This is a genomic window from Sphingomonas sp. BK580 (assembly GCF_014194975.1).
Lineage (GTDB): Bacteria > Pseudomonadota > Alphaproteobacteria > Sphingomonadales > Sphingomonadaceae > Sphingomonas.
Window position 1 is genome coordinate 54,177 of record NZ_JACIAY010000014.1, and the last position, 56,208, is coordinate 110,384.

Here is a 56,208-nt window from a genome sequence, read left to right on the forward strand (position 1 = left end):
CTGGCCGCCGCTATGCTCATAGGCGTGGCTGAGCGGCAGGAAGGAGAGGAACACCTCGTCCCCCCAGCCGAAGTCCTCGGCGATGATGACGATGCAGCCGTTGACGTTGTGCAGGATCGCGCCGTGGTGCTGCATCACCCCGCGCGGCGCGCCGCCCGTCCCCGAGGTGTAGATGATGCAGGCGAGATCGTCGCGGCCCAGCTCGGCGGCGGCGCGGTCGGCGGCGGCGGTCACGTCGGCGGGATGGCGCTCGATCAGCGCGCGCCAGTCGTGCACCTCGAACGGCGTCTGGCCGAGCCGCATCGGGTCGATGCCGATCAGCATCTGCGGGCGGATCGAGCGCAGGATCGCGGGCATCAGCGTCCGGGCGAGCTTGTCGGTCGAGACGATCACCGCCTTGGCGCCGGAGTTCTCGATGACGTGGGCGTGATCGCGCTCGGTGTTGGTCGTGTAGGTCGGCACCGTCACGCAGCCCGCCGCCATGATCGCGAGGTCGGACAGGCACCATTCGGGGCGGTTCTCGCTCACCAGCATGACGCGGTCGCCGCGCTCCAGCCCGATCGCGCGCAGCCCGGCGGCGAGCCGCGCCACCGTCTCGGCGGCCTCGCGCCAGCTGGTCGCGCGCCACGCGCCGTCGCGCTTGGTCCACAGGAAGGGCGCGTCGCCTTTCTCGGCGGCACGGGTGAAGAACATCGTCACCAGGTTGGGGAAATGTTCGAGGCGTCGAGTGATGGCGCCGCTCCTCTCGCTGATCGATCCTGTTCTGTCGCCGTCATGCCTGAGATGCGGCGGCCTCGTCCAGCGAGTGATTGCGCCGATCCTCGCAGCCCGCCACAAGCGACGGATGACGCTACGCTTTTCCGCCGCCGCGCTGCTCGCGCTGACGCTCGCCACCCCTGCCACCGCGCGCGAGGCGGTGTCGCCGGAGCGTCAGCGCGCCACGGTCGAGAAGCTCGTCTCGTTCGGCACGCGCCACTCGCTGTCCTCGGCGACCGACCCGAGGCGCGGCATCGGCGCGGCGCGGACCTGGGTCGCGGGCGAGTTCGCCAAGCTGTCGCGCGACTGCGGCGGCTGCATCGCCACCGAGCGCCTGTCCCGCCGCTTCACCGGCCCGCGCGCGCCCGACGGCGTGGTGATCGAGGACGTGCTCGGTGTCCAGCGCGGCACCGATCCGAACCGCTACGTCATCGTCGGCGCGCACATCGACAGCCGCGTCACCGACGTGATGAACGTCACCAGCGACGCGCCCGGCGCCAACGACGACGCCAGCGGCGTCGCGCTGGTGCTCGAGGCCGCGCGGCTGCTCCACCGCGAGCGCTTCCGTGCCAACATCGTCTACGTCGCTTTCTCGGGCGAGGAGCAGGGGCTGTGGGGCGCGACGCTGCTCGCCGAGACCGCGCGCGCGCGCGGCTGGCAGGTCGACGCGATGCTCAACAACGACATCGTCGGCAACTCGCTGGGGCAGGGCGGCGTGGTCAACGATCGCTACGTCCGTGTCTTCTCCGAGGGTATCCGGGCGAGCGAGTCGCTCGCCGACGCCATCGAGCGGCGCGGCATCGGCGGCGAGGACGACGGTCCCAGCCGCGCGCTGGCCAAGATGATCGGCGGCGTCGCGACGACGCTGCCCGGCGGCTTCGGCGTCTTCGTCGACCGCCGCCCCGACCGGTTCGGCCGCGGCGGCGACCACGAGCCCTTCCTCAAGCAGGGCTATCCCGCGGTGCGCTTCTCGGTCGCCGCGGAGAACTGGGACCGCCAGCACCAGGACGTGCGCACCGAGAACGGACGCGTCTACGCCGACACGATCGAGGGGATGGACTTCGGCTATCTCGCCAAGGTGACCGCGATCAACGTCGCGACGATCGCGCGGCTGGCCGCCGCGCCCGCCGCGCCGGCGAGCGCGGCGATATCGGGCGCGCTGTCGTACGACACCAAGGTGAGCTGGGCGCCGGTCGCGGGCGCGGCGCGCTACAAGGTCTATTGGCGCCGCGCCGACGCAGCGGCGTGGAGCAACTCGCGCGAGGCGACCGGGACCACGCTCGACGTCGCCGGCGTGCCGGTGGACGACCACTTCTTCGGCGTGGCGGCGATCGGCGCCGAAGGCGCGGAGAGCCTCGTCACCTTCGCCGGTCGCGAGAAGAAGTAGCGGCTCCGCCCGCGAGACGGGGGGCGAGCAGCGCCGTCAGCCGCTCGCAGCCGCGCGCGTCCTCCGCGTCGAAGCGTGCGGGCGTCGGACTGTCGAGATCGAGCACGCCGAGCAATCGGCCCTCGTGGACGATCGGCACCACCAGCTCCGACCGGCTCGCGGCGTCGCAGGCGATATGGCCGGGGAAGGCGTGGACGTCCTCGACCAGCTGGGTGCGCCGCTCGGCCGCAGCGGTGCCGCACACGCCGCGCCCCAGCGCGATGCGGATGCACGCCGCTTTGCCCTGAAACGGGCCGAGCACCAGCTCGTCGCCGATCAGACGGTAGAAGCCGGCCCAGTTGAGCTCGGGCAGATACTGCCACAGCAGCGCGGCGGCGTTGGCCATGTTCGCGATCGGGTCGGGCTCGCCGCCGGTCAGCGCGTCCAGTGCGGCGTACAGATCGTCGAAGAGGTGGGGCTTCGACTCGGCGGCGACGGCGAACTCGTACATGGCGTCGACGTAGGGGCTCACCCAGGATCGCGCCAGAGGCGGGTACGCCGGGCGGCGCGGGGCCGCCACGACGCCGCGATGGCCGATCAGCCCCGCATCGTCCAGTGCACCACTACTCGGCCATAGCCCGCCTCGCACAGCGGCCAGGCCACCCTCTCGCTCGGACGGAGCGTGATCGCGGGTCGGGACGCGACCAAGCGCCAGCAACGCAGCGCCGTCACTGGTGGCCCCCCGCGCGCGCCGGGGCGAGCCCCTGCTGGTCGAGGAACTGGTTCAGCCCGGCCGCCAGCGCCTGCGCGCCCGCGACCGTCAGCGCGATCCGGCCCGCGACCACTCGCTCCACCACCGGGGTCTCGCCCGAGTGATCGCAGCGCGCCGCCTCAAGCGTGAGCACCACCGTGCCGCCCAGGCTGGTGAAGCCGGCGCAGCCGGTGGCGAACAGCTCGGCGGCGAAAGGATTGTCGACCAGCGGCGGCGGGGCCTGGCGCGGCTGCGGCGCGCGGCTGCGGGACGAGATGTACATGCCAACTTCCTCGTTGCGCCGGCAGGGGGGGAGGCCGGCGCGGGGCGAGGTGCGCCGCTCGCGTCTCGCTCGCGTGTCGCTGTGTTGCGTCCGTTCGGCCCCCATGTTGCGGCAGTGGCGGCTCGGCGCGCGGGTGCAGCATCGGCCGTTCCGGGCCCATCGCGCTCGCGCCAGTCGGCGTTATATACCGCCATGGCCCGCATTCCCGTGACCCGCTCGCTCTCGATCGAGGACGACCTGATCGACTATACGGCGACCCGCTCGGGGGGCGCCGGCGGGCAGCACGTCAACACCACCGACTCCGCGGTGATCCTGCGCTTCGACGCCGCGGCGAGCGACCTGCCCGAGCGGGTGAAGGAGCGTCTCGCCGTGCTGGCAGGATCGCGGATGACCGCGGCCGGCGTGCTGGTGCTGCGGAGCGAGGGGTCGCGCTCGCAGCACGTCAACCGCCAGGAGGCGCTGGAGCGCCTCGTCGCGCTGATCCAGGAGGCGACGGTGGTCCAGGCCAAGCGCCGCCCGACGCGACCGACCCGCGCGTCGCAGACCCGCCGGGTGGACGCCAAGAAGGGCCGGGCAGGCGTGAAGGCGGGGCGGAAGAAACCGTCGTTCGACTGATCGGCGCCGGGGCGGCGGCCCGCTCAGCCGGCGGCGAAGCCGAGCGCCGCGAAGCGCCCGGGCCAGGGCGCCTCCGCCGCGGCGTCCTCCTTGCCGGGGCGCGGCAGCGCGATCGCGGCGGCGTGGAGCATCATCCCCGCCGGATCGGCGCGGCCGTAGACCGGATCGCCGACGATCGGCACGCCCAGCCCCTCGCGCGCGTGGACGCGCAGCTGGTGCGTCCGCCCGGTGTGCGGGGTGAAAGCGACCAGGGCGCGGCCCTCGCGCGAGTCGAGCAGTTCCCAGTCGGTCCGCGCCGCCTTGCCGCGCGGGTCGACCGCGATGCGCCAGCCGCGCTCGGCGCTGGAGACCTTGCGCAGCGCCAGCTCGACCGTGCCGCGCTCCGCGTCGGGCACGCCGTCGAGGATAGCGAGATAGCGCTTGCGCACCTGCCCCGCCTCGAACGCCTGCTGGTAGCGCGCCTGCGCCTTGGGGTTGCGCGCGAGCAGCAGGCAGCCGCTGGTGTCGCGGTCGAGCCGGTGCACCGCGACCGGCCAGCGGCGGAAGCCGAAGGTGAGCGAGCCGAGATGGTTCTCCAGGCTGAGCCCGCCGTCGCGCGGGGGATCGACCGGCAACCCGGCGGGCTTGTCGATGATCAACGCCTCGCCGTCGAGGAACAGGACCCGGTCGCCTAACATGCACCACGCCCTTGCCATCGCCGCGCCGCCGTGGCCAGAGGGCGCGATGCGCCGCGCCTCCCTGATCCTCGCCGCCCCGCTGCTCGCGCTGGCCGCGCCGGCGCAGGCGCAGTTGTGCGACAACAGCAACGTGCGCATGGGCGCGGACGGGCGGGCGCTGGGGCACCTGCCCTATGGCGACGCGCCGCCGGGCGAGCTGGTCGCGGTGCCCGAGGGGTTGGCGGTCAGCTCCTGCGTGCTGCGCCGCGACGTGGTGCCCGATCTCACGCGGCTGATCGCCGCCTCGGGCGGGCAGGTGCGTGCGCTGTCGTGTCACCGCTCGATAAGCTACCAGCAGGCGGTGTTCTGTCGCGAGGCGCAGACCGCGGCGGGCGAGCGCGCGCTCTCGGTGGCGCCGCCGGGGCACAGCGAACATGCCACCGGCTACGCGCTCGATTTCGCCTTCCGCCCGCGCGTCAACGACTGCCCCGACGCCGAGGCGTGCGGCGCGGCGACCCCGGCGTTCCGCTGGCTCGTCGCCAATGCCGCGCGCTACGGCTTCGAGATGTCCTTCCCCGCGGGCAATCGCCAACGCGTCAAGTGGGAGCCGTGGCACTGGCGCTGGGTCGGCGCCAGCGCGACCGCGCCCGGGGCGGCGCGTGCGCGCGCGCTGTTCGCCCGTGCCCGCGCGGCCTTCCCGGCCGAGCCCGCGGTGGCGCGCGACCCGGTGGTGATCGCGGCCGTTGCCCCACCGCCGGTCTACCTCGGCGCCTATGCGCCGCCCGAGTGCCGCAAGGGCAAGTGCCGCCTGCCCAAGGCGCGTCGGCGGTAGCGCCCCATCGTGTTCTGTTCATCCTCCCCTGCAAGGGGAGGTGGCAGCCCGCAGGGCTGACGGAGGGGTGACCCGGGCGGCGAGAGCCGCGCCACTCGCAGCTCGCGACACTCCTCCGGCGCGCTACGCGCGCCACCTCCCCTTTCAGGAGAGGATCAGCGATGGAGGCGCCCTCATCCGCTCAGCCGCGGTTCAGCCGCGCGGGCGCTAGGATCGGCCGTGCAATTCCGCTACATCGCGGGATCGCTCTCACCGGGGTCTCGACCGTTCGCATGAAGTCCAAGCTGCTCCAGGCCGCCGCGCTGGTCACCACGATCGCGATGGTGCCGGTCGCCACCGGCGCGATGGCCGCCGCCGATACCAGCACCTATCGCGAGATGGACAAATTCCTCGACGTCTACAATCGCGTGAAGGCCGATTACGTCGACAAGGTCACCGACGAGCAGCTGATCAAGGGCGCGATCGACGGCATGCTCGCCGCGCTCGACCCGCATTCCAGCTACGTCGACGCCTCGGACTTCGACAATCTGCGCATTCAGACCGAGGGCAATTACGGCGGCCTCGGCCTGACCGTCTCGATGGAGGACGGCGCGGTGAAGGTCGTCTCGCCGCAGGAGGACACGCCCGCGGGGCGCGCCGGGATCAAGTCGGGCGACTTCATCACGCACATCGACGGCAAGCTGATCTACGGCGGCACGCTCGACGAGGCGACCGCGCAGATGCGCGGCAAGCCCGGCACCAAGATATCGCTCACGCTCGTGCGCCCCGGCCGCGACAAGCCGATCGACGTCACGCTCGTGCGCGAGGTGATCGTGCAGCGCCCGGTCAAATGGGAGGTGAAGGGCGACGTCGGCTACATCAACATCAACACCTTCTCGGAGGCGACCGGCGCCGACACGCGCGCCGCGGTGATGGCGATCGACAAGTCGCTCGGGCACAAGCCGCTCGGCTATGTCGTCGACCTGCGCGAGAACGGCGGCGGGCTGCTGACCCAGGCGATCGAGGTGTCCGATGCCTTCCTCGAGCGCGGCGAGATCGTCAGCCAGCGTGGCCGCGAGAAGGACGACATCGAGCGCTACTTCGCCAAGCCCGGCGACGTCGCGCACGGCCTGCCGATCATCGTGCTGACCGACTCGGGGACCGCCTCCGCCAGCGAGATCGTCGCCGGCGCGCTGCAGGACCACCACCGCGCGCTGGTGATGGGAGAGCGCAGCTTCGGCAAGGGCTCGGTGCAGACGCTGCTTCAGCTCGGCCCGCGCACCGCGCTGCGGCTCACCACCGCGCGCTACTTTACGCCCTCCGGGCGCAGCGTGCAGGAGGGCGGGATCGAGCCCGACATCCGCGTGCCCCAGCTCTCCGACGCCGATTACAAGTCGCGGCCCGTGTTCCGCGAGGCCGACCTGCGCCGCCACCTGATCAACGAGATCAAGTCGCCCGACAACGCCGTGCTGGAGGAGGACACCAAGGACGACCCGCGCTTCACCGCGACGCCGGAGTCGCTCAAGAAGCAGGGAGTCGAGGACTTCCAGCTCTGGTATGCGCTCAAGACGATCGCGCGGCTCGGCGGGCCGCAGCAGGTCGCCGCCGTGACGCAGTCGATGGCGAGCAACCCGCCGGCGGTGGGCAAGAAGTGACCGGCGCCACGCTCGACCGGCCGTTCGGCGCGCGCACGGGGCAGGGGCTGCGCAACGCCCGGCTGCTCGCGCTGCTGGTGCCCTCGGCGCTGCTCGCGGGCGCCTGGGCGTTCCAGCTGATCGGCGGGCTCTATCCGTGCGAGATGTGCCACTGGCAGCGCTGGCCGCATTACGGCGCGCTGGCGATGGCCGCGCTGGCCTTTGTGATCCGCGCCCCGCGCGTGCAGGCGACGCTGGTGGCGGGCGCCGCGGCGCTGGTGGTGGTCTCGGGCGCGATCGGCGTCTTCCATGCCGGGGTGGAATATCACTGGTGGCAGGGCGTGACCGCCTGCACCCAGACGACCAGCACCGTCGGCCTCTCCACCGACCAGGCGCTCAAGGACCTGCTCGCCGCGCCGATCGTTCGCTGTGACGCGGCGCAATGGTCGCTGCTCGGCGTGTCGCTGGCGGGATGGAACGCTCTGCTCTCCTTCGCCGGTGCCGCGCTGATCGTAACGCAGCTGTGGAGGCGCGCATGACCTGGAAACCCGGCGACAAGCCCGCCGCGAGCGACTCGATGATCCGCGTCGATCAGGCGGGCGAGTTCGGCGCGATCCGCATCTACGCGGGGCAGCTGGCGATCATGGGGCAGCGCTCGCCGATGGCGCGCAAGATCTCGGCGATGGTCTTGCAGGAGGAAAAGCACCGCGCCTTCTTCGATCGCATGATCGTCGAGCGCGGGGTACGACCGACCCTGTTCCAGCCGTTCTGGGACGTCGCCGGCTTCGCGCTGGGCGCGGTGACGGCGGCGATCGGTCCGGAGGCGGCGATGGCGTGCACCGCCGCGGTCGAGACCGAGATCGACAAACATTACGAGGAGCAGCTCGTCGCGCTCGGCGACAGCGACCCCGAGTTGTCCGAGGCGATCCGCGAGTTCCAGGCCGAGGAGCTGGAGCATCGCGACACCGCGCTGGCGCACGGCGCCGAGAACGCGCCGGCCTATCCGCTGATGTCGGCGATCATCCGGCTGGGCTGCCGGGTGGCGATCGCGACCGCCAAGAGGATCTGAGAGGAAGGTGATGGTAGGACGGGTCTTCGCCGCGGCGCTGCTGCTGACCGCACCGGCGGCCGCACTGGCACAGAGCGGGCCGCCCTCGCCCAACGCGGTTCGCGCGCCGCGCACCACCGCGGCGGAGGGCGTGTCGCGCAACGCGCCGGTCAACGGCGTGCTGGTGCTCTACGGCAACGAGCGCTGCCCGACCAACGCCGACGGCGCGGAGGTGGTGGTCTGCACCCGCCGGCCTGCCGAGGAGCAGTTCCGCATCCCCAAGGAACTGCGCAACTTCGAGGTCACGCCCGAGAATCAGGCCTGGGCCGCGAAGGAGGCGGCCAACTCGGGCGTCGGCGCGGTCGGCGTCGGCAGCTGCTCCACCGTCGGCGCGGCGAGCGCCACGGGATGCGTGGTGCAGAATGCGACGCGGTGGAAGCGCGAGCGCAAGGCCGCCGCCAAGGTCGCCGAGGACCAGCCCTGAGGGCGTCGAGGAGCGCGGTCGCGCCCCTCGATCCCGATCAGACCAGCTGCGTGACGCGCACGCGGGCGGTGCGACGGCGCAGCGAGTAGCCGACCGCGCCGAACCCCAGGATCATCATCGCCCAGGTGGCGGGCTCGGGCACGGGCGCGACCGCGATGCCGAACAGCTGGCGCGACGTGGTGCCGAGCGTCGACAGCGCGCCGGTGTTCAGGTCGACGCTGTAGAGCGAGCGGCCGTTGTACGCGAACGCTTCACTCCCGGCGATGTCGAAGCTGGTGCGCGACCCCAGGTCCGCGCCGAGCCCGCCGACCGTGGTCAGCACGCCGCCGTTGTTGTTCTGCTTGGCGAGCACGTCGAGATCGGTGTCGATCACGTACAGCTGGGTCGAGGCGGCGGGCTGGCCGAAGCTCGACGTCGTGTAGGCCGCCGCGCTCACACCCGGATCACGCCCGGCGTTCGGGTCGCCCGCGGCGTAGCCGAGCGGGCTGGTGGTCGGCGCGCCGGTGAGCGAGCCGTCGTTCGGGTTGTAGACGTAGTTGTTGTTGGTGTTGCTGACGATGCGGACGCGATCGATCGTCGGGTTGAAGTCGAAGCCGAAGACGCTGCCGTCGATCCCCAGCGCGGCGCTGGCCGCCGTGGCCACACCCGTCATCGTGTTGATCGTGTAGACGACGCGATCGGTGCCGAGGCCGTAGAGCATGCCGGTGAGCGGGCGGAAGTCGAGTGCCTCGATGCTGCTGTTGGTGCCGGTGATCTTCAGCGCCGAGGTGAAGGTGCCCGGCAGCGCGCTGCTGAAGGTCACCAGCGTATTGGTCTCGTCCACGCCGAAGATCGTCGCCGCCGACGCGCTCGCCGGCGCGAGCAGGGCGGCGGTGGCCAGTAGAACTGCCTGTCTCATGATCGCAACTCCCTCTGTTGTCGTCGGGCCAAGCAGAGATCGCGACGTCTCCCGGATCGCGCTCGCCCGCGACCAGACAGCTTTTGGTTAACGGCGAGTCAACGACTTCGCTGTGTCGGGCGTCCTTAACCAGGATTACTTTTTGTGTCTGCGCGGCGGGTGCATCTATTTGCGGGAAGTCCCGTATCTTGCCTCTCTCGCGCCGCTGCCGCGGGTCATCGCGCAGCCATCCACAGCGCCATCGCGACCATCATGACGTTCTCGGTGAGCGAGACGAAGCCGAGCGGCACGCGGGTCGCACCGCCGACGCAGGCGCACTTGAGCTCGCGCCGTTCGATATACACCGCCTTGATCACCGACACCGCGCCGATGCCGCCGATCGCCAGCGCGATCGGCACCGACAGCCAGTCGGCCGCGTGCGCCGCCATCAGCACGCCCGCCAGCCCCTCCGCATAGGGATAGACATAGCCGTAGCGTACCCAGCGCCGCGCCAGCAGGTCGTAGTTGAGGAACATGGTCGAGAAGGTCTCGACGTCCTGCAGCTTGAGCAGCGCGAGCACGCACATGCTGAAGGCGATGAACCACTCCCCCGCGCGAACCGTGAGCGGTGTGCCGAAGGCGGCGTGGCTGACGGCGAGCGCCATCAGCGCGGTCATCAAGAACACCGCGATCACGGGGCGGTAGCTGGTCTCGCCCGCCGCCGCGACGCGCTGGCCGAAGTGGCGGCGCAGGTCGTCGTAGCCACCGACGCGCTCGCCCGCGATGAACGTCTGCGGCGTGGTCTTCACGCCGTGCGCGGCCTTGAAGGCGTCGGTTTCCTCGCGCGTGCGCAGCGGGTGGTCCTCGACGAGGTAGCCGCGGCGCTCGAGCAGGTCCTTGGCCTTGAGCCCGTAGGGGCAGGTGTGGCCGGGCATGACCATGCGGTAGAGCGTGGCGCGGCGGTCGGGTGAGGCGGTCATGCGTGATAGATAAGGGGGGCATACGTCACTCGCCAGCGCGCGGCGGGTGTGAGCGGTGGGCGGTGAAGCCCGTTACACGAGCCCAGCCTCGTCATCCCGGGCTCGATCCCGGCTCCAGCCGCCCGCGTGCTCACCGGCCGCTGAGAACGCGAGACCGCGGAGTTCCGACGCAGGCCGTGATGATGGCGTGCGCTGGAGCGGGCCGGGGGACCCACCCGTGCCCGCCGCCTAACCGATGATCCGCCGATACAAAGCCGCATAGTCGTCGGCCATGCGCTCGACGCTGAACCGCTCCGCGACGCGGCGGCGGCACGCGGCGCGATCGAGCTCGCCGACACGCTCGATCGCCTCGACGGCCTGGTCGACGTTCTCGACCAGGAAGCCGGTCACCCCATGCTCGATCAGCTCGGGCATGGCGCCGCGGCGGTTGGCAATCACCGGCGTGCCGCAGGCCATCGCCTCCACCACCGAGAGGCCGAACGGCTCGTCGAAGTTGATCAGGTGCAGCAGCGCACGCGCGCGCCCCAGCGCGGCGACCCGCTCGGCGCCGCCCACCGCGCCGTGCCACGTCACCCCCGCGCCGCCGAGCGCGGGCGCCACCGCGCGCTCGTGATAGCCTTGATCCTGGACGATACCGTAGAGGTGGAGCTGGCGCCCGCTCGCGCGCGCCGCGGCGATCGCTTCCTCGGCGCCCTTGTCCGCATGGATGCGGCCGAAGAAGAGCAGGTCGTCGCTGCCGCGCGGGTCGAAGGCGAAGTCGTCGAGCGGGATGCCGTGGTGGATCGTCGCGGCGTAGCGCAGCGCGGGATGACGGTCCGCGTCGCTGATCGCGACATATTGGACGCGGTCCTGGAACGGCTGGTACATCGGCAGGATACGATCCGATGAGAAGCCGTGGATCGTCGTCACCAGCGGCGTGTCGACCAGCCGGGCGAAGGCGTGGGCGGGGAAGTCGGCCTGGTTGTGGATCAGGTCGAACTGGTCGGCCTGCTCGAACACGTGCGCGAGATGGCGATATTCCCACACCTTGGCGTCGATGCTCGGATCCTCCGAATAGGGCGCGGGCACGACGCCGTCGAGCGTGCCCGCGGTGACGCTGTCGAGCGTGGCGAACAGCGTGACATCGATGCCGCGCGCGACCAGCGCCTCGGTGAGCAGGTGCGTCACGAGCTCCCACGGGCCATAGTGGCGCGGCGGGGTGCGCCAGGCGATCGGGGCGAGCATGGCGATCTTCATACGTGGTCCTTCGTCATGCGGGGGGCAGGGACGCTTCCCCCTCTGCGCCCATCCTGAACTTGTTCCAGGATTCACCGGCGCGCGCGCGTGCGGAAGCCGATGGGTGTGCGGCACCCTGGATCCTGAAACAAGTTCAGGATGGGCGGTGGCGGAGGGGCGGCGATGGGAGCGACCCGGTCCGCGCGCATGTACACACCTATCGCATCACCACGCCCTCGTCTCCGCGCAGCACGCCGTCACCCGCGCCGTCGAGCGTCGACAGCAGCACCTCGCCCGCGAACGGCAGCGGGCGCGGCTCGGCCGAGAGGTTCAGCGCGACGCGCAGCACCGCCTCGCCTCGCCGCCGCTCGTACGCCAGCACGCCAGGTGCGGCATCGGTCAGCGCGAAGTCTCCCAGCGTCAACGCCGGGTGCGCGCGGCGCAGCGCGAGCAGGCGGCGGTAGAGCGTCAGCATCGAGCGCGGGTCGTCCTCCTGTGCGGCGACGTTGCGCGTGCGCCAGTCGGGATTGAGCGGCAGCCACGGCTCGACCGTGGAGAAGCCGGCGTGAGGACTCATGTCCCACGGCATCGGCGTGCGCGAGCGGTCGCGCCCGATGCCGATTCCGGGCTGGCGCAGCTCCTGCGGGTCGCGCACGCGCTCGGGCGGGATGTCGACCTGGCCGATGCCGAGCTCGTCGCCCTGGTACAGCGTCGGGGTGCCGCGCAACGTCAGCAGCAGCATCGCCGCGACGCGCGCCTGCGCCTCGCCGACGCGCGCGGCGATCCGCGGCGCGTCATGGCTGCCGATCACCCAATTGGGCCAGCCGTGCGGCGGCACCGACGCCTCATAGTCGGCGATCACGCGCCGCAGCGACGCGGCATCCCACGCATTCTCGATCAGCTGGAAGTTGAACGGCAGGTGCACCTGCGGCCGTTCGGGCGTGCCGTACCATCGCGCGTGGCGGTCGTTGGGCAGGAAGATCTCGCCGATCAGCACGCGCTCTCCGTAGCTGTCCGCCAGCGCGCGCATCTCGGCGGCGATGGCGTGCGCCTCGGGCTGGTCGGTCGAGTGCTGCTGGATCAGCCGGTCGCGCTCGGTGATGCCCGGGCGCCAATAGGGGTTGAGCGGATTGTCGGGCAGCCCCTCGGCCTTCACGATGTGCCACAGCACGTCGATGCGAAAGCCGTCGACGCCGCGGTCGAACCAGAAGCGCATGACGTCGAGCATCGCCGCCTTGAGCGCCGAATTCCGCCAGTTCAGATCGGGCTGCTGCTTGAGGAAGGCGTGGAGGTAATATTGCCCCGTGGCCGCGTCATAGTCCCAGGCCGAGCCGCCGAAGTCGCTGATCCAGTTGTTGGGCGGGCCGCCGTCCGGGGCGGGGTCGCGCCAGATGTACCAGTCGCGCTTCGGGTCGGTGCGGCTCGAGCGGCTCGCCTGGAACCAGGGGTGCTGGTCGGACGAATGGTTGGGGACGAAGTCGAGCAGCAGCTTGAGCCCGCGCGCGTGCGCGGCGGCGAGCAGCCGGTCAAAGGCGCCGAGATCGCCGAACATCGGCTCGACGCCACAGTAATCGGCGACGTCATAGCCGAAGTCGGTCATCGGCGACGGGAAGATCGGCGACAGCCAGATCGCGTCGACGCCGAGCGCGGCGACATGATCGAGCCGGCGCTCGACCCCGGCGAGATCGCCGACGCCGTCGCCGTCGCTGTCCTGGAACGAGCGCGGGTAGATCTGGTAGACCGTGCCGCGCTCCCACCAGGGGCGCGGCGGATCGTCGGTGTCGCTCATCGCCGGATAACCGTCAGGTGGGCGAAGCGTTGCGTAACGGCGGCGGTGTGCTCGGGTCCGGGCGGTATCGCCCACGCCGGGCGTCACCCCGGCGCACGCTCTTCAGCCCGCTACCCTCCCACACCGTGATCCCGGAAGACAGTCATGGACTTGTTTCTCGAGTCCACCGCGCCGCGCAGGAACGGCGCATCGGGAAGCGGACGGGTGACTCATAGAACGAGTGCAGGATGACGTCGCGATAGAGGGACGTGCCGCTGACCACACCCCCGGTCACGCCTCACACCCGGATCGCGGCGCTCTCTTCCTCCGGCATCAGCGTCCAGCCGCGCGGGCCGAGCATCTCGAGCGGGCGATAGCGCGTCTTGTACGCCATCCGCGCCGAGCCCTTCACCCAATAGCCCAGATAGACGTACGGCAGCCCCGCTGCCCGCGCGCGCGCGATATGATCGAGGATGATCAGATTGCCGAGCCCCGGGCGCGCCTCCTGGTCGGTGGCGAAGAAGCTGTAGACCATCGACAGGCCGTCGGTCTGGCGGTCGGTGAGGCAGGCCCCGACCAGCCGGCCGGGGCGGTCGCCGACCGAGGGCTCGCGATATTCCACCACCACCGAGTTGACCGGCGACTGCTCGACCATGTCGGCATAGTCCATCTCGTCCATGCCGATCATCCCGCCGCCGGGGTGGCGCGCGGCGAGATACTGGCGCAGCAGCTGATATTGCTCGTCGGTCGCCCAGGGGCGGCACGCGCTCACCTCGAGATCGGCGTGGCGGCGCATCAGCTTGCGCTGGGTCGCGTTGGGCTCGAACTGGTGGGTGAGCACGCGCACTGAGACACAGGCCGCGCAGCCGGCGCAGCTGGGACGATAGGCGACCGACTGGCTGCGGCGGAAACCGATCCGGCCGAGCGCGTCATTGAGTTCGCCCGCGTTGGGGCCGCTCAGCTCGGTGAAGACTTTCCGTTCCTGCCGGCCGGGCAGATACGGGCACGGCTGCGGGCTGGTGACGAAGAAGCGCGGGAATCGAAATGGCGCGGTCACCGCCTTCAGCCTCCTCTACGACTCCGCCCCAGCGCGTGATCTCCCATATGTAGGGTCGCGCCGATGGTGAAAAGTGGATTCACCAAGATTTGCGCGCCGTACCCGCTCAGATCGGTTCAGGCGAGATCGACCGGACGCACCTCATAGCCGGCCTCGCGCAGCGCCACGATCAGGCGATCGAGGTGCGCTCGGTCGCGCGCCTCGCACTCGATGTCGGTGATCAGGCCCTTGGCGGGCAGGGTGGTGAACACGCGCTGGTGATAGATCTCGATGATATTGACTCGCTCGCGGTCGAACACGCGCATCACACCGTAGAGCGCGCCGGGCTGGTCCTGTAGCTGGAGCCGCAGCCGCGCCAGCCGCCCCGAGCGCGCGAGGTCGCGCAGCAGCACGTTGGCGAGCAGCCGCGTGTCGATGTTGCCGCCGCACAGCACGACCCCGACCGTGCGCCCGCGGAAGCGCTCGGGATGCGCCAGCAGCGCGGCGAGGCCGGCGGCGCCCGCGCCCTCCACCACGGTCTTCTCGATCTGGAGCAGGAGGCTCACCGCCTCCTCCAGGCTGCGCTCGGAGACGAGCACGATGTCGTCGACCAGCCGCGCCACCATCTGCGCGGTGATGCCGCCCGGCTCCTTGACCGCGATGCCCTCCGCCAGCGTGTCGCCGGCGCAGGCCAGCTGGGTGGCGTTGATGCGGTTGTACATCGAGGGGTACAGCTCGGCCTGCACGCCGACCACCTCGATCGGGCGCGCGGCGGCGCGCGCCACTGTCGCCATGCCCGAGATCAGCCCGCCGCCGCCGATCGGCACCACCAGCGTGTCGATGTCGGGATGGTCCTCGAGCATCTCGACCGCCACCGTGCCCTGGCCGGCGATGATGCGCGGGTCGTCGAAGGGGTGGACAAAGGTGAAGCCGCGCTCGGACTCGAGCAGCCGCGCGTGCGCGTAGGCGGCGTCGAACGTATCGCCTTCCAGGATCACGTCGGCGCGGTGCGCCTGCGTCTGGGTGACCTTCACCGTCGGCGTGTTGCGGGGCATCACGATCGTCGCGGGCACGCCCAGCCGGTTGGCGTGATAGGCCAGCCCCTGCGCGTGATTGCCTGCCGAGGCCGCGATCACGCCCTTCGCCCGTGCGGCGTCGGACAGCTGCAGCAGCGTGTTGAGCGCGCCGCGCTCCTTGTACGCCGCGGTGAACTGCAGGTTCTCGAACTTGAGGTAGACGGTCGCGCCGGTCAGCTCGGAGAGCGTGCGGCTGATCAGCGTCGGCGTGCGCACGATCGAGGGCGCGATACGCGCGTGCGCGGTGCGGACGTCGTCGATCGTGACGGGCAGGGCGGGATCGGACACGGGAAGGCTGGCCATCCCCTCGTGCTAGCCCATGATCGAGGATAGAGGAACACCCCCGCGCTGGCGCGCATCCGCCGACGCTGCGGCGCCAGCTCGCCTCGTTCCGGATCGCGCCGGTGGTGATGAGCGCGCCGCTTCGTTCCTGCCGGCAGCCCGGTCGACCGCGGCGCCGAGATCGTCGCGGCGGCCATGGTGCTTGCCAAGGAGTTCGGGCGCCCCCGACGCGCTACTCCTCCGTGCGCAGCAGCACCGCCTCGCCGATCAGCAGGAACAGCAGGAAGGGCGCCCAGGCCGCGAGAAAGGGCGGATAGGCGCCGAGATTGCCCATCGCCAGCGCGAACTTGTCGGCCATGAAATAGGCGAAGCCGAGCGCCATGCCGATCACCGCGCGGACGAACAGCGCGCCCGACCGCGCGATGCCGAACGCCGCCACCGCGCCGAGCAGCGGCATCAGTACCGAGGACAGCGGGCCGGAGAGCTTGTGCCACAGCACGCCCTCGAGCGACTTGGTCGGCCGTCCCGCCTCCTCCAGGTCGGAGATGGCGGCACGCAGCCCGGCGAAGGACAGAGCGTCGCCGTCGACGTTGGCGAGCGTGAACTGGTCTGGGGTAACGCCGCGCGCGACGACGGTGGCGCCGAGCGGGGTGAGTGCCCCCGAGGCGACGTCGAAGCGCTTGGCGGGCCACACCTTCCACCCGTCGCCCTGGCGCAGGCCATTCGGCGCGGTGATCAGCCCGCGCAGCCCGCCGTCGGGGTTGCGCTCGTAGACGGTGATCCCGCCGAGCCGCGCCGCCTCGCCGCGCCCGCTGATCCGGTCCGCCGAGATCAGGTTGTTGTCGGCGCGTACCCAGACGTTGGCGCGATCGCCGCGGTCGGGCGGCATCGCGCCGTAGTTGACTTTCTGCCACGCGCTCAGCTCGGCGGTAGCGCGGCTGACGATGCGGTCGTTGAAGGCGAAGGTGACGAGGGCAATGCCGACGCTCGCGATCACCAGCGGCGCCAGCACCTGATGCGCCGACAGCCCCGACGCCTTGAGTGCCACGACCTCGCTGTTGGCGTTCATCGTGATCAGCGTCAGCACCGTGCCGAGCAGCACGGAGAAGGGCAGGAAGGTCGAGATGATCTGCGGCGCCCGCAGCGAGACGTAGCGCCACACCTCGGCGTCGCCGTTGCCTGCCGTGCCGAGGATACGTCCGCTCTCGCTCAGCAGATCGAGCGTCTGCAGCACCAGCACCAGCCCGAACAGGATGCCGAAGGTACGCGTGAGAAACAGCCGCGCCATGTAGATGGCGACGGTGCGCGACGGGAAGAAGGCGCTCACGCGCGGGCCTCCTTGCGGCGCCGGCCGGGCAGGTAGCGCGCGATCGTCTGCCACGCCTTGCCGAAGAAGCGCTCGAGCGCGCCGATCGGCTGGCCGCCCGGGACATAGGCGAGCGTGTAGTACATCCACAGGATCAGCGCGCCGAACAGCAGGAACGGCACCCACAGCGCGATCAGCGGATCGACCGCGCCGCGCTCGCCCACCGCGGCGGCATATTGGTTGATCTTGTGATAGGTCACCACCATCACGATCGAGAGGAACACGCCCAGCGCCGAGCTGGAGCGTTTGGGGGGCACGCCCAGCGACACCGCGAGCAGCGGCAGCAGGAACATCATCGCCACCTCGACCACGCGGAAGTGGAACTCGGCGCGGCTGCCGTCGCGCTGCGCCTCACTGGCGTTGCGGGCATGGCCGAGCTGGGCGAGCTGGGGCAGCGTATATTCCAGGTTCTTGCCGCCGCGCGTGCGGAAGCTCTCGAAGCGCGGCAGGTTGATCGGCAGGTCGTGCGAGCTGAAGGTCAGCACGCGCGGCGTCGGGAAATCGGGGCGGTTGTGGATCAGCGTGCCGTCGGTGAGCCGGAAGGTGATCACGTTCGGATCGTCGGTGGCGAGGAACTGGCCGGTCTCGGCGGTGACGCCGACCCAGTCGTTGCGCGGCGTCAGCGCGTGGAGGAAGATGCCCGAGAGCCGTCGCCCGCTGTCCTGGCTGCGCTCGATGCGCAGCGTCATGCGGTCACCCAAGTGCGTGAACTCGCCCACCTTGATCGAGGCGCCGAGCGCGCCGGTGCGCAGCTCGAAGCGCAGCTTCTCGTAATTGTAGCGCGCCAGCGGCTGGACATAGCCGACGATCGCGATGTTGAGCGCGGCGAGGATGATCGCGTACATGTAGGGCACGCGCAGCAGCCGCGAGTAGCTCATGCCGACGCCGCGCATCACGTCGAGCTCGCTCGAGGTGGCGATGCGGCGGAAAGCGAGCAGCACGCCCAGCATCAGGCCGATCGGGATGCCGAGGCCGAGATACTCGGGCAGCAGGTTGGCCAGCATCTTCCACACCACGCTGACCGGGCCGCCCTGCGTGATGACGAAGTCGAACAGGCGGCCGATCCGGTCGAGGATCAGCAGCATCGAGGCGATCAGCAGCGTGGCGAACAGCGGCAGCGCGATCAGCCGGGCCATGTAGCGGTCGATCGAGGTGAACAAGGTGCGGCGCTGCCCCGTGGCGTCGGGCGGTGAAGGCCCTGGTGAGGCTGCGGCTATACGAGGCCGCGGCGCGCGCGTCAGCAGCGAAAAGCGTGTGGGTGAGGGGATGTGGGGCGGGTGGGCGACTTCTTAGCTCCTCCCCGTCCCGGAGAGGGGGACCGCCGGCGGAGCCGGTGGTGGAGGGGGCTCCCCGCGAGTACAACGTCGGTTTAGGCTATCCCTCACAGCGCTGCGCTGCGTGGAGAGCCCCCTCCACCAGCCTCCGGCTGATCCCCCCTCCTCGTCCTGGGGAGGATCTTGCCCCCTCACGCCGCCGCGCGCGTCTCCTCAGGCATCGCAGCGGCCTGCGCCACCGCGCGCTCCAGCGCCGCGAGTGTGAAGGGCTTGCGCAGCACCGGGCGCCCGCCGAGATCGATCGCCTCGTCCGCGCCGCCCGCGAAGCCCGTGACGAACAGCACCGGCACGCGCGCGTGGGTCGCGGCCAGCTTGGCCACCATCTCGGGGCCCGTCAGCGTCGGCATCAGCACGTCGGACAGGATCAGATCGACGCGATTCATCCCGGCGAGCAGCGCGGCGGCGCGGGTCGGATCGTCGCACGCGCGCGGGTGATGACCGAGTTCGCGCAGCGCGTCCATGGTCGCGGGCAGCACCCGCGGGTCGTCCTCCACCACCAGGATGTGCAGGCCGCTCACGTCGGGCGCCGACACGACGGCCGGCGCCGCGACGGGGCGTGACGGCGTGGACGTCGCGGCCGGCGCGCGCTCGCGCGGGAGCAGCAGCGTCACCGTGGTGCCGAGCCCCACCACCGAGTCGACCGACACGTCGCCGCCCAGCCCGCGCGCGAAGGAGAAGACCTGGCTCAGCCCCAGGCCCGTGCCCTTGCCGACCGGCTTGGTGGTGAAGAAGGGTTCGAACACGCGCTCGACGATGTCGGGCGTCATCCCGCAGCCGGTATCGCTCACCGCCAGCGCGACATAGTCCTCGCCGGCGACGGTCCGGCGCAGCGCGCGGACCGTGAGCGTGCCGCGCCCTTCCATCGCGTCGCGCGCGTTCACCGCGAGGTTGACCAGCGAGTTCTCGAGCTGGACTCGATCGGCGCGCGTGGACCAGCCCTCGCTCTCGTCGCCGAACTGGACGGTGACACCGTCGCCCAGGGTGCGCCCGATCAGGTCGGCGAGCCCCGCAAACAATGGTGCGGCGGCGATCGGTTCGGGGTTGATCGCGGTCTCGCGGGCGAAGGCGAGCAGCTGTTGGGTCAGCGCGGCGGCGCGCTGCGCGCCCTCGTGCGCGCTCGCGAGGTGGCGCGCCGCCGTCCGCGGGTCGATCGTCACGGCGCGCTGCGCCAGCTCGATCCCGCCCAGCACCACGGCGAGCATATTGTTGAAGTCGTGCGCGATGCCGCCGGTCAGCTGGCCCACCGCCTCCATCTTCTGGATCTGCCGCAGCCGCGCCTCCTGCGCGCGCAGCTCCTCGGTCGCCTGCGCCACCGCGCTGGCGAGTTCCTCCGCACGGTCGCGCTGCGCGTCGGCCTCGGCGCGCGCCACCGCGTGTTCGGACAGCGCGGAGACCACCGCCCAGCCGAGCCAGATCACCCCGACGACCAGCAGCAGCCCGAAGGCGGCGAGCACCTTGGCGATGATGCTCGAGCGCCGCACCGATGCCTGGGCGTGGCTGGTGCGCGCCTCGAGCAGCACGCGCTCCTGCGCCACCAGCGCGTCGAGCCCCGCGTTGATCCGCGCCAGCGAGTCGGCCTTGCTGCTGTGATAGAAGCGCGCGAGCGCCTGGTTGTTCTTGCGATAGTTGGTGTTGAGCGCGGTGAGCGCGAGCTCGTCGCCGCGCTCGCGGAAGGCGTCGCGAACCTCGGCGAGATGGCGCGACTGGACGGCATTGTCGTGCGTCAGCTTCTCGAGCCGGTCGATCGTCTCGTCGGCGCGGCGCCAGTCCTCGAAATACAGGCGGCCGAGCTGCTGGTCGCCCGAGATGACGTAGCGGCCCAGCGACGCCTCGGAGCGCGCGATCGTGCCCTGGAGCGTGCGTACCAGGATCATCACGTCGTAGCTGTGGCGCTGCGCCGCCAGCGCGTCGTCGCGGCGGTGGTTGGCCTCGCGCAGCGTCAGCAGCAGCGCGGCGAGCACCGCGACACCCAGCAGCCCCATCACCCACAGGGCGATCGTGCCCCAGGTGGAGGTCGGGCCCCCGCGCTCGGCGTCGTCGTCGGTCACGCCCGCGGTTTACCGCCGTTTACCTTACCAAAGGGTAAGCGCTCCGCTCAGGCCGCCGCGATCGCGCCCACTTGCTGACCCGCCGCGGCGAACATCCCGATCACGCGATCGATCTGCTCGGCGCTGTGCTCGGCGCAGATCGAGCAGCGCAGCAGGAAGGTGCCCGTCGGCGTCGCGGGCGGGCGGGCGACGTTGACGTACAGCCCGGCCTCGAGCAGCCCCTGCCACATCGCCACCGCCTGTTCCTGGTCCTCCAGGATCACCGCGACGATCGCCGAATCGGGTGCCTCGGTGCCGAGCCGGAAGCCCAGCGCCTTGAGCCCGCCGTGCAGCCGTCGCGCATTGTCCCACAGCCGCGCGCGCTTCTCGTGCGCGTGCATCAGCTTGCGCACCGAGGCAGCGGCGGTCGCGACCACCGACGGCGGCAGCGAGGCGGTGAAGATATAGGGGCGGCAGGACAGGCGCAGCGCCTCGAACTTGGGATGGTTCGAGATGCAGAAGCCGCCGACGGTGCCGACCGACTTGGAGAAGGTGCCGATCACGAAATCGACGTCGTCGCCGAGCGTCAGGCCCAGCTCCTCGTACACGCCGCGGCCGTGTTCGCCGAAGAAGCCCATCGAGTGCGCCTCGTCGACCAGCACCATGCAGCCGTGCTTCCGCGCCACCGCGACCATCTCGCGCAGCGGCGCGATGTCGCCCAGCATCGAGTAGACGCCCTCGAGCACCACCAGCTTGCCCGGCTCCTTGGGCAGGCGGCCGAGGCGCTTGTCGAGGTCCTCGACCGAGTTGTGGCGGAAGCGGACGATCTCGGCATCGCCCATCTTGCAGCCGTCGTAGATCGAGGCGTGGCTGTCGGCGTCGAGGATGACATATTCGCCGCGCCCCGCGATCGTCGAGATCACGCCGAGGTTCGCCTGGTAGCCGGTCGAGAAGACCATCGCGTGCGCGGCGCCGTAGAACGCGCGCAGCGCGTCCTCGGCGTCGACATGGTCGCGGAAGGTGCCGTTGAGCATGCGGCTGCCGTTGGTGCCGCTGCCGAACTGCTCCAGCGCGCGCTTGCCCGCCGCGATCACGTCGGGGTCGAAGGTCATCCCCATGTAATTGTAGGTGCCGAGCAGGATCGTCTCCCGCCCGCGGATCACCGCGGTGGTGGGCGAGCGCACCTCCTCCATGACGATGCCGAACGGATCGCGCACGCCCGAGGCCATCAGCTTGTCCCGCTCGGCGATCAGCGGGTCGAACTTGGCGAACAGGTCGCGCGCGGTCGGCGCGGGCGCGACGGTCTCGGGCAGCGCCTCGGGCTGGAGGCCGGTCTCGGTCATCGCGGTCAGCCCCGCAGCTTCTCGACCGCGTCGGCGAGCTGCCCCACGGTCTCGATCTCGGCCTGCATGTTCATCGTGATGATGATGTCGAACTCGTCCTCGATCGCGGCGACGAAGTCCATCACGGTGAGCGAGTCCCACTCCAGGTCGCCCTGGAAGGTGGTCGCCTCGGTGATCTCGATGCCCTTCTTGTTGAAGGGTTCGATCTGCGCGCGGAGCGTGTCGAGGATCGCGGTACGGTCGGTCATAAGCTCGGCTGTGGCCTTGAAATGCGGCGGATGTCGGGCCGCGCTATAGCAGCCCCTGGGCGCGATACCATCGCGCCGTGGCGGCCAGCCCCTCCGACGCGCCGATCCGCGCGCGCCACAGCGCGGGCGGAGGCGCCTTGGCGGGATCGGCGGTCCAGTCGGGGTGGACCATATAGGCGACGCGGTCGGCGGTGAGCTTGGCGTTCGCGCCGCGGAACAGCGCGTCACCGCGCGCGGCGAGGCGGAGCAGCGCGGCGGGCAGCGGCAGCGGCAGCGCGCGGCGGCCGACCGCGGCGGCGATCGCGCGCGCGAAGTCGGTGTAGCGCAGCGCGCCGTCGGGGCTGGCGGGCTCGTAGGTGGCGTACGTGCCCGTCCTCGGCCGCTCGGCGAGGGTGAGCAGCAGCCGCGCGAGGTCGTCGACGTGGATGATCGAGAGCCGGCCCGAGGGGGGCAACGGCACCACGCCGCGCTGCGCCGCGCGGAACAGGTCGCGCTGCTCCATGTCGCCGGGGCCGTAGACGCCGGGCGGGCGGACGATCGTCCAGTCGAGCCCGCTGGCGGCCACCTCCGCCTCGGCGCCCGCCTTGGACCAGCCATAGTTGGACAGGTCCGGCTCGCGCGCGGCGAGCGAGGAGACGTGGACGAAGCGGCCGACTCCCCACACCTTGGCCGCCTCGACCACGGCGCGCGTACCCTCGATGTTGGCGGCAGCGAAACCGGCGCGGTCGGGCGCGTTCACCGCGCCGGCGACATGGACCACCGCGTCGGCGGCCGAGACCAGCGTCGAGAGCGCCGCCGCGTCGTCGAGCGCGCCGCTCACCCAGGTCACGCCGTGGCGCTCCGGCTGCGTCCGCCGCGCCAGCGCGCGCACTTCGTGCCCCGCGGCGAGCGCCTGCTCCAGCAGCGCGCCGCCGACGAAGCCGGTCGCCCCGGTCAGCGCCAGGATCACAGCAGCGCCATGTGGTTGCGATGGACCAACGCGGCGCGCGGGGCATAGCCGAGGATCGCCGCCTGCTCGTCGCTGCGCCGTCCGAGCAGCCGCGTCGCCTCGCCCGCGTCATATTCGGCGAGGCCGCGCGCGATCGTCCCCGCCGGCCCCTCGATGGTGACGAGATCACCGCGCGCGAACTCCCCCTCCACCCGCGTGACGCCCGCGGCGAGCAGGCTGCGGCCCTCGGTCAGCGCGCGCGCGGCGCCGGCGTCGACGTGGATCGCCCCGCGCGCGGTCAGCCCGCCGGCGAGCCACGCCTTGCGCGCGGGCGCGGCGCGCTCGGCGACGAAGAGCGTGTGGCGCGCCGCCGCCGACAGCGGCGCCTCGGCACGCCCCGACGCGATCGCCAGCGCGGCGCCCGCGGCATTGGCGATCCGCGCCGCCGCGATCTTGGAGACCATCCCGCCCGAGCCCATGCCCGAGGCCGAGCCGCGGTCCGCCATCGCCTCGATCGCGGCGTCGATGCGCTCGACGCGTCCGATGTGCCGCGCGCCGGGCAGCGCGGGATTGCGGTCGTACAGGCCGTCGACGTCGGAGAGCAGCACCACGCCCTGTGCCGCCGCGGCCTGCGCCACGCGCGCGGCGAGCCGGTCGTTGTCGCCGAAGCGGATCTCCTCGGTGGCGACCGAGTCGTTCTCGTTGATCACGGGCACGACGCCGAGCTGGAGCAGCCGATTGAGCGTGGCGGCGGCGTTGAGATAGCGGCGCCGCTCTTCCAGGTCGCCCAGCGTGACGAGCATCTGCGCCGCGGTCAGTCCGCGCGCGCCGAGCACCTCGGCCCACACGCCGGCGAGCGCGATCTGCCCGGTCGCGGCGGCGGCCTGCGCGTCCTCCAGGCTGGCGCGCCCGCCCTTGGCCAGCCCGAGCCGGCGGGCGCCGAGCGCGATCGCGCCGGAGGAGACCACCGCCACCTGCTGCCCGGCGGCGACTCGCTCGGCGATGGCGCCGGCGATCGTCTCGAGCCAGCCGCGGCGCACCCCGCCGGCGTCGTCGACGAGCAGCGCCGAGCCGATCTTGACGATCAGGCGCGGGCAGGCGGCGGGCGGGAAGAGCGACATGGCGCGGCGAGCGGTAGCGCGCGCACGCGCCGCGCTCAATCGCGCGCGAAGATCTCGGCGTGGGGAAGGGTGAGGCGCAGGGCGGGCAGGGCGACGTCGACCGGCACATCATGCGCGACGTCGCTCCACGCGCGCGGCCCGTTGCGCTGCAGGACGCGCAGGCGCTCGGCGGCGATGTCGACGAACACGATCGTGTCGACGCTGGGCAGGGCTCTGTACTCCTCCAGCTTGACGGTGAGGTCGGTGCGCGCGGTGCTGCCGGAGAGCACTTCGAATAAGACGCGCGGATCGGTGAAGGCGCGCTCGTTGTCGTAGGACGGGTCGCTCTTGCCGTGGAAGACGGCCACGTCGGATTGTCGTACCGAAAGGTCGCCGGTGCGTGTCGCCAGCTGCGAGGAATAGGCGGCGAACCCCGAACCACGTAGGCTGGTCGCGAGATAGGTCAGGACGTTGCCGGCCACTTCGACATGGCGCTTGGTCGCGCCAGTGATGATCCTAACCACCCCGCGGTCGAGTTCGGCCTTCTCCTCGCCGAAGTCGATCGCGAGGAAGCGCTCGGCGGTGAGTGAAGGGTAAAGGGGCGTGATCGGCGCGGTCATCACCTCATGATAGAGGCGTGGCGCGGCGCGTAGTCATCGCGGGCCGTTGACGGTAGGGAGGGGGATAATGTCCGATAGCGTTCTTAGGTCTGTCGGCCTCGAGTGGATCGTGCTCCGGCGAACGCCGGAGCCCAGGGCCGCCGGCGTGACCCTCGTGGCTCTGGGCTCCTGCGTCCGCAGGAGCACCGCGCTGGTTCGAGCCAGGTGGATCACACGCTAGTCTCACCCCCGCAGCGGCGACCACTCCAGCGCTTCCTCCTCGCCGTCGTCGTCGACCGGCGACTCGCTCGTCGGGATCGCCTCGAGCAATTTGTCGAGCGCCCAGTCGACGCCGACGCCGCTCGCGCCCGAGAGCGGGATCACCTCGGCGCCGCTCGCTTCCTCCAGCTCCGCCGCCAGCGCCGCGATCAGCTCGTCGTCGAGCGTGTCGATCTTGTTGAGCGCGACCACCACGGGCTTGTCCTCGAGCCCGCCGCCATAGGCCGCCAGCTCGTCGCGCACGATGCGATAGCTCTCCGCCACGTCCTCGTCGTTGGCGTCGATGAGGTGGAGCAGCACCCGGCAGCGCTCGATATGGCCGAGGAAGCGGTCGCCGATGCCCGCGCCCTCGGCCGCGCCCTCGATCAGGCCGGGGATGTCGGCGACGACGAACTCGCGCTGCTTGTGGCGCACCACGCCGAGCTGCGGGCGAGTCGTGGTGAAGGCATAGGCGCCCACCTTGGCCTGGGCGTTGGTGACCTGGTTGATGAAGGTCGACTTGCCCGCGTTGGGCAGCCCGACCAGCCCCGCGTCGGCGAGCAGCTTGAGCCGCAGCCAGACCCAGGCTTCCTCGCTGGGCCAACCGGTGCCGTGCTGGTGCGGCGCGCGGTTGGTCGAGGTCTTGTAGCTGGCGTTGCCGCGCCCGCCGTCGCCGCCGCGCAGGAACACGATCCGCTCGCCTACCCTGGTGAGATCGGCCAGCATCGTGCGCTCCTCGTCGTCGGCGAGGATCTGCGTGCCGACCGGCACCTTGATGACGAGGTCCTTGCCGCCGCCGCCGGTGCGGTTGCTGCCCGAGCCGCCGGTGCCGCGCGGGGCGCGGAAATGCTGGGTATAGCGGAAGTCGATCAGCGTGTTCAGCCCGGCCACCGCCTCGAAGACGATGTCGCCGCCCTTGCCGCCGTCACCGCCGTCGGGGCCGCCATATTCGATGTACTTCTCGCGCCGGAAGCTGACCGCGCCGGGACCGCCCGCGCCCGAGCGCACGAAGATCTTTGCCTGATCGAGGAAATGCATGGCGGCTCCGTACCGCGTCGCGGCGGTGAAAGCGACCGTCGCGTGGCCGCTTGGGCGACGCGCCGTCGCGCTCCGGCGGACGCGGGAGCCCAGGGCCGCGGGGATCGCGTTCGCCGCGCCGGGCTCCTCCGTGCGCAGGCGCGCGGGAGGGTTCAAACGAGATTGGTCCTGTCCTAGGAGAAGCCCGTGGCGCACGGAGCGCCGATGGAGCGGGCCTTGGTCGACAGTAGCTGGAACCGCGGCGGAACAGCGATCGCGGGCGAACGCCGCGACGCCGGGACGCGCGCCGACGCGCGCGCCCGGTCGAGCGAGGCGCGCGCCGCCGCCCGCGCAGAGGCGGTGACGACGCGGCTCGAATCGCGCGCCGTCGCACGTGAGGCGCAGGCGCAGGAGCGCGAGGCGGCGCGCCGGTCGCGCCGCGAGGCCGCGGCGGCGCTGGCCGAGCGCGACCCGCATCGCGCCGCGGCCGAGCGCAAGCGCGGCTCGGGGCGGCGCGACGTGGTGCGGCAGGACCGCGACGTCAGCGGCTATGCCACGCTCGTCGACGGCGAGCGGATCCGGACGCTGGCGGCGCGCGGCGCGAGCGTCGCCGGGCTGGCGGCGGTGTTCGGCCTGGCCGAGGACGAGATCGCGCGCGTGCTCGCCGCGGACACGGAGGCGGCGTGATGGTGGCGGCAGCGTGGGACGGCGCGGCGGTGCGCACCTGGCTGGAGCGCCGAGTCGCGGCGGCGCGCGCCGACCAGGTCACCGCCGAGCGCCGCGGTCGCGACCGTCAGGACGATTGCGACCAGGCCGCGGCCGAGGAGATGGTGTGCGCGGCGCTGCTGCGAAGCGGGGCGAGCGACAGCCAGGACTCGCTGACCGCCGCGCTCAAGGCGCTGCAGGCCGAGGACGAGTTCATCTGGCGCGGCATCTACGACGATCGCAAGTTCGATCGCCACGCGCGCGGGCAGATCCGCAAGCTGATGAAGATGGCGAAGACCAACACCGGATTCGAGCGGCTCGGCCACTACCAGTGAGGCCGCCGCCCGCATGACTACGGGTCCGGCACCCGAAGGTACCGGACCCGCGCCCTCCTACTCTACGCGAGGGAACTCGTGGCGGTCGGGACGGCGGGGCCGCTCGGCCGCGCCCGCCCCAGTAACCGCAAGAAGTTAACGGCAGTACCGCGGGTTGTTCGACTTCTCGATCGCGTTGCCCGCGACCGCGCCGCCGACGCCGCCGAGCACCGTGCCGAGCGTGCGGTCACCGCGCGAGTCGATCACCCGGCCGAGCAGGCCGCCCGCGATCGCGCCGACCACCGTCCCGGTGGTGCCGCCCGAGCAGCGCTGGTTGTAACTGTACCGGCGCGAGTCGCCGCGGCGGTCATAGTCGCGGTAGCTGCTGCGGTCGTGGCGATAGTCGCGATAGTCGCGGTCATAGCGGCCGTAACGCTGCGCGTCGGCGGCGGTCGGCACGATCGCGGCGGTGCCCATCGCGAGCGCGGCGCCAGCCAGAGCGAGATTCTTGAACATCTGTCATCTCCCGTTTGCTTGTTCCGGTCGGCGGGGCTGCCCGTCGATGATGCGGTTATGCTCGAGTCGCGTTGAGCCGACCCTGAATGCACCCGTTATCGAAGGTTCATCCTCCTTTCCCCCGCGGCACCGCCCCCGTAGAGCGCCGCGATGCGCTGGTTCCTCTCCCTGCTCGCGGTGCTGCTGCTGGTGCCGGGCTGGACCGGCGACGCGCGACTGCCGCTGCTCGCGCCCGACGCCGGGCTGCGCGCGCGTGCGATCGTGCCGCCGGGCGGCTGGCCGCGTCGGATCGGTCCGCTCGCGCCGGTGGGCGCGCTGTCGCTCGAGTCGGACGATCGCGACTTCGGCGGCTTCTCGGCGCTGGCGCTGCGCGGTGATGAGGCGGTGCTGCTCAGCGATGGCGGCCAATTCCTGCGGCTCAGCATCGCGCGCCGCCGGATCGAGCGGCGCGCGATCGTCTCGCTGCGCGACGGGCCCGGCACCGGCTGGATGAAACTGGACCGCGACACCGAGTCGCTGGTGCTCGATCGCGCCAGCGGCGTCGCCTGGATCGGCTATGAGCGGGTCAACGCGATCTGGCGCTACGCCCCCGACCTCGCGCACGCCACCGCGACTGTGGCGCCGACAGCGATGCGTCGGTGGGGTGACAATACCGGCCCCGAGTCGCTCGTCCGCCTGAACGACGGCCGCTTCCTCGTGATCCAGGAGGGTTGGCGCAACATGCGCGAGCCGCGCGGCGCGCTGCTGTTCGACGGTGACCCGACCGCGCCGGGTGCGGTCGGTGCAGCGCTGCGGTATCAACCGCCCGAGGGCTTCGCGCCGAGTGACGCGACGGTGCTGCCGGACGGCGACGTGCTCGTGCTCAATCGCCGCTGGCACTTCCCGCCGCTGCGGTTCGATTCGGTCGTCGTGCGAATCGCGCGCGATTCGATCCGGCCGGGCGCGCTGCTCCGCGGACGCGTGGTGGCGGACATCAGCGCGGCGATGGCGCACGAGAACGCCGAGGGGATCGCCGCGACGGTCGAGCGCGGGACGACGATGATCTGGGTGGTCACCGACAACGACACCAATCGCTGGCGTCCGACGGTGCTCGCCAAATTTCGCTGGCTCGGCTGAGCCGCACACGCGAAGCGGCCCGCCGTCACCGGGACGGCGGGCCGCGATCGATCGGATCGGGGAAGCGGATCAGGCCGCGACGGCGGCGGCGCGCTTCTTCACGATGTCGCGCTTGAGGCGGCGCGCCTTGAGCGACAGCTTGTCGTCCGAGGTCTTGACCAGCCAGTTGTCCAGCCCGCCGTTATGCTCGACCGAGCGCAGACCGTGGGTCGAGACGCGCAGCGACACCGAACGCTCCAGCGCGTCCGACAGCAGCGTGACGTTCTGCAGGTTCGGCAGAAACGTGCGCTTGGTCTTGTTGTTGGCGTGGGAGACGTTGTGCCCCACCTGCCGGCCCTTGCCGGTCAGCTCGCAGATGCGCGACATGTGATCGATCCTGAATATCGGTTGCCCGGAAAGTGGGGCGCGATAGCCCGCGGCGGCCGATCGGTCAAGCGATCACGCGACCGGCCAAGTCGGGCCAGCGGCAACCTCGCTCCCGGCGGCGCGTTGTAGCGGCTCAAGCGTTGTTGCGCTAACGTACCGATCGGGAGGATATCACATGCGCATGTTGCTCGCTCTGGTGGGGATCGCGGCCCTGGTGCTGCTCGCCGCGATGATGCTGGGATTCGTCAAGTTCGATCAGACGCAGACCGCGCAGCTGCCGCGGCTCGAGGGCGGGCAGGCGCCCAAGTTCGAGGCGGACGTCGCCAAGGTCAGCGTCGGCACCGAGAACAAGACGGTCGAGGTGCCCAAGGTCGACATCCAGAAGCCCGGCGAGCAGCGCTGAGGCAGAGCGGCGCCACGCCGCTCGGGCTGGCGGAGGCGCGCGCGCCACGCTAGGCGCGCCGGCATGTTCCCGCTGCCTCCCGCGATGCGTCAGGCGCTCGACGCGGCGCGCGACGCCGCGGCGCGCGGCGAGGTGCCGGTGGGTGCGGTGGTGGTGCGCGGCGGCCAGCTCGTCGCCGTGGCGGCCAACGCGCCGCGTGCGCTGCGTGACCCCACGGCGCACGCCGAGATGCTGGCGATCCGCGCGGCGGCGCGCGCGCTCGGCCGCGACCGGCTGGAGGACTGCGACCTCTGGGTGACGCTCGAGCCCTGCGCCATGTGCGCCGGCGCGATCGCGCACGCGCGGATCGCGCGGCTGTATTACGGCGCGGACGACGCCAAGGGGGGGGCGGTGGAGCACGGACCGCGCTTCTTCGCGCAGCCGACCTGTCACCATCGCCCGGAGATCTACGCGGGCATCGGCGCGGGTGAGTCGGCGGCACTGCTCCGCGACTTCTTCTCGGCCCGGCGCGCTGGCTGAGCGGTCGCGCGCGGTCTGCCCGGACGCGCCCGCCACCTAGACGCCCGATGAATGCCACATTCCGGCACGGTTCACCGCGACTCGGCTAACCATCGCAACAGGCTCGCATCACTCTGCGTTGGACCCATCATGCGAACCGAGTTGAGGAGGTCTTGAGATGTCGGGACTGTGGAAGAAGGCCGGGCTCGCCACCGTGCTGGCGGCGACCGCGCTGACCAGCGCCGCGCCCGCCGAGGCGCAACGCTACTGGCGCCATCGCGACCGCGGCGGCGACGCGGCGACAGGGGCGCTGATCGGTGGTGTGATCGGCCTGGGGCTGGGCGCGGCGATCGCGTCGAACAACCGCGACCGCTACTACGATCGCTACGACCGCGGCTATTACGCCGATCGTGGCTATTACGACCGCGGCTACTACCCGGCGCCACCGCCGCGGGTCTACTACCGTGAATATGCCCCGCCGCCGCGGGCCTATTACTACGAGCCGCGCGGCTATTACCGCGACTATTACCGGCCGCGTGGCTATTACGGCTACGGCTACTGACCTTATCGGCGGCGCGGGAGCGATCCCGCGCCGTTTTTTGATGGCCTGAGCGCGCGGATTGCGGCATGGCGCCGCGCCATGACCGACACGCCCCCCGACCACCTCTCGATCGACCCGTCGAGCCCGCATTTCGACCAGGCCGCGCTCCAGCGCGGCGTCGGCATCCGCTTCAAGGGCGTGGAGCGCCGCGACGTCGAGGAATATAGCCTCTCCGAGGGATGGATCCGCGTCGCGCTCGGCAAGAAGGTCGATCGCCACGGCCGCCCGCTGACGATCAAGCTGACCGGCCCGGTCGAGGCCTGGTTCGAGCGCGGCGGCGAAGATGCGGGCGCTGGGGAAGCGGGCCGGGGCGAGTCGGAGTAAACGTCGGCCGCACGGCCTCTTAGATCCCCCCTGCAAGGGAAGGGGAATCGCGCCCGATGGGCGTGGTGGAGGGGTGTCGCCGGTGGTGAGCCGGTGACCTCGCCCGGCAACGACACCCCTCGACCAAGCCTACGGCGTGCCAGCGCGGGGCTTTGGCCTGCCCCCCGTGTGCCAAGATCGTGTCCGGGGGACACGACCTCGCCCGCGCTCCCCTGCAAGGGGAGGGTCTACCGCTTCTCAGTTCGCGCTCTCCAGTGTCTCGCTCGCCTCCATCCAGCGCAGCTCGACCGTGTCGAGCACCGCCTGGACGTCGCCGCGCATCCGGCTCAGCTCGCCCATCGGCCTGCCGCGCCAGCGCGGGTCGGCGCCGCCCGGGTCCGCCATCGCGCGCTCGATCCCTGAGCGCTCCGCGGTCAATCGCGCGATCTCCGCCTCCAGCTCGCGCACCGTCTTGCGCAGCGCGGCGTCGCGGTCGCGCCGCTCCGCCGCGGCCTTCTTGTCGGCCTTCCGCTCGGCCTTGCTCATCCCCGGCTTGGCGGGATCGCCCTTGAGCACGAAGGCGATGTAATCGTCGAGGCTGCCGTCGAACTCGCGCGCGGTGCCCTCGTCGACCAGCACCAGCCGGTCGGCGGTGAGCTCGAGCATGTGGCGGTCGTGGCTGACCAGCACTACCGCACCCGAGTAAGCGTTGAGCGCCTGAACCAGCGCCTCGCGCGCGTCGACGTCGAGGTGGTTGGTCGGCTCGTCGAGGATCAGCAGGTGCGGGGCCTCGCGCGTGATCAGCGCCAGCGCCAGCCGCGCGCGCTCGCCGCCCGAGAGCTTGCCCACCTTGGTGGTCGCCTTGTCGCCCGAGAAGCCGAAGCGGCCGAGCTGCGCGCGCACCGCGGCGGGCGTGGCGCCCTTCATGATTCGCGTCATATGCTCGAGCGGCGTGTCGTCGGTGTCGAGCTCTTCCACCTGATATTGGGTGAAATAACCGACTTTCATCTTCGGGGTCGCGTTCATCGCGCCCTCCAGCGGGGTCAGCTGCGCCGCGAGCAGCCGCGCCAGCGTGGTCTTGCCGTTGCCGTTGCGCCCGAGCAGCGCGACTCGGTCGTCGGGATCGAGCCGCAGGTTGAGCCGCTTGAGGATCGGCGTGGCGTTATAGCCGACGCTGGCGAGATCGAGCGTGATCAGCGGGGGGCGCAGCTCGCTCGGGTCCGGGAAGCCGAACGACAGCGTCGGGTCGTTCGCCATCTCGGCGATCGGCTGCATCTTGGCGAGCATCTTCTGCCGGCTCTGCGCCTGTTTGGCGGTCGACGCGCGCGCCGAGTTCTTGGCGATGTACGACTGCAGTTTCTCGCGCTGCGCCGCCTGGTTGGCGCGCGCCGCCTCGAGCTGTGCCATGCGCTCGGCGCGCTGGCGCTCGAACGCGTCATAGCCGCCCGGGTAGAGCGTGATCTTGCCGCCCTGGAGGTGAAGGATATGGTCGACGACGTTGTTGAGGAAGTCGCGCTCGTGGCTGACCACGACGATCGTCGCGGGATAACCCTTGAGGAAGTCCTCCAGCCACATCACCGCCTCGAGGTCGAGGTGGTTCGAGGGCTCGTCGAGCAGGAGCAGGTCGGGCTGCGAGAAGAGCAGCGCCGCCAGCGCGACGCGCATCTTCCACCCGCCCGAGAAGCTATCGAGCGGGCGCTGCTGCATCTCCTCGTCGAAGCCGAGTCCGATCAGGATCTGCGCCGCGCGCGCGGGCGCGGTATAGGCGTCGATCGCGATCAGCCGCTCATAGACGTCGCCGAGCCGGTCGGGATCCTCGCACGTCTCGCTCTCGATCATCAGCGCGGCGCGCTCGAGGTCGGCGGCGATCACCGTGTCGAAGGGTGTGGCGTCGCCCGCGGGCGCCTCCTGCGCGATATAGCCGAGGCGCGCGCCCTTGGGCATGTCCGCCGAGCCGTCGTCGGGCTCGAGCTGGCCGGCGATGACGCGCACCAGCGTCGATTTGCCCGCGCCGTTGCGTCCGATCAGGCCGACGCGGCTGCCGGGCGGGAGCGCCGCGGTCGCGCCGTCGAGGATCGTGCGCCCGCCGAGGCGCACGGTGATGCCGTTGAGGTTGAGCATGCGCGCGCGTCTACCGCATCATGGGCGGAGCGGGAAGGTGGGTCGGTGGAGCGGTGCGGCGAGGTTCCCGGCGTAGCCCTCCTTCCGCCATCCCGGCGCGGGCGGGGATCCACGGTCCCGCCGTCGCCTCCCCGCCTCGGGTATGCGGCCCAGTGGATCCCGGCCCGCGCCGGGATGACGGAAGGAGAGTATGGGCGGGCGGTACCGTGCTCCCGCGCCGGCAGGAACACGACTAGCGCTAGAATTGGCGGCCGACATGCGCCTCGCCGCGCGACTCGGCGAGCCGCTGCTGGCGGTGGCGCTCGGCGTAGCCGGCACGCTGCGCGTCGTCGCGCGACGCATGGCAGGCGGGGCAGCTCACCCCCTCGACGTACAGCGGCGAGGCGCGATCCGCCGCGCTCACCGGCATGCGGCAGGCGTGACACAGCAGGTGCGTCCCCGGCGCCAAGCCATGGCCGACCGCGACCCGCTGGTCGAACACGAAGCATTCGCCCGACCAGCGGCTCTCCGCGGCGGGCACTTCCTCGAGGTAGCGCAGGATGCCGCCGTCGAGGTGGTGGACCTGCTCGACCCCCTCGCGCCTGAGCAGCGCGGTCGACTTCTCGCAGCGGATCCCGCCGGTGCAGAACATCGCCACGCGCGTCTTGCCCGCCAGCAACGTGTCGCGGTGGGCGCGGAACCAGGCCGGGAAGTCGGCGAAGCTCGCGGTGCCCGGGTCGACCGCGCCGGCGAAGCTGCCGACGCGCACCTCATAGGCGTTGCGCGTGTCGATCACGAGCGTGGCGGGATCGTCGATCAGCGCGTTCCACTCGGCCGGCGCGACATAGTGGCCGGCCTCGGTGAGCGGGTCGACCGGCTCGCCCATCGTCACGATCTCGCGCTTCACCTTCACCTTGAGCCGGTGGAACGGCGAGGCGTCGGCCCAGCTGTGCTTGAGCGACAGGACGCCGCCGGACAGCGCGCGGATCGGCGCGAGCAGCCGGTCGAGCGCCTCCGGCGCTCCCGCCACGGTACCGTTCACCCCCTCGCTCGCGAGGAGCAGCGTGCCGCGCACGCCGCCGGCGCGCGCGATCTCCAGCAGCGGGCCGCGCAGCGCGCGCGGGTCGTCGAGCCGCGCGAAGCGGTAGAGCGCGTCGACGCGGACGGGCGCGTCGCTCAATGGACGAAGCGCGCCACCACGTCGCGGTAGCTGCGGCTCACCTTCACGCTCGCGCCCGAGTCGAGCACCAGGAAACACTCGCCGTTGGTGTGCGGCTTGACCTGCTTGACGAGGTCGAGGTTGACGATCGTCGAGCGGTGGATGCGCTGGAACCGGCGCGGGTCGAGCCGCTTCTCGAGGTCCTTCATCGTCTCGCGCAGGATCAGCGTGTTGTCGCCGGTGTAGATGCACATGTAATCGCCGGCGGCGTCGATCCGCTCGATCGTGTCGACGTCGACGCGGAAGATCTGTCCGCGGTCCTTGATGTTGATCATCTTCTCGAAGCGGCTGGCATTAACCGAGTCGCCGCCGTCGCCCATTTCCGCGGCCGCCTGCGGCGCATGCTCGGCGAGCACCTCCTTGAGCTTCTCCGCCTCGCCGACGCTCTGCCGCTCGGACAGCCGCTGGCGAACGCGGTCGAGCGTGTCGGCCAGCCGCGCTTCCTCGACCGGCTTCATCAGATAGTCGGTCGCCTGCGCCTCGAACGCGCGGATGGCGTGATCGGAGTAGGCCGTGACGAACACGAAGAGCGGCGGCTCGACGTCCATCAGCCCCTGCACCACCGAGAACCCGTCGAAGCCCGGCATCTGGATGTCGAGGAAGACGAGATCGGGCTTGTGGGTCTTGATCGCGCTGATCGCCTCGCGCCCGTTCTGGCACTTGGCGATGATCTCGACGTCGTCGTGCGCCGCGAGGCGGAGCTCGAGCCCCTGGATCGCGAGCGGCTCGTCGTCGACGAGAATGGTACGAATGCTCATCACACCTCTCTATTCGGTACGTCGCGCTGGTACGGGATCTCGATCTCGACCCCGAACCCGCCCGTCGGCATGGCCCGCACATCGAAGCGGTGGTCAGGCCCGTAAGCCTGTGCCAGCCGCTCCCTGATATTGGCGATGCCGACGCCGGTGGAAAGGCTTGGCCGCGATTTGGTCGGCATCAAGCCCGGACCGGTGTCGGATACGCCGAGCAGCACCCTGTCGCCGACGAGCCGCGCGGTGACGCAGATCTCGGCCCCGTCCTCCTGCGGCGTCACGGCATATTTGATCGCATTCTCGACCAGCGGCTGGAGCAGCAGCGAGGGCAGCCGCGCCTTCTCAACGGCAGGGTCGACCTCGAATCTCGGACGCAGCCGCTCCTCGAAGCGCATCTTCTCGATCTCGAGATACAGCTTCAGCGTCTCGACCTCCTGCGCGACGGTGACGTGCGCGGTGGGCTCGTTGGCGAGCGTGTAGCGCAGGAACGAGGCGAGCCGCGAGAGCATCGCGTTGGCGCGCTCGGTCTGCTTGAGCAGCACCAAGGTCGAGATCGAGTTGAGCGTGTTGAACAGGAAATGCGGGTTGAGCTGGTAGCGCAGCATCGCCAGCTGCGCGCTCGAGGCCTGGTTCTCGAGATGCTCCATCTGATCGATCTGGTCCTCGACGATCAGGTAGAAGTTGATGCCGAAGTACAGCGCCGACCAGCCCGCCAGCACGGTGAAGTTGAGGAACAGGGTGGCGAGCAGCACCGACAGGTCGATGCCGGGCGCGGCGAGCTTGATCAGGCTGAACGAGAAAGCGTCGAGCGTGGCGTAGAGGAAGGTCGCGGCCGAGAGCGTGAAGATCGATAGCATGATGCCGGTGACGCGCGGCAGCCGGCGGTAGAAGCCGTACAGCGTCGAGAGCAGCAGCGTGATGCAGTAACCGACGATCGACTCGATGATCACCGGCACGATTGATTTGAGCGTGAAGCTGACCGACAGCGACGAGACCGAGCGCAGCAGCATGTAGCCGGTCCAGCCCGCCGCCTGCAGCTTCCAGAAGGCGGCGGCCTTGTCCTCGAAGAAGGGGCGCACGAACAGCTGGCGCGCCGGCGCGGCGACGCTGGTCGATGTCGGGGCGGGGGCGGTGGGCGCCGGGGGCGCGTGGGTCGCGGAGGTCGCCATCGCGGCCCCCTCTACACCCGCGAACCGCTTGGCGCAAAAGGAAGGCCGCCGCCCCGGGGCGGGGCGGCGGCCTGATCAGGTCGATCGTGCGGTGGCGTCAGAAGCTGAAGCGCGCGCCGATGCGGATCGTGTACAACGACTGCGGCGCGTAGATCGTGTCGGTCGGCGTCGCGTTGGGCAGGCTGTAGCGATATTGCGCGCAGGCCTGCGTCGTGTTGGCCGTGACCGTTCCCGCGGTGCCCGTCGGGGTCGCCGCCACGAGGCAGCTCACCCGCGCCGCCGCGATCGTGTACGGGAACTGATACTCGCGGATCTGACCCCAGTTCTTGTTGAGGAAGTTGGTGAAGTTCTCGACATCCGCGAAGATCTGGATGCGCGAGTTGCCCACGAACGTCGGAATCTCCTGCGCCACGTGCAGGTCGATGCGGGTGAACCACTTCGAGTTGAACGCGTTGCGCGGCGCAATCTTGCCACGATACTTGGCGAGGCCGGACGACTCGAAGAAGTCGTTGAGCGTCTGCGCGGTCTGCGGCGTGTCGTAGGACACGCGCTGATCGTCGATGCCGGTGGGCACGTAGATCAGGTAGCGCGAGCCCGAGCCAGTGGTGCCGAAGATCGAGCTGCGCCCGCTCGACGTGTCCTGCATCGTGTAGCTGTACGGCCGACCGATGCGGGTCTCGCCGAAGAGGGCGAGTGTCGTCTTGTAATCGCCGAAGAACGGGTGATCGAACGTCAGGTCATACTTGATCGCGTGCCGCACCTCGTCGTTCGACGTGCCGTAGGCGGCGATGTTCGGATCGAGGAAGGCCCCGTTGGCGTAGTTCGAGCCCGCGGTCGACGAGGTCGCCGGTGTCTGATCCTTGATGTTCTGGTAGGTGTAGCTCACCCCGCCGGTCAGGCCGAAGTCGAACGACTTGTTGATCCGCGCCACCGCGACATAGCTGCGTCCGCGCGTGGTGTTGGTCAGCAGGATGTCGTTGAGCGAGTCGTTGAAGGTGGTCAGCGAGGCGTAGCGGACGCGACCGTCTGGCGTGCGCAGCGCGGTCGGCACCGAGCGGATGTCGGTCCAGGCCACCTGGTTGCGGACGTCCGACCAGAAGAAGTCGCCGCCCAGCGTCCAGCCGCCGCCCAGCACGTCGGGGGTGAAGTCGACCGACAGCGTACCACGCCACTGCGACGGCAGCTCGAAGTTGCGTGCCACCGCGTTTGTCGCGGCCGCCTGTACGCCGCCGGCCAGATAGGTGTTGGCCGCGGTCGGGATCGTCGCGCCGTTGACGTTGGTCAGGATGCTCGCCGGGTTGAGCCCCGCCGGGAAAGCGCTGTTGCCGACGTAGCTGCCGTCGTTGAGCTGGCGGATGTCGACCGTGTTCGACAGGATGCCCGTGTTCGAGAAGCTGTTCGAGGTATAGACGTCGGGCGCGCCGCCGCCGAAGATCCCGATACCGCCGCGCAGGCTGACCACGGTGGCAGGCTTCCAGTCGAAGCCGAAGCGCGGCTGGAACAGCCCGCGGCCCGACAGGAACTCCTGGTTGGTGAAGCCGTAGCGGCTGATGAAGGCGGGGTTCGCCTGCGGGCGGCTATGGCTGCCGTACAGGTCGTAGCGCATGCCATAGGCGACGTTGAGCGTGTCGGTGATGCTCCACGTGTCCATCACGCCGAAGGCATACTGCCAGTAGTTGAAGCGCGCGGCGGCGCTGTTCGGATCGAGGTCAACGGCGTTGGTGTAGCCGAAGCGCTGCGCGTTGCCGTTCTGGAAGTCCTGGATCGAGTCGAAATAATAGGTGCCGGTGGTGCCGCCGCGCGGGTTCGAGTTGCTGAGGAAGGCGTTGAACACGTCGACGTGCTGGATGTCGGTGAAGATCCGCAGGTCATGCCCGTTGCGCGTCAGCCGCGCCTGCAGCGTGCCGCCCCAGGTCTCGGTATTGAGGGCGTTGAACTGGCGCGACACGTCGGGACCGAACGAGACCAGCGGCGTGTTGGGCGCGCAGGTGACCGAGGCCGAGGCGCCGGCCGCGCCCGGGTTGGTGCGGTCCGAGGTGTCGGCGGCGCAGACGCGGAACTCGGCGAAGCCGCGGCCCTGCAGCGGATCCTGGATTCGCGTGTACTTCTTGTAGAAGCCGCGCGCCTCGGTCGAGAAATCGTCCGACCACTGCGAGTTGAGCTGCAGCACGCCGGTGTGCAGCTTGTTGCCCGAGAGATAGGCGTTGGAGGCGAGGCCGAGCTGCGGGCTCGACGGGCTCACGCTCGTGTTGTTGGTGATGACCAGCGAATCCTCGGCGTAGCTGTAGGTCGCGGCGAGGCGCTGCGTATCCGACAGGTTGGCGTCGATCCGGGCGACCAGGCGATCGTCCTTGTCCTGGTTGCTGTTGACCACGCCCCCGGTGGCATAGCCGTAGCGGTCCTGCGCGATCTGCGAGATGCGGTTGACCGTCGCCTGCGTCAGGTTGGGCACCGCGTTGCCGGCGTTATTGTCGGTCGGCCCCTCTGCGATCGGGCGCGGCGCGCGCAGCCGCTCGCCCGCGACCATGAAGAACAGCTTGTCCTTGATGAGCGGGCCCGACAGCTCAGCGCCGTAGTTCTCGTACTTGTAGTTCGGCAGCGTGACCTCACCGGTCGGCACGCCGGGGCCGGCCTTGGTCTTGGTGCCGGCGAGCTCGTCGGACGAATAGGAATAGAAGCCGGTGCCGTGGAACTCGTTGGTGCCGGACTTGAGGATGACGTTGACCACGCCGCCCTGGAAGTTGCCCTCGCGCACGTCATAGGGCGCGACCTTGGTCTGGAACTGGCCGATCGCGTCGAGCGGGATCGGCGAGCGGCGGCTCGGTAGGCCGTCCGGGTTGAGGCCGAAATTGTCGGTGATCGGCACGCCGTCGACGGTGAAGCGGTTGAAGCGCGCGTTCTGGCCGGCGAAGCTGACCGCGCGGCCGCCGCTGGGCGTGTCGTCGAGGCGGGCGAGCGGGTCGCGGCGCATCAGGTCGCGGATGTCGCGATTGACCGAGGCGATCGTGCCGATCTTGGCGGCGCTCAGCACCGTCGCCGGGCCCTGGCTGACCGTACGCGCGCTGGCGATCGACGAGGCGGTGACGACGATGTCGGTGCCCTCGGCGGCGAGCTCGATCGGCAGCGTGAAGGTCTGCGCGACGATCGTCTGCACGTCGGTGATCGTCGACTCGGCATAGCCGGTCGCACGGACGGTGATGGAATAGGGGCCGCCCGGGCGAAGGCCAGTGGCGGTGAAGCCGCCGTTCGCGTCGGTGGTGAGCGAGGTGCGCGTGCCCGAGGGGACGTTGACGACCTCGACGGTCGCGCCGGCCACCGGGGCGCCGTCGCCCGTCACGGTGCCGCGGATCGTCGAGGTGGTTTCCTGCGCCATGGCGGCGGCGGGCGCGACGAGTGCGACCAGCGCCGCGCCTACGAGAAGGTTGTTTCGCATCGGATGATGTCCCCTATGGCGCATGGCCTGGTGCGCGACGGATTTCGTCGTCGTTGGGCGCGCCGATGGTCTCCGATTATGTCTCTTACATGACAGCGGAAAGCGCTTTCGTCCTGCGCTGCAACACTGTCGCTGAGCGTTGCAAAAAAGCGACAGCGAGGGTGCCGTATACGGTGTCGTTCCGTCGCGCTCAGCGACGCCGGAACAATCGCTTCCACGCCGGCGTCGGGCTGCCCGACTGGAGCACGCCGCGACGGAACAGCCGCGCCCCGACGGTGATGAAGATCGCCACCCACAAGGCCTGCCACGCCAGCGCGGCGGCGTGCGGCCACAGCGCCGGGTCGCTCGCCGCGCGCCCTGCCATCGCGAACGGCGAGGACAGCGGGAACAGCTCGGCGAGGGTCGCCACCCAGCTGGCCGGATGCGACACCGCCGCCGAGGAGAGCGCGAACATCGCGACCTGCACGATCGTGATCGGCAGCGACAGCATCTGGATCTCGCGCATCGTCGCCGCCTGCGCGCCCACCCCGAGGAAGACCGAGCCGAGCAGCAGATAGGCCATGGTAAAATAGCCGCCGAACAGCAGCGCGAACCAGCCGCCGCCCACCGCGGGCGCGAGCGTGCGCAGCGAGTCACCGATGTCGCCGGGCAGCAGCGCGCCGAGCTGGCTGATCACGACGCCCCAGAAGGTGACGAACAGCACCGCGACGCCGAACATGCCGACCAGTTTGCCGAGGAACACGCTCTCCAGCGGCACCGCCGCGGCGAGCACCTCGATCACCTTGTTGTTGCGCTCCTCCGCCATCGTGCCCGCGACCTGGCCGGACAGGAAGAGGGTGAGGAAGAAGATGCCGAAGACGGCGAAGAACCCGGTCGCCTTGCGCACGCCCTGCGACGGGGCGCTGGTCTGCACCGCGGTGAGCGTCGCGGCCGGCGGCGCGGTGCCGGCGCGCTCGGCCAGCGCGGCGTCGCGCGCCAGGCCCGCGAGATAGCGCGCGCCGCCGCGGTCGCCCGCGGCGTAGAGCACAGCGGGGTGATCGAGCGGGCCGTAGAGCACCGCGGCGACGTCCACTGAGTCGTGGCCGTGGGCACCCTCGGCGAGCGTCGCGGCGGCCTGGCGCGCGGGATCGCCGGCGGGCGCGCGCGCCTCGACGCGCGGCTGGCGCGAGTCGCCGGCGAGCAGCGGCCGCCAGCGCGCGTCGGCGTCGAGCACGCGCCGCGCCGCCGCAGCGGGCAGCAGCACCACCAGCCGGGTGCGCGCGGCCGAACTGTCCGACGCGCTCGCCGCGCCCATGCCGCCGACCGCGCCGAACGACGCCATGATCAGCGGCGCGAACAGGAACAGCAGGAAGATCGGGGTGAAGACGGTGGCGACGAAATCGCGGCGCGCGATCGTCAGCGTCTGGCGGAGATGGCGGCGAAGCTGGGTCACGCGCGCGCCTCCTGCTCGCCGACCACGCGCACGAACGCCTCGTGCAGCCCGGGTCGCTCGATCGACAGGCCGGCGATGCCGTGCCCCGCCGCGACCAGACGGGTGAGCACCGCCTCGATGCCCTCGCTCGGCAGCTGGAAGCGCCAGCCTTCCCCGTCGCCGCGCGCGTCGGCGGGCAGCAGGGCGGCGATCGCCGGGTCGGCGCGGTGCGGTACGTAATGGACGTGCTGCGGCAGCAGCGCGCGCGCCTCGTCGACCGTGCCCTCGAAGCGGCGCTGCCCGCGCGCGATGATCGCGAGCCGGTCGCACAGCCGTTGCGCGTGCTGCATCACGTGGGTGGAGAAGAGGATGGTGGCGCCGCGCGCCTGCTCGGCGCGGATCAGCGCCTCCAGCCGCTCCTGGTTGACCGGGTCGAGCCCGGAGAAGGGCTCGTCGAGCACCAGCAGGTCGGGGCGGTGGACGACCGCGCCGAGCAGCTGCACCAGCTGCGCCATGCCCTTGGAGAGCTTGCGGATCTTGCCGTCGATCGCGTGGCCCAGCCCGGCCGCCTCGAGCAGCTCGGCGGCGCGCGCGCGGCCGGTGCGCCACTCCAGCCCGCGCAGCGCCCCCATGAAGGCGATCGCCTCGCGCGCGGTCATCGAGGGGTAGAGCCCGCGCTCCTCGGGCAGATAGCCGACGCGGTCGCCGACGTCGCGCGGGGCGTCGCTGCCGAGCAGGCGGCGCTTGCCGGAGTCGGGCTCGATGATACCGAGCAGCATGCGCAGCGTCGTGGTCTTGCCGGCGCCATTGGGGCCGAGCACGCCGTAGATCGCGCCCGCGGGCACCGCGAGGTCGACGCCGTCGACGACGCGCCGCTCGCCGTAGCGTTTCACCAGCGCCTCGGCGCTGACCGCGATCCCGTTATCCGCCACCCGACGCCCCCTTGTCGCGACCGAGCCTAGGCGAGCGCGCGCGCGAGGGCCAGCGGGGAAGGGATGTCGGTGCCGCGCGTGCGTGCTCCGGACCGATCCTCCCGTGCCGTGGAGGATCCGCGTGAGCCGCAGCGGCGGGTGAGCCCTCCGCTCTCCTCGCCGAAGGCCCAGCCGCCGACCGCCGCTATTTCCCTCCGTCGCGCCGCGCCAGCGCCGCCACGCAACTGGCGCGGTCGATCGAGCGGCCGTCGCGTTGGCGCGAATCGACCCACGTCACCTTCGCCTCGCCGCCGCCCCCGCTCGGCGGGTAGAGATAGGCGTCGAGGATGCAGATCGCGCTGGAGAATTGCAGCTTGCGCGCGGTCCCCTCGCGCACGTCGGCGTCGGGCGGGCCGAAGCTGCGCACCAGCGCGGCGGCGTCCTGGCCGATCACGCTCTCCATCCCCACGCTGGGCAGCGCCGCCGCGACCGGCTGCGGCCGCGGCGCGGTGGTCGGCGCCGTCGCGGTACAGCCCGCGATCGCGAGCGCGGCGAGCAGCGCGGCGAGACGGCGGGACGGGATCATCGACGGGCTCCGTGGTAGAGGTGCGTGGCCATCGCCGCGCCGAGCACGGGAGCGAGGACGTTGAGCAGCGGAACCACGAACAGCGCGGTGCCGGCAAGCCCCAGCACGAAGCGGCGCCCGCCGGTCGCCGCGCGCCAGTCTCGCATCGCCGCGCGCGGCAGGTGGCGCGCCGCCACCATGTCGCCGAGGTCGCGCCCGAGCAGCCAGGCGTTGACCAGGAAGAACAGCGCCGCGGTGCCGACCCCGGTGACGAGCAGCGCCAGATAGACCGGCAGCAGCAGCAGGTTGATCAGCACGAAGCGCGTCGCCGAGCCGAGCCCCATCGCCAGTCCGCGCGCCAGCGGCACCTCGCGCGCGCTCGCCGCCGCCGCGGGATAGTGGCGCCGCTCGACCGCCGCGACGATGCGGTCGGCGAACAGCCCGACCACCAGGATCGCGATCGCGCGGAACAGCAGCCAGAAGGCCAGCGCGGTCACCACCGCCGCCGCCAGCCCGGCCATCGCGCCGTGATGGGCCCAGCCCGCCAGCGCGGCGTCGACCAGCCACCACAGAGCGAGCGCCAGCGCGGCGAACAGCGCCAGCGTCACTGCCAGCGACTGCGCCAGCACGCGCAGCACCGGCGGGTCGCCGAGCTGACCGATCGAGAGCAGCAGCGCGCGCAGCATCGTCGCGCAGCGATGCGCCCTGCGCCGCGGTTGCGCAAGCCGCGGGCGGCGGATAGGCCGGCGCTTTCCCGGACAGCAGGACCATCCCCTTGACCGAACCCCGTTACGACGTCGTCGCGATCGGCAACGCCATCGTCGACATCCTCTCGCCCGCGAGCGACGCCTTCGTCGCCGACAACGGCATGACCAAGGGGGCGATGGCGCTGGTCTTCTCGCCCGAGGAGGCGGACACGCTCTACGCCAAGATGGGGCCGGGGCAGGAGGTGTCGGGCGGGTCGGCGGCGAACACGATCGCGGGCATGGCGGCGCTGGGCGCGTCCTGCGCCTTCATCGGCCAGGTCGCCGACGACCAGCTCGGCGACGTCTTCGCGCACGACATCCGCGCCGCGGGCATTCGCTTCGACACGCCCGCGCGCGCCGGCGCGCCGACGACGGGGCGTTGCCTGATCTTCGTCACGCCCGACGGGCAGCGCACGATGAACACCTTCCTCGGCGCCTCGCATTATCTGCCCGAGGCGGCGCTGGACCGCGCGCTGATCGCCGACGCGCGCTACCTCTACCTCGAAGGCTATCTCTGGGACCCGGAGGAGCCGCGCGCGGCGATGCGCGCCGCGATCGACGTCGCGCGCGCCGCCGGGCGCAAGGTGGCCTTCACGCTCTCCGCCGAGTTCGTGATCGACCGCCACCGCGCCGCCTTCCACGAGCTGATCGACGCCGGGCTGATCGACCTGCTGTTCGCCAACGAGGCCGAGATCATGTCGCTGACCGAGACGGGCGACGTCGAGGCGGCGATCGCGGCGGTGAAGGCCAGGGTGCCGCTGGTCGTCGTCACGCTGAGCGAGCGCGGCGCCACCGCGATCGCGGGTGACGAGCGCGTGACCGTGCCGGCGCAGCCGATCGACAAGGTCGTCGACACCACCGGCGCGGGCGACCTGTTCGCGGCGGGGTTCCTGTTCGGCCAGGCGCGCGGCCGGTCGCTCGAGGCGTCGCTGACGCTGGGCGCGATCTGCGCCGCCGAGGTGATCCAGCATTTCGGCGCGCGCCCGATCGTCGACCTCAAGGCGATCACCGCGACGGTGTGAGGGGGGGCTCAGATCCTCCCGCTGCGAGGGGAGGTGGCGGCGCGAAGCGCTGACGGACGGATGTCGCGGGTCGTGGGTCCGCCGACATCCGCCCGCCGGGGCACCCCTCCGACAGGCCAAGGTCGCGTCCGGGGTCACGACCTCGCCCGCACTCCCCTCGCAGGGGAGGATTTCGACGCCGTCAGCCCGGACCTTCGTCTCACGCCCGGGATCGCGGACGAAGCGAGAACCGCGCCCACGCACCTCCCGCCGCATGTCATTGAACTGACCCAGTAACGTCATCGCGCCGCAAGATGACGCTCGCACAGCGCGACGCAGACGGGCGGATCAGCGCCCGCTGGGGAACGATCACATGAACCGTACGATGCTGCTCGCGGGCGCGGCCGCGCTCGCCCTCCCGGTGGCGCCAGCCGCGGCGCAGGACTCGCAGATCGTGCGCGACGGCACCGGCGCCGCGCCCGCGACCGCCGCCGCCGCGACGGCCGACCCGGCGCCCGGCGCCGGCGCCGACCCGGCGGTGACCGACGACACTGCGGCCACGGACGTCGTCGTCACCGGCGCGGTGACCCGCTCGGTCACGCAGATCGGCAACGTCGAGATCCAGAAGATCCTGCCCGGCATCAGCCCGCTCAAGGCGCTGCAGACGCTCCCTGGCGTGACCTACCTGACCGCCGATCCGTGGGGCAACAACGAGCAGAACATCTCGCTCTTCATCCACGGCTTCAACGCGCAGCAGCTCGGCTACACGCTCGACGGCGTCCCGCTCGGCGATCAGCAATACGGCAACTACAATGGGCTGAGCCCGCAGCGCGCGATCATCTCGGAGAATGTCGGCCGCGTCACGCTCGCCTCGGGTGCCGGCGATCTCGGCACCGCCTCGACCAGCAACCTCGGCGGCACGATCGACACCTTCTCGAGCGACCCGCGCGCCGACTTCGGACTCACCGCGGCGCAGACCGTCGGCAGCTATCAGGCGACGCGCTCCTATCTCCGCCTCGACAGCGGCGATATCGGGCAGAACACGCGGCTCTACGTCTCGGGCGTGCGCCAGCGCGCGCGGGCGTGGGACTTCAACGGCTATCAGAACGGCTGGCAGGGCAATGCCAAGCTGGTGCACGACGACAGCCGCGGCAAGCTGACCGCCTATTTCGCCTATTCGGACAAGACCGAGCCCAACGAGGATGCCACCGTCGTCGCGGCCAATCAGGCGTTCCAGCCCTACATCCGGCCGTTCCTCTACTCGGACCTGCCGAACACGCTGAAGTACTTCAACAATCAATATGCCTACAACGGCGCGCCGAGCTATGCCGCGGCGGGCAGCAACTATAGCAACTATTACGGCGGCGCGCTGCGCACCGACTATCTCGGCTATGCCAAGTACGACTGGCGCGCGACCGACCGGGTGACCTGGTCGAACCAGGTGTACTTCCACCATAATGACGGCGTCGGCATCATCGCCGGCCCGATCACCGCCGCCGGCCTGCCGCTGCTGTTCTCCTTCTATTACCCGGGCGCGGCGGGGAGCAGCCCGACGTCACCGACCAACCTCGCGCGGCTGTCGACGATCTTCGGCAACTCCGGGCTGGCGACGCGTACCACCGAATATCGCATCGACCGCTACGGCGGCCTGTCGACGCTCAAGGTCGAGCTCGGCAACCACCAGATCGAGCTGGGGGGCTGGTACGAGCGGCAGAGCTCGTCGAGCTTCCGCCGCTGGTACGCCTTCGACGTCAACGACCCCAGCTCGGTCTACCGCCGCCCGCACGATTATGCCGACCCGCTGATCACGCAGTACGGCAGCGAGGTGCGCGTCGAGGAGATTCAGACGCACATCCAGGACGCGTGGCAGATCGTGCCGACGCTGCTGGTGCAGGCGGGGTTCAAGAGCACGTTCCAGAAGGCGCGCCAGGCGGTGCCGGTGCAGCCGATCCCGGGCTCGTTCACCGGCTCGCGCGAGCTGCCGGTGGGCCGGCTCAACACCGACGAATGGTTCCTGCCACAGGCCGGCGTTCTGTGGGACGTCACCGCGAGCGAGCAGGTCTTCGTCAACGCGCAGAAGAACATCCGCCAGTTCCAGACGAGCGCGGCGGCGGGGCTGTCGCCTTTCGCGCTGGGCAGCCAGACCCTGTTCGAGGCGTTCAAGGACCAGACCAAGCCCGAGACGAGCTGGACCTACGAGGGCGGCGTGCGCACCCGCCGCGCGCTCGATCTCGGCCCGCTCACCGGCTTTGAGGGCCAGATCAGCTATTACCACGTCGATTTCTCGAACCGGCTGCTCGGGGTGAGCCCGACCCAGACGATCAGCGCGGTGGCGAGCGGCGCGACCATCCTCGCCAACGTCGGCAGCGTGACCACCGACGGCGTCGACGTCGCCGGCACGCTCCGCTTCGGCGACACCTTCTCGCTGTATAACGCGTTGTCGTACAACAACTCGCGCTACGACGACGACTACACCGTCGGCGCGGCACAGACGGTGGTGCCGACCGCGGGCAAGAAGGTGCCGGGCTCGCCCGAGTGGCTCAACAAGACCGTCGCGACGATCGGTACCGAGGGCGTCGAGCTGCAGCTGATCGGCGACTATATCGGCAAGCGCTACGCCACCTACACCAACGATCTCAGCGTGAAGGGCTATTTCACGCTGTCGGGACGGATCGGCTTCGACATGCCGGTGTCCGGCGAGGGGCTGGCGAAGAAGCTCGGCGTGAGCCTCAACGTGACCAACATCACCGACCAGCGCGGCGCCAGCACGATCAGCATCGGCGCGGCGAGCGGGACGTACAACTTCTTCCCCGTCGCGCCGCGCCAGGTGTTCGCGACGATCACCGCGGGGTTCTGAGCGAAGGCGGCACGTACGTCTCCTCCTCATCCCGGGCGTGACCCGAGATCCGAGGTTCCGCGCACGCCGCGCGCGTTGCTCCCGCGGCACAACGGATCCCGGCGCGAGGCCGGGATGACGGCTGTCGTTTCGAGTCGCGAAGGTCAGCGCGATGCCGGGAGGACGGCGTTCCACGAGAACAGCCAGGCGCCCCATCGACGACCGGCGCGGCATCGCCTAACGCCGCGCGCATGATCGCGCATCTCAAGGGGCTGGTCGCGTCGACCGGGATCGACCACGCGGTGATCGAGGTCGCGGGGGTCGGCTATCTCGTCGGCGCCTCGGCGCGCACGCTCGCCGCGCTGCCGCCGGCGGGCGAGGCCTGCCTCGTCCACACCGAGCTGCTGGTCGGCGAGGATTTCCTGCGGCTGGTCGGCTTCGCCAGCGCGGCCGAGCGCGACTGGTTCCGGCTGCTCACCGGCGTGCAGGGGGTGGGCGCGCGCGTCGCGCTGGCGATCCTCTCCGCGCTGGAGCCCAACGATCTCAGCCGCGCGGTGATGGCGCAGGACAAGGCGACGGTGGCGCGCGCCAACGGCGTCGGCCCGAAGCTGGCCGAGCGGATCGTGCGCGAGCTCAAGGACAAGGTCGGCGGTGTCGCGCTCGGCCCGGCCGCGGCGGCGCAGGTGGTGCCCGCGGGGGCGAGCGCCGACGCGGTGTCGGCGCTGCTCAACCTCGGCTTCCGCCCCGCCGAGGCGAGCGCCGCGGTCGCCGCGGCGGAGGAGGAGCTCGGCGCGGGCGCCGGGCTCGACGCGCTGGTGCGGCTCGCGCTGCGCAAGGCGGCGAAGTAGCGGGAGCGGGCGGCGCGCACGTCGATCCTCCCCGTGTAGGGGAGGATCGACCTACCGTTAAGAAGGACGGCGCATTCTCACCGGCTCACCGGCCGGCAGGCGCGCCGGCGCCGCCGCCGGCACCGCGGCCGCGACCGCCGCGACGGCGACGATTGCCGCCGCCGTTTCCGCCCGCCGCTCCGGCGCTCGCGTTGGCGTAGTTGCGACCCTGCGGCGAGCCAGCGGTGGGACGCGGCGCGTGCGTCGCCTTGGGGCGCGCCGGCGGGCGCCCGCCGCGCGGACGATCCTCGCGCGGCGCGGGGTCGGCACCGATCGCCTTGACGCGCTCGCTCTTGAGCTGCTCGGCGCGGCGCAGGAAGTCCTCGGGCAACTCGCGCTGGGTCACCTTCTGGCGCGTCAGCTTCTCGATGTCCTTGAGGTAGGGCCGCTCGTCGTCCGCGCAGAAGGCGATCGCCTCGCCGCTGCGCCCGGCGCGCGCGGTGCGGCCGATGCGATGGACATACTGCTCGGGCACGTTGGGCAGCTCGAAGTTGAACACGTGGCTCACCCCGGAGACGTCGATGCCGCGCGCGGCGATGTCGGTGGCGACCAGGATCGGCACCTCGCCCGCCTTGAACGCCGCCAGCGCGCGCTCGCGCTGCGGCTGCGACTTGTTGCCGTGGATCGCGTTGGCGGCGATGCCGTTGCCCGCGAGCAGCTTCACGACGCGGTCGGCGCCGTGCTTGGTGCGCGTGAACACCAAAGCGCGATCGATCTTGGTCTCGCGCAGCAGGATGGTGAGCAGCGCCTGCTTCTCGGTCTGGTTGCAGAAGATCACCGACTGGTCGACGCGCTCCGCGGTGGTCGACTGCGGCACCACCGAGACGGTCGCCGGGTCGGTGAGGAACTGGTCGGCGAGCTGGCGGATCGACGGCGGCATCGTCGCCGAGAAGAACAGCGACTGGCGCTTGCGCGGCAGCATGCGCACGATCTTCTTAAGCGCGTGGATGAAGCCGAGGTCGAGCATCTGGTCGGCCTCGTCGAGCACGAGAATCTCGAGCATCGACAGGTTGAGGAAGCCCTGCTCGATCACGTCGATCAGGCGACCCGGCGTGGCGACCAGGATATCGACGCCGCGCGCGACGTCGTTGCGGTTCTTGGCGATGCTGGTGCCGCCGAACACGGTCGCCACCGACATCTTGGAGAACTGGCCGTAGCCGCGCGCCGACTCGGCAATCTGGCTGGCGAGCTCGCGCGTCGGCGCCAGCACCAGCATGCGGCAGTGCGTCGGCAGCACGCGCTTGTTCGCCTCGGACAGGCGCTGGATCGACGGCAGCACGAACGCCGCGGTCTTGCCGGTGCCGGTCTGCGCGATGCCGAGCAGGTCCTTGCCCTCGAGCAGCAGCGGGATGCTGTCGCGCTGGATCGGGGTGGGCTCGCTGTAGCCCTTGGCCTCGAGCGCGCGGACGAGCGGCTCGGCCAGGCCGAGATGGGAAAATGACATGTGAGAATCCTGCGAAACAGGCCCACCGCGCGCCGCGAGGGCGCACGGGTGGGGGGGGAGAATGACGCCCCGCGTGACTTGGGAAGCCCTGAAACAACAACCGAGACGGAGCCTGAACCCGCGAGGGCCCGATCACGCTGCATACGTCTCGATGCGGCGCAGATGGAGCAGGTGCAGCAAAAAGTCAAGGTCGCGGCGTTGAACCCCTGGCTCATGATGGTGTTTGGAGACCGTGACCTTCCCGCGACAGCCTCTCTGACATGATCGACCCGTCCTCGTCGCCGCTCCCGGGCGCACACGCTTCGTCGCGCCCGCGCGCTCCCGCCGAGGCGCCCAGCATCGGGCGCTGGGACTGGGACATCCGCGCCGATCGCGTCACCTCCGACGTCGGCTTCGCCGCGCTGTACGGCGTCGCCCCGGAGCTCGCGCGCGACGGCGCGCCGATCGCCGACTTCTTCGGCGGCATCCATCCCGACGACCTGCCGCGCGTGCGCGAGGCGATCGATCACAGCGTCGCCAGCGGCGCGCCGTTCGAGGCCGAGTACCGCCTCGTCGACGCGGACGGGCGCACGCGCTGGGTCGCGGCGCAGGGGCGCGTCGACCGCGACGCGGAGGGCGAGGCGGTCCACTTCCCCGGTGTCAGTTTCGACATCGACCAGCGCAAGCGTGCCGAGCTGCGCCTCGCCGCGCTCGTCGAACTGGGCGACCGGTTGCGCGAGCCCGGCGACGCGGGCGACCTCGCGCTCGCCGCCGCCAAGGTGCTGGGCCGGGCGCTCGACGTCAGCCGCGCCGGCTATGGCACGGTCGACGCGGTGGCGGAGACGATCACCACCGAGCGCGCCTTCTGCGCGCCGGGCATCGATCCGCTGCCGGGCGTGCTGCACTTCCGCGATTATGGCTCGTACATCGAGGACCTGAAGCGCGGCGTCACCGTCGCGATCGAGGACGTGCGGCTCGACCCGCGCACGCGCGACACCGCCGAGAACCTCCGCCAGCTCGCCGCCATGTCCTTCATCAACATGCCGGTGACCGAGCAGGGCGGGTTCGTGGCCTTGCTCTACCTCAACCACGCGCATCCGAGGCAGTGGAGCGACGAGGAGCAGGCCTTCGTCCGCGAGGTGGCCGAGCGGACGCGCGACGCGGTCGAGCGTCGCCGCGCCGAGCGCGAGCTGGCCGATCTCACCGCGCACCTCGAGCAGGAGGTGGAGGCGCGGACCACCGAGCTGATGCGCGCCGAGGAGCAGCTGCGCCAGGCGCAGAAGATGGAGGCGGTGGGCCAGCTCACCGGCGGGCTGGCGCACGACTTCAACAATCTGCTGACCGGCATCTCGGGCGCCCTGGAGATGATCCAGGTGCGCGTGACGCAGGGCCGCGTCGCGGAGCTCGATCGCTATGTCACCGCGGCGCAGGGCGCGACGCGGCGGGCGGCGGCGCTGACGCATCGGCTGCTCGCCTTCTCGCGCCGCCAGACGCTCGATCCGCGCCCGACCGACGTCAACCGGCTGGTCAGCGACATGGAGGATCTGGTCCGGCGCACGGTCGGACCGGCGATCACGCTGGAGGTGGTCGGCGCGGCCGGGTTGTGGGACGCGCTGGTCGATCCCAACCAGCTCGAGAACGCGCTGCTCAACCTGTGCATCAACGCGCGCGACGCGATGCCCGAGGGCGGGCGGATCACGATCGAGACCGCCAACCGCTGGCTCGACGAGCGGGCCGCACGCGAGCGCGACCTGCCGCCCGGCCAGTATCTCTCGCTCTGCGTCAGCGACACCGGCACGGGCATGCCCCCCGAAGTGCAGGCGCGCGCCTTCGACCCCTTCTACACCACCAAGCCGCTGGGCGAGGGGACGGGGTTGGGCCTGTCGATGATCTACGGCTTCGCGCGCCAGTCGGGCGGGCAGGCGCGCATCTACAGCGAGGTCGGGCAGGGGACGACGGTCTGCATCTACCTGCCGCGCCACTATGGCGCGGCCGGCGGCGAGGAGGAGGCGGCGCTGCCGCTCGACCAGGCACCGGCGGCGCAGGGCACGCCGGTGGTGCTGGTGGTCGACGACGAACCGACGATCCGGATGCTGGTGGTCGAGGTGCTCGCCGGATTGGGCTATGCCACACTGGAGGCGGGCGACGGCGCGGCGGCGCTGCGGCTGCTCGGCGCGGGCGCGCGGCCCGACCTGCTGGTGACCGACGTCGGCCTGCCCGGGCAGATGAACGGCCGCCAGGTCGCCGATGCCGCGCTGGCGCTGATGCCCGCGCTGAAGGTGCTGTTCATCACCGGCTATGCCGAGAATGCGGTGATCGGCGGCGGCCAGCTCGCGCCCAACATGGGGCTGCTCACCAAGCCGTTCGCGATGGAGGCACTGGCGGGCAAGGTGCGCGCACTGCTGGCGGGGTGAGGAAACGATGCTGGTCGAAACATCGCTGCGGCCAGCGCTTCCGGTAAGAATTTAGTTGATACTTATGCAAAGTGTCAAAAATCCCGGAAATGGACACGGCATTGTTGGTCTTTTGGAAGTACTAGAACAACGATAACTTACTGGAAAATTCTAGACGAAAACCCGTGGCTAATTGTCGATCGTGTCCCACGCGGGTGAAATTATGAAAGGGCTGTCGACGCGCCCTTTCGATATTGATCGTTCGGTTGATGTAGATACCTGCGCGATCGAGCAGTTTCACGGCCTCGCGAGCGAACTGCTTCGGGCGCATCTGGTGAAAATCGAGGGCGGCATCGCCTTGGCTGACACCGTCGGTCACCCAATCGTCTCTTCCTCGGATGACCGGAGCGGACTCCGGGCGTGGTAAGAACCTGGTCGGTCGCGCATCCGTCATAATCGACATCCGTAGGGTGAGATCGGATAGCAGCGTGCTCATCTACGATCGCCGCTGTCGCATGGGCCGGTTGGGAAGGCTTTCGAGCCGCGCAACTGGGCCTCTCATCAAAGACGGAGAGTCGGCGGCGCTGTCTCGAGTCGCTCCGAGCGTGGTGACGGCCAGTCGTCTCCGGTGGCGTCGACTCGACAATCGCGATACGCCTGGCGCGGAGAGGAGCAGCGCATGAAACTCGCCAGCCTGAAAGAGGGGCGCGACGGTCGCCTCGTCGTGGTCTCGGACGACCTCGCCTGGTACGCCGACGCGGCGCACCTCTGCCCCACGCTCCAGGCCGCGCTCGACGACTGGGAGCGGGTCGCCCCCACGCTCGAGCTGCTCGCCACCGACCTGCGCAACGAGGCGATCCCGCGCGCGCGCTTCCACGAGCATGACGCCGCCGCCCCGCTGCCGCGCGCCTATCAATGGGCCGACGGCTCGGCCTATGTGAACCATGTCGCGCTGGTGCGGCAGGCGCGCGGCGCCGCGCTGCCCGAGAGCTTCTGGCACGACCCGCTGCTCTACCAGGGCGGCTCGGACTCGTTCCTCGGCGCGCGCGACACGATCACGCTCGCCGACGAGAGCTGGGACGCCGACTTCGAGGCCGAGGTAGTGGTCGTCACCGGCGACGTGCCGCAGGGCACGACGCGTGACGCCGCGCTCGGGCTGATCCGGCTGGTGGGCCTGACCAACGACATGTCGCTACGCGGACTGATCGCGGAGGAGGCGGCGAAAAGCTTCGGCTTCTTCCAGTCCAAGCCCGCCTCGTCCTTCTCACCGGTCTTCGTCACCCCCGAGTCGCTCGGCGACTGGTGGCAGGACGGCAAGCTCCACCGCCGCCTGATGGTGGAGCGCAACGGCCAGCCGTTCGGCCGCGCTGAGGCGGGCGAGGACATGACCTTCGATTTCGGCGCACTGATCGCGCACGCGGCTCGGACCCGGCGGCTCGGCGCGGGCACGATCATCGGCTCGGGCACCGTCTCCAACCGCGACGCCGACGGCGGCCCCGGCCGCTCGATCGGCGAGGGCGGGCTGGGCTACTCCTGCATCGCCGAGCAGCGCGCGGTGGAGACGCTGCGCGGCGGCGAGACGACCACGCCGTTCCTTCGCCGCGGCGACACGGTGCGGATCTGGGCCGAGGACGACCGCCATCACACGATCTTCGGCGCGATCGAGCAGGTGGTGGAGTGAGCGATCGTGGCGCGAAGCTCGCGCCCGTCCGTCGTGCCGAACCCGACCCGGCGTCCATGGCGCGGCGGACGCTCCGAAGCGTCGCCGACGCGGCGGATCTGCTCCCGCATGCCGTCCGGGATGACGCGGGAGCGGGCGCGGCGCTCGTGATCTCGCGAACGCCGGGCTCCACTGCCGCGCGCAGGGACGGACCGCGGTCCATCGACCGGCTGGGCTCCCGCGCGCGCGGGAACGCGGCCATGCTCGCCCTGCTACTCGCGCTGCCACCGACCGCGGCGACGGCGCAGACCGCCCCCACCACGACGGCGCGCGCCTATCCCGCCTCGCCCGCCGAGCTGTTCGGCGCGCTGTTCGACCAGGTCCAGCGCCGGCGGCTCTTCCCCGACGGCAAGACCTTCGCCGACGCCACCCCGAAGCGCAGCGCCGCCGCGATTATGGCCGACTATGCCCGCGCCGGCACGCTCGACGACGCCGGGCTGCGCGCCTTCGTGCTCGCCAACTTCGACGTGCCCGAGCCGGGTCGAACCGCCCCGCCCAGCGCGGCACGGCCGCCACTGGCCGAGCACATCCGCGCGCTGTGGCCGCAGCTCACCCGCCCGCCGCTGACCCCGCCGACGGGCTCATCCGCGCTCGCGCTGCCGCGGCGCTACGTGGTGCCGGGAGGGCGGTTCCGCGAGATGTACTATTGGGACAGCTATTTCACCATGCTCGGCCTGGAAGCCGACGGCGAGCAAGCGCTCACCCGCGACATGGTGGAGAATTTCGTCTCGCTGGTGGAGCGATACGGCCACGTTCCCAACGGCACGCGGACCTACTACGTCAGCCGCTCGCAGCCACCCTTTCTCTACCTGATGATGGGCCTGGTGCGCGGCGTCGATCGCGCCACCCAGGCGCGCTGGCTGGACGCGCTGGTCGCCGAGCACCGTTTCTGGGTCGAGCAGCGCTCGGCGACGATGCCCGACGGGGCGCGGCTGCAGCATTACGGCGACGGCAAGTCGACCCCGCGCGACGAGAGCTATCGCGAGGACGTCGCCACCGGCAAGGGCGACGCTCGTGTCTACAACGACCTGCGCGCCGGCGCGGAGAGCGGCTGGGACTATAGCTCGCGCTGGTTCGCCGACGGGCGGACGCTGGCCACGATCGACACGACCGCGATCGTCTCCGCCGATCTCAACAGCCTGCTCTACGGCATGGAGCGCGCGATCGCGGCGCGGTGTCGCGCACTCGCGCGCCCTTGTGCGGCCACCTTCGACCGCGCCGCGGCGACGCGTCGTCAGGCGATCGAACGCTGGCTGTGGAGCGAGCGCGACGGCCGCTACGGTGACTATGACCTGATCGCGCGCCGGCTGCGCGACGGCGTCACCGCGGCGACGGCCTACCCGCTGTTCACCGCGGTGGCGTCACGGTCGCGCGGCGCGCGCGTGGCGACGACGATCGAGCGCGACCTGCTCGCCGCCAACGGCTTGCGCACCACCACCGCGGCGACCGGGCAGCAGTGGGACAAGCCCAACGGCTGGGCGCCGCTGCAATGGGTCGCGATCGAGGGACTGCGCCGCTACGGCGCGGCGCCCCTGGCGCGACAGATCGGGACGCGCTTCCTCGCCACCGTCGAGCGGGAGTATCGCGCCTCCGGCAAGCTGCTCGAGAAGTACGACGTCGAGGAGAGCCGCGCCGGCGGCGGCGGCGAGTATCCGACGCAGGACGGGTTCGGCTGGACCAACGGCGTCACGCGCGCGCTGCAGCAGCGTTATGGACGGGGCGAGCGCTAGCGGCGGCTGCGCGAGCGAGGCGCGACGCGCGTGCCGCCACGGCCGGGCTGAGCGACGACGTGCGATGATGGCGCCGCCTGGACTCCCGCGTGCGCGCGAGCACGGGGGCGTCGCAGGCGACCGCTACGATGGTGGGCCGGCGGGATGGCTCCGCCCCGTCGCCGGCGCGAGCGCGGCCAGCATCTCGGCGCGCAGCGCGGCGCGCAGTCGCCTCCGGCGGCGCGTGCGCGAGCGGTGCTTGCCCGAGACCTCGCTCTCCTCGGGCTCTTCGCGGCGCGGGTCGACTAGGAAGAAGTCGGCAGCGGTGCGCTCGCCGTCGAGCTTGGCCCACAGCTCGTCATAGTCGAGCGAGCTCGATCGCCCGTCGACGACATAGCCCGCCGCCACCTGGGTCCGGTTCGACGGACCGGCGAGCAGCGCGGCGCCGAGCGCCTCTGCCAGCGTGGCGGCAGCGAGCAGCAGCAGCGTCGGCGCGGCGATCTCGCCGTTGGCGCGCGCGGCGTAGCGCAGCTCCTCGCGCACCTGATAGCCACCCTGCAGCCCGCCGACGAGCAGCACCGGCGCGTCCGCCGCGCCGATCAGCGTGCCGCTCACGAGCGCGAAGGTGAGGGTGAACAGCCGCTGTCCGTCGAGCAGGAAGGCGAGCTCCACCTCGCCCTCCATCGGCGCCAGCCGCGCGGGGGTGAGCAGCAGCGCGTGGTGGCGTCGCTCGTCGTCGTGCCGTTCCCACAGGGTGAACGGCGCACGCCACAGCGCGTCGCCATGCGCGGCGGCGTGGCGGGCGACGAACTCGTGGTGATAGATGAGCGCGGCGAGCCGCTCGCGGCGGCTGAGCGGTGCGGCGAGATAGTCGCCGATGTATTTGAAGCGGCCATGTCGTGCGCCCACGCTCCTGGTCGCGACGATGCCGGCGCGGCGCGCGCGCGACATCGCGCGCCACAGCCGCAGCTGCTCGACCGGGTGGCGCAGCACGCCGAGCAGCTGCCGCGCCCGCCGCCGCGACGGTCTAAGCGTCAGCATGCGTGCCTCGGCGATCGGAGCCCGTGCCCATCCGTCCTGTTGTCCTGCGTCCCGGCTGCGATCGCGTCCACCGCGGCCAAGGGCCCGGGTTGCGCCGCCGGGCGATGTTGTAAAGCACCGGAAAGTTCAAGCTAAATTGATGGAGGTTCGGCCGGTCGCCGGGGCGCGGCACGGCCTGTCGTCTCAGCGCGGGACAGGGTCGCGGCGGCGCT

General features: G+C 71.0%; 53 protein-coding genes and 1 pseudogene (2 of these 54 running past the window's edge). 20 read left to right on the forward strand and 34 right to left on the reverse strand.

Annotated features, from left to right (window positions below):
* A protein-coding gene (locus tag FHY05_RS19475; protein ID WP_183946161.1) for a long-chain fatty acid--CoA ligase crosses the window boundary here: on the reverse strand, positions 1–693 show its 5' portion. Its footprint begins 1,059 nt before the window's first position; only the first 693 of its 1,752 coding nucleotides appear in the window; the start codon lies at positions 691–693; its stop codon lies off the left edge, out of view.
* Between the two features lie 151 nt (positions 694–844).
* Between FHY05_RS19475 and FHY05_RS19480 the strand changes: the two genes are divergently transcribed.
* Complete coding sequence (locus tag FHY05_RS19480) at positions 845–2,143, forward strand: M20/M25/M40 family metallo-hydrolase (protein ID WP_183946096.1); 1,299 nt, start codon at positions 845–847, stop codon at positions 2,141–2,143.
* On the opposite strand, the gene FHY05_RS19485 is transcribed toward FHY05_RS19480, so the two are convergent.
* Together FHY05_RS19485 and FHY05_RS19490 are read right to left on the reverse strand one after the other, a co-directional pair.
* Positions 2,115–2,633, reverse strand: coding sequence for a GAF domain-containing protein (locus tag FHY05_RS19485; protein WP_183946097.1), 519 nt, complete (start codon positions 2,631–2,633; stop codon positions 2,115–2,117). The two genes, FHY05_RS19480 and FHY05_RS19485, sit on opposite strands and share 29 nt — an antisense overlap.
* 217 nt (positions 2,634–2,850) lie before the next feature.
* Positions 2,851–3,156, reverse strand: a complete 306-nt coding sequence (locus tag FHY05_RS19490; RefSeq protein WP_183946098.1) for a hypothetical protein — start codon at positions 3,154–3,156, stop codon at positions 2,851–2,853.
* Positions 3,157–3,348: 192 nt separating this feature from the next.
* Between FHY05_RS19490 and arfB the strand changes: the two genes are divergently transcribed.
* Positions 3,349–3,771: an alternative ribosome rescue aminoacyl-tRNA hydrolase ArfB gene (gene arfB, locus FHY05_RS19495; RefSeq protein WP_183946099.1), complete on the forward strand. Its 423-nt coding sequence runs from the start codon at positions 3,349–3,351 to the stop codon at positions 3,769–3,771.
* A 23-nt stretch (positions 3,772–3,794) separates the two neighbouring features.
* On the opposite strand, the gene FHY05_RS19500 is transcribed toward arfB, so the two are convergent.
* The gene (locus tag FHY05_RS19500; protein ID WP_183946100.1) at positions 3,795–4,448 is read right to left on the reverse strand and encodes an RluA family pseudouridine synthase; all 654 of its coding nucleotides are present in this window, start codon (positions 4,446–4,448) and stop codon (positions 3,795–3,797) included.
* Here FHY05_RS19500 and FHY05_RS19505 point away from each other — a divergent pair.
* The 5 genes from FHY05_RS19505 to FHY05_RS19525 all read left to right on the forward strand — a co-directional run bounded on the left by FHY05_RS19505 (position 4,447) and on the right by FHY05_RS19525 (position 8,404).
* Positions 4,447–5,259 carry a M15 family metallopeptidase gene (locus FHY05_RS19505; RefSeq protein WP_260181721.1) on the forward strand — a complete coding sequence of 271 codons (813 nt, stop codon included), beginning with the start codon at positions 4,447–4,449 and terminating at the stop codon, positions 5,257–5,259. The genes FHY05_RS19500 and FHY05_RS19505 overlap by 2 nt on opposite strands.
* Positions 5,260–5,531: 272 nt before the next feature.
* A complete protein-coding gene (locus tag FHY05_RS19510) occupies positions 5,532–6,893 on the forward strand; it encodes a S41 family peptidase (protein ID WP_183946101.1) in 1,362 nt (453 codons plus the stop codon).
* Entirely contained in the window at positions 6,890–7,411 is a 522-nt protein-coding gene (locus FHY05_RS19515) for a disulfide bond formation protein B (RefSeq protein WP_311732533.1), read from the forward strand. The genes FHY05_RS19510 and FHY05_RS19515 overlap by 4 nt, the downstream gene beginning before the upstream one ends.
* Positions 7,408–7,941 carry a demethoxyubiquinone hydroxylase family protein gene (locus tag FHY05_RS19520; RefSeq protein ID WP_183946102.1) on the forward strand — a complete coding sequence of 178 codons (534 nt, stop codon included), beginning with the start codon at positions 7,408–7,410 and terminating at the stop codon, positions 7,939–7,941. The genes FHY05_RS19515 and FHY05_RS19520 overlap by 4 nt, the downstream gene beginning before the upstream one ends.
* 10 nt (positions 7,942–7,951) lie before the next feature.
* Entirely contained in the window at positions 7,952–8,404 is a 453-nt protein-coding gene (locus tag FHY05_RS19525) for a hypothetical protein (protein WP_183946103.1), read from the forward strand.
* 37 nt (positions 8,405–8,441) lie between these two features.
* Here the strand turns inward: FHY05_RS19525 and FHY05_RS19530 are convergent, their stop codons facing one another.
* The 15 genes from FHY05_RS19530 to obgE form a co-directional block, all read right to left on the reverse strand.
* A complete protein-coding gene (locus FHY05_RS19530) occupies positions 8,442–9,302 on the reverse strand; it encodes a DUF4394 domain-containing protein (RefSeq protein ID WP_183946104.1) in 861 nt (286 codons plus the stop codon).
* 215 nt (positions 9,303–9,517) lie between these two features.
* Positions 9,518–10,261, reverse strand: coding sequence for a MauE/DoxX family redox-associated membrane protein (locus FHY05_RS19535; protein ID WP_183946105.1), 744 nt, complete (start codon positions 10,259–10,261; stop codon positions 9,518–9,520).
* 228 nt (positions 10,262–10,489) lie between these two features.
* Positions 10,490–11,497, reverse strand: coding sequence for a glycosyltransferase family 4 protein (locus FHY05_RS19540; RefSeq protein ID WP_183946106.1), 1,008 nt, complete (start codon positions 11,495–11,497; stop codon positions 10,490–10,492).
* 196 nt (positions 11,498–11,693) lie between these two features.
* Positions 11,694–13,265: an alpha-amylase family glycosyl hydrolase gene (locus FHY05_RS19545; protein ID WP_183946107.1), complete on the reverse strand. Its 1,572-nt coding sequence runs from the start codon at positions 13,263–13,265 to the stop codon at positions 11,694–11,696.
* Between the two features lie 277 nt (positions 13,266–13,542).
* A complete protein-coding gene (locus FHY05_RS19550) occupies positions 13,543–14,301 on the reverse strand; it encodes an arginyltransferase (protein WP_183946108.1) in 759 nt (252 codons plus the stop codon).
* 116 nt (positions 14,302–14,417) lie between these two features.
* Positions 14,418–15,659, reverse strand: a complete 1,242-nt coding sequence (locus FHY05_RS19555) for a threonine ammonia-lyase (protein WP_183946109.1) — start codon at positions 15,657–15,659, stop codon at positions 14,418–14,420.
* Between the two features lie 211 nt (positions 15,660–15,870).
* The gene (lptG, locus tag FHY05_RS19560) at positions 15,871–16,926 is read right to left on the reverse strand and encodes an LPS export ABC transporter permease LptG (RefSeq protein ID WP_183946165.1); all 1,056 of its coding nucleotides are present in this window, start codon (positions 16,924–16,926) and stop codon (positions 15,871–15,873) included.
* A gap of 35 nt (positions 16,927–16,961) precedes the next feature.
* Positions 16,962–18,140 carry an LPS export ABC transporter permease LptF gene (lptF, locus tag FHY05_RS19565; protein ID WP_183946164.1) on the reverse strand — a complete coding sequence of 393 codons (1,179 nt, stop codon included), beginning with the start codon at positions 18,138–18,140 and terminating at the stop codon, positions 16,962–16,964.
* 329 nt (positions 18,141–18,469) lie between these two features.
* Positions 18,470–20,386 (reverse strand): ATP-binding protein, encoded by a 1,917-nt coding sequence (locus FHY05_RS19570; protein WP_311732535.1) that lies wholly within the window; start codon positions 20,384–20,386, stop codon positions 18,470–18,472.
* A gap of 47 nt (positions 20,387–20,433) precedes the next feature.
* Positions 20,434–21,708, reverse strand: a complete 1,275-nt coding sequence (gene spt, locus FHY05_RS19575) for a serine palmitoyltransferase (RefSeq protein WP_183946110.1) — start codon at positions 21,706–21,708, stop codon at positions 20,434–20,436.
* Positions 21,709–21,713: 5 nt separating this feature from the next.
* On the reverse strand, positions 21,714–21,956 hold the full coding sequence (locus FHY05_RS19580; RefSeq protein WP_183946111.1) for an acyl carrier protein: 243 nt from the start codon (positions 21,954–21,956) through the stop codon (positions 21,714–21,716).
* Positions 21,957–21,999: 43 nt separating this feature from the next.
* Positions 22,000–22,905 carry an NAD(P)-dependent oxidoreductase gene (locus FHY05_RS19585; RefSeq protein WP_183946112.1) on the reverse strand — a complete coding sequence of 302 codons (906 nt, stop codon included), beginning with the start codon at positions 22,903–22,905 and terminating at the stop codon, positions 22,000–22,002.
* Positions 22,902–24,005: a glutamate 5-kinase gene (gene proB, locus FHY05_RS19590; protein ID WP_183946113.1), complete on the reverse strand. Its 1,104-nt coding sequence runs from the start codon at positions 24,003–24,005 to the stop codon at positions 22,902–22,904. The genes FHY05_RS19585 and proB overlap by 4 nt, the downstream gene beginning before the upstream one ends.
* 35 nt (positions 24,006–24,040) lie before the next feature.
* The gene (locus FHY05_RS19595) at positions 24,041–24,604 is read right to left on the reverse strand and encodes a Uma2 family endonuclease (protein WP_183946114.1); all 564 of its coding nucleotides are present in this window, start codon (positions 24,602–24,604) and stop codon (positions 24,041–24,043) included.
* A 222-nt stretch (positions 24,605–24,826) separates the two neighbouring features.
* Positions 24,827–25,879 (reverse strand): GTPase ObgE, encoded by a 1,053-nt coding sequence (obgE, locus tag FHY05_RS19600; RefSeq protein WP_183946115.1) that lies wholly within the window; start codon positions 25,877–25,879, stop codon positions 24,827–24,829.
* 186 nt (positions 25,880–26,065) lie between these two features.
* Here obgE and FHY05_RS19605 point away from each other — a divergent pair, with 186 nt between their 5' ends.
* Positions 26,066–26,545: a hypothetical protein gene (locus FHY05_RS19605; protein ID WP_183946116.1), complete on the forward strand. Its 480-nt coding sequence runs from the start codon at positions 26,066–26,068 to the stop codon at positions 26,543–26,545.
* Positions 26,545–26,898, forward strand: a complete 354-nt coding sequence (locus tag FHY05_RS19610) for a hypothetical protein (RefSeq protein WP_183946117.1) — start codon at positions 26,545–26,547, stop codon at positions 26,896–26,898. The genes FHY05_RS19605 and FHY05_RS19610 overlap by 1 nt, the downstream gene beginning before the upstream one ends.
* A 135-nt stretch (positions 26,899–27,033) precedes the next feature.
* Here FHY05_RS19610 and FHY05_RS19615 read toward each other — a convergent pair whose 3' ends face one another.
* Positions 27,034–27,393, reverse strand: coding sequence for a glycine zipper 2TM domain-containing protein (locus FHY05_RS19615; RefSeq protein ID WP_183946118.1), 360 nt, complete (start codon positions 27,391–27,393; stop codon positions 27,034–27,036).
* Positions 27,394–27,543: 150 nt separating this feature from the next.
* Here FHY05_RS19615 and FHY05_RS19620 point away from each other — a divergent pair, with 150 nt between their 5' ends.
* A complete protein-coding gene (locus tag FHY05_RS19620; protein WP_183946119.1) occupies positions 27,544–28,509 on the forward strand; it encodes an esterase-like activity of phytase family protein in 966 nt (321 codons plus the stop codon).
* Positions 28,510–28,578: 69 nt separating this feature from the next.
* Here the strand turns inward: FHY05_RS19620 and rpmB are convergent, their stop codons facing one another.
* On the reverse strand, positions 28,579–28,875 hold the full coding sequence (gene rpmB, locus FHY05_RS19625) for a 50S ribosomal protein L28 (protein ID WP_183921704.1): 297 nt from the start codon (positions 28,873–28,875) through the stop codon (positions 28,579–28,581).
* 181 nt (positions 28,876–29,056) lie between these two features.
* On the opposite strand from rpmB, the gene FHY05_RS19630 reads away from it, so the two are divergent.
* From FHY05_RS19630 to FHY05_RS19645, 4 genes are all read left to right on the forward strand, one after another.
* Positions 29,057–29,278, forward strand: coding sequence for a hypothetical protein (locus FHY05_RS19630; protein WP_260158620.1), 222 nt, complete (start codon positions 29,057–29,059; stop codon positions 29,276–29,278).
* 84 nt (positions 29,279–29,362) lie between these two features.
* Complete coding sequence (locus tag FHY05_RS19635) at positions 29,363–29,797, forward strand: nucleoside deaminase (protein ID WP_183946167.1); 435 nt, start codon at positions 29,363–29,365, stop codon at positions 29,795–29,797.
* A gap of 157 nt (positions 29,798–29,954) precedes the next feature.
* Complete coding sequence (locus FHY05_RS19640) at positions 29,955–30,338, forward strand: hypothetical protein (RefSeq protein ID WP_183946120.1); 384 nt, start codon at positions 29,955–29,957, stop codon at positions 30,336–30,338.
* Positions 30,339–30,416: 78 nt separating this feature from the next.
* Positions 30,417–30,701 (forward strand): DUF3297 family protein, encoded by a 285-nt coding sequence (locus tag FHY05_RS19645; protein WP_183946121.1) that lies wholly within the window; start codon positions 30,417–30,419, stop codon positions 30,699–30,701.
* Between the two features lie 237 nt (positions 30,702–30,938).
* On the opposite strand, the gene FHY05_RS19650 is transcribed toward FHY05_RS19645, so the two are convergent.
* The 9 genes from FHY05_RS19650 to FHY05_RS19690 all read right to left on the reverse strand — a co-directional run bounded on the left by FHY05_RS19650 (position 30,939) and on the right by FHY05_RS19690 (position 42,926).
* Complete coding sequence (locus tag FHY05_RS19650) at positions 30,939–32,801, reverse strand: ABC-F family ATP-binding cassette domain-containing protein (protein WP_183946122.1); 1,863 nt, start codon at positions 32,799–32,801, stop codon at positions 30,939–30,941.
* A gap of 238 nt (positions 32,802–33,039) precedes the next feature.
* Entirely contained in the window at positions 33,040–33,960 is a 921-nt protein-coding gene (locus FHY05_RS19655; protein WP_183946123.1) for a rhodanese-related sulfurtransferase, read from the reverse strand.
* Complete coding sequence (locus FHY05_RS19660; protein WP_183946124.1) at positions 33,957–34,757, reverse strand: LytTR family DNA-binding domain-containing protein; 801 nt, start codon at positions 34,755–34,757, stop codon at positions 33,957–33,959. Before FHY05_RS19660 ends, FHY05_RS19655 begins: the two co-directional genes overlap by 4 nt.
* A complete protein-coding gene (locus tag FHY05_RS19665) occupies positions 34,757–35,920 on the reverse strand; it encodes a sensor histidine kinase (protein ID WP_183946125.1) in 1,164 nt (387 codons plus the stop codon). The genes FHY05_RS19660 and FHY05_RS19665 overlap by 1 nt, the downstream gene beginning before the upstream one ends.
* Before the next feature lie 97 nt (positions 35,921–36,017).
* Positions 36,018–39,353, reverse strand: a complete 3,336-nt coding sequence (locus FHY05_RS19670; protein ID WP_183946126.1) for a TonB-dependent receptor — start codon at positions 39,351–39,353, stop codon at positions 36,018–36,020.
* Positions 39,354–39,543: 190 nt separating this feature from the next.
* Complete coding sequence (locus FHY05_RS19675; RefSeq protein ID WP_183946127.1) at positions 39,544–40,785, reverse strand: ABC transporter permease; 1,242 nt, start codon at positions 40,783–40,785, stop codon at positions 39,544–39,546.
* Complete coding sequence (locus FHY05_RS19680; protein WP_183946128.1) at positions 40,782–41,696, reverse strand: ATP-binding cassette domain-containing protein; 915 nt, start codon at positions 41,694–41,696, stop codon at positions 40,782–40,784. The genes FHY05_RS19675 and FHY05_RS19680 overlap by 4 nt, the downstream gene beginning before the upstream one ends.
* A 184-nt stretch (positions 41,697–41,880) precedes the next feature.
* The gene (locus FHY05_RS19685) at positions 41,881–42,261 is read right to left on the reverse strand and encodes a hypothetical protein (RefSeq protein ID WP_183946129.1); all 381 of its coding nucleotides are present in this window, start codon (positions 42,259–42,261) and stop codon (positions 41,881–41,883) included.
* Entirely contained in the window at positions 42,258–42,926 is a 669-nt protein-coding gene (locus tag FHY05_RS19690) for an EI24 domain-containing protein (RefSeq protein ID WP_183946130.1), read from the reverse strand. The genes FHY05_RS19685 and FHY05_RS19690 overlap by 4 nt, the downstream gene beginning before the upstream one ends.
* A gap of 89 nt (positions 42,927–43,015) precedes the next feature.
* On the opposite strand from FHY05_RS19690, the gene FHY05_RS19695 reads away from it, so the two are divergent.
* From FHY05_RS19695 to ruvA, 3 genes are all read left to right on the forward strand, one after another.
* The gene (locus FHY05_RS19695; protein WP_183946131.1) at positions 43,016–44,008 is read left to right on the forward strand and encodes an adenosine kinase; all 993 of its coding nucleotides are present in this window, start codon (positions 43,016–43,018) and stop codon (positions 44,006–44,008) included.
* Between the two features lie 352 nt (positions 44,009–44,360).
* Positions 44,361–46,844 carry a TonB-dependent receptor gene (locus FHY05_RS19700; protein ID WP_183946132.1) on the forward strand — a complete coding sequence of 828 codons (2,484 nt, stop codon included), beginning with the start codon at positions 44,361–44,363 and terminating at the stop codon, positions 46,842–46,844.
* Positions 46,845–47,074: 230 nt separating this feature from the next.
* Positions 47,075–47,671: a Holliday junction branch migration protein RuvA gene (gene ruvA, locus FHY05_RS19705; RefSeq protein ID WP_183946133.1), complete on the forward strand. Its 597-nt coding sequence runs from the start codon at positions 47,075–47,077 to the stop codon at positions 47,669–47,671.
* A gap of 85 nt (positions 47,672–47,756) precedes the next feature.
* Here the strand turns inward: ruvA and FHY05_RS19710 are convergent, their stop codons facing one another.
* Positions 47,757–49,154: a DEAD/DEAH box helicase gene (locus FHY05_RS19710; RefSeq protein WP_183946134.1), complete on the reverse strand. Its 1,398-nt coding sequence runs from the start codon at positions 49,152–49,154 to the stop codon at positions 47,757–47,759.
* A 329-nt stretch (positions 49,155–49,483) separates the two neighbouring features.
* Between FHY05_RS19710 and FHY05_RS19715 the strand changes: the two are divergent.
* A pseudogene (locus tag FHY05_RS19715) lies at positions 49,484–51,547 on the forward strand (ATP-binding protein); the annotation flags it as partial.
* A 121-nt stretch (positions 51,548–51,668) separates the two neighbouring features.
* On the opposite strand, the gene FHY05_RS19720 reads toward FHY05_RS19715, so the two are convergent.
* Positions 51,669–51,905: a hypothetical protein gene (locus FHY05_RS19720; protein ID WP_183946136.1), complete on the reverse strand. Its 237-nt coding sequence runs from the start codon at positions 51,903–51,905 to the stop codon at positions 51,669–51,671.
* 300 nt (positions 51,906–52,205) lie between these two features.
* Between FHY05_RS19720 and FHY05_RS19725 the strand changes: the two genes are divergently transcribed.
* Complete coding sequence (locus FHY05_RS19725; RefSeq protein WP_183946137.1) at positions 52,206–53,207, forward strand: fumarylacetoacetate hydrolase family protein; 1,002 nt, start codon at positions 52,206–52,208, stop codon at positions 53,205–53,207.
* A 239-nt stretch (positions 53,208–53,446) separates the two neighbouring features.
* Positions 53,447–54,976, forward strand: coding sequence for a trehalase family glycosidase (locus FHY05_RS19730; protein ID WP_183946138.1), 1,530 nt, complete (start codon positions 53,447–53,449; stop codon positions 54,974–54,976).
* Between the two features lie 123 nt (positions 54,977–55,099).
* Here FHY05_RS19730 and FHY05_RS19735 read toward each other — a convergent pair whose 3' ends face one another.
* Together FHY05_RS19735 and FHY05_RS19740 are read right to left on the reverse strand one after the other, a co-directional pair.
* Complete coding sequence (locus tag FHY05_RS19735; RefSeq protein WP_183946139.1) at positions 55,100–55,996, reverse strand: DUF535 family protein; 897 nt, start codon at positions 55,994–55,996, stop codon at positions 55,100–55,102.
* 183 nt (positions 55,997–56,179) lie between these two features.
* Positions 56,180–56,208: the 3' end of a BLUF domain-containing protein gene (locus FHY05_RS19740; RefSeq protein WP_183946140.1), read on the reverse strand. Its footprint extends 445 nt past the window's final position; only the last 29 of its 474 coding nucleotides appear in the window; the start codon falls outside the window, past its right edge; the stop codon is at positions 56,180–56,182.

Coding starts and splice junctions, on each gene's coding strand:
- FHY05_RS19480 (WP_183946096.1), top strand. CDS start 845: ATGACGCTACGCTTTTCCGCCGCCGCGCTGCTCGCGCTGACGCTCGCC.
- FHY05_RS19485 (WP_183946097.1), bottom strand. CDS start 2,633: ATGTACGAGTTCGCCGTCGCCGCCGAGTCGAAGCCCCACCTCTTCGAC.
- FHY05_RS19490 (WP_183946098.1), bottom strand. CDS start 3,156: ATGTACATCTCGTCCCGCAGCCGCGCGCCGCAGCCGCGCCAGGCCCCG.
- arfB (WP_183946099.1), top strand. CDS start 3,349: ATGGCCCGCATTCCCGTGACCCGCTCGCTCTCGATCGAGGACGACCTG.
- FHY05_RS19505 (WP_260181721.1), top strand. CDS start 4,447: ATGCACCACGCCCTTGCCATCGCCGCGCCGCCGTGGCCAGAGGGCGCG.
- FHY05_RS19500 (WP_183946100.1), bottom strand. CDS start 4,448: ATGTTAGGCGACCGGGTCCTGTTCCTCGACGGCGAGGCGTTGATCATC.
- FHY05_RS19510 (WP_183946101.1), top strand. CDS start 5,532: ATGAAGTCCAAGCTGCTCCAGGCCGCCGCGCTGGTCACCACGATCGCG.
- FHY05_RS19520 (WP_183946102.1), top strand. CDS start 7,408: ATGACCTGGAAACCCGGCGACAAGCCCGCCGCGAGCGACTCGATGATC.
- FHY05_RS19525 (WP_183946103.1), top strand. CDS start 7,952: ATGGTAGGACGGGTCTTCGCCGCGGCGCTGCTGCTGACCGCACCGGCG.
- FHY05_RS19530 (WP_183946104.1), bottom strand. CDS start 9,302: ATGAGACAGGCAGTTCTACTGGCCACCGCCGCCCTGCTCGCGCCGGCG.
- FHY05_RS19535 (WP_183946105.1), bottom strand. CDS start 10,261: ATGACCGCCTCACCCGACCGCCGCGCCACGCTCTACCGCATGGTCATG.
- FHY05_RS19540 (WP_183946106.1), bottom strand. CDS start 11,497: ATGAAGATCGCCATGCTCGCCCCGATCGCCTGGCGCACCCCGCCGCGC.
- FHY05_RS19545 (WP_183946107.1), bottom strand. CDS start 13,265: ATGAGCGACACCGACGATCCGCCGCGCCCCTGGTGGGAGCGCGGCACG.
- FHY05_RS19555 (WP_183946109.1), bottom strand. CDS start 15,659: ATGGCCAGCCTTCCCGTGTCCGATCCCGCCCTGCCCGTCACGATCGAC.
- lptG (WP_183946165.1), bottom strand. CDS start 16,926: ATGGCGCGGCTGTTTCTCACGCGTACCTTCGGCATCCTGTTCGGGCTG.
- lptF (WP_183946164.1), bottom strand. CDS start 18,140: ATGGCCCGGCTGATCGCGCTGCCGCTGTTCGCCACGCTGCTGATCGCC.
- spt (WP_183946110.1), bottom strand. CDS start 21,708: ATGACCGAGACCGGCCTCCAGCCCGAGGCGCTGCCCGAGACCGTCGCG.
- FHY05_RS19580 (WP_183946111.1), bottom strand. CDS start 21,956: ATGACCGACCGTACCGCGATCCTCGACACGCTCCGCGCGCAGATCGAA.
- proB (WP_183946113.1), bottom strand. CDS start 24,005: ATGTCGCTCTTCCCGCCCGCCGCCTGCCCGCGCCTGATCGTCAAGATC.
- FHY05_RS19595 (WP_183946114.1), bottom strand. CDS start 24,604: ATGACCGCGCCGATCACGCCCCTTTACCCTTCACTCACCGCCGAGCGC.
- obgE (WP_183946115.1), bottom strand. CDS start 25,879: ATGCATTTCCTCGATCAGGCAAAGATCTTCGTGCGCTCGGGCGCGGGC.
- FHY05_RS19610 (WP_183946117.1), top strand. CDS start 26,545: ATGGTGGCGGCAGCGTGGGACGGCGCGGCGGTGCGCACCTGGCTGGAG.
- FHY05_RS19615 (WP_183946118.1), bottom strand. CDS start 27,393: ATGTTCAAGAATCTCGCTCTGGCTGGCGCCGCGCTCGCGATGGGCACC.
- FHY05_RS19620 (WP_183946119.1), top strand. CDS start 27,544: ATGCGCTGGTTCCTCTCCCTGCTCGCGGTGCTGCTGCTGGTGCCGGGC.
- rpmB (WP_183921704.1), bottom strand. CDS start 28,875: ATGTCGCGCATCTGCGAGCTGACCGGCAAGGGCCGGCAGGTGGGGCAC.
- FHY05_RS19630 (WP_260158620.1), top strand. CDS start 29,057: ATGTTGCTCGCTCTGGTGGGGATCGCGGCCCTGGTGCTGCTCGCCGCG.
- FHY05_RS19635 (WP_183946167.1), top strand. CDS start 29,363: ATGCGTCAGGCGCTCGACGCGGCGCGCGACGCCGCGGCGCGCGGCGAG.
- FHY05_RS19640 (WP_183946120.1), top strand. CDS start 29,955: ATGTCGGGACTGTGGAAGAAGGCCGGGCTCGCCACCGTGCTGGCGGCG.
- FHY05_RS19645 (WP_183946121.1), top strand. CDS start 30,417: ATGACCGACACGCCCCCCGACCACCTCTCGATCGACCCGTCGAGCCCG.
- FHY05_RS19650 (WP_183946122.1), bottom strand. CDS start 32,801: ATGCTCAACCTCAACGGCATCACCGTGCGCCTCGGCGGGCGCACGATC.
- FHY05_RS19660 (WP_183946124.1), bottom strand. CDS start 34,757: ATGAGCATTCGTACCATTCTCGTCGACGACGAGCCGCTCGCGATCCAG.
- FHY05_RS19665 (WP_183946125.1), bottom strand. CDS start 35,920: ATGGCGACCTCCGCGACCCACGCGCCCCCGGCGCCCACCGCCCCCGCC.
- FHY05_RS19670 (WP_183946126.1), bottom strand. CDS start 39,353: ATGCGAAACAACCTTCTCGTAGGCGCGGCGCTGGTCGCACTCGTCGCG.
- FHY05_RS19685 (WP_183946129.1), bottom strand. CDS start 42,261: ATGATCCCGTCCCGCCGTCTCGCCGCGCTGCTCGCCGCGCTCGCGATC.
- FHY05_RS19690 (WP_183946130.1), bottom strand. CDS start 42,926: ATGCTGCGCGCGCTGCTGCTCTCGATCGGTCAGCTCGGCGACCCGCCG.
- FHY05_RS19700 (WP_183946132.1), top strand. CDS start 44,361: ATGAACCGTACGATGCTGCTCGCGGGCGCGGCCGCGCTCGCCCTCCCG.
- ruvA (WP_183946133.1), top strand. CDS start 47,075: ATGATCGCGCATCTCAAGGGGCTGGTCGCGTCGACCGGGATCGACCAC.
- FHY05_RS19710 (WP_183946134.1), bottom strand. CDS start 49,154: ATGTCATTTTCCCATCTCGGCCTGGCCGAGCCGCTCGTCCGCGCGCTC.
- FHY05_RS19725 (WP_183946137.1), top strand. CDS start 52,206: ATGAAACTCGCCAGCCTGAAAGAGGGGCGCGACGGTCGCCTCGTCGTG.
- FHY05_RS19730 (WP_183946138.1), top strand. CDS start 53,447: ATGCTCGCCCTGCTACTCGCGCTGCCACCGACCGCGGCGACGGCGCAG.
- FHY05_RS19735 (WP_183946139.1), bottom strand. CDS start 55,996: ATGCTGACGCTTAGACCGTCGCGGCGGCGGGCGCGGCAGCTGCTCGGC.